This is a genomic window from Streptomyces omiyaensis, from assembly GCF_014650895.1.
In the GTDB taxonomy this organism is placed as follows: Bacteria; Actinomycetota; Actinomycetes; order Streptomycetales; family Streptomycetaceae; genus Streptomyces; species Streptomyces omiyaensis.
The window spans coordinates 1-54,812 of sequence record NZ_BMVV01000024.1; the positions used below are offsets into that span (position 1 = coordinate 1).

63 protein-coding genes (1 of these 63 running past the window's edge) are annotated in these 54,812 nt (G+C 72.0%); 40 read left to right on the forward strand and 23 right to left on the reverse strand.

The annotated features are described in order from the left end of the window. The coding region (locus tag IE287_RS29765) for a hypothetical protein (RefSeq protein WP_189852334.1) at positions 1–380 on the forward strand (380 nt) is incomplete at its 5' end. Between the two features lie 89 nt (positions 381–469). Here the strand turns inward: IE287_RS29765 and IE287_RS29770 are convergent. The 19 genes from IE287_RS29770 to IE287_RS29860 form a co-directional block, all read right to left on the reverse strand. Next, the gene (locus IE287_RS29770) at positions 470–733 is read right to left on the reverse strand and encodes a hypothetical protein (protein WP_189852335.1); all 264 of its coding nucleotides are present in this window, start codon (positions 731–733) and stop codon (positions 470–472) included. 89 nt (positions 734–822) lie between these two features. Next, complete coding sequence (locus IE287_RS29775) at positions 823–1,053, reverse strand: hypothetical protein (RefSeq protein ID WP_189852336.1); 231 nt, start codon at positions 1,051–1,053, stop codon at positions 823–825. 126 nt (positions 1,054–1,179) lie between these two features. Further along, positions 1,180–1,347: a hypothetical protein gene (locus IE287_RS29780; RefSeq protein WP_189852337.1), complete on the reverse strand. Its 168-nt coding sequence runs from the start codon at positions 1,345–1,347 to the stop codon at positions 1,180–1,182. A gap of 214 nt (positions 1,348–1,561) precedes the next feature. Continuing rightward, positions 1,562–1,756, reverse strand: coding sequence for a hypothetical protein (locus tag IE287_RS29785; protein ID WP_189852338.1), 195 nt, complete (start codon positions 1,754–1,756; stop codon positions 1,562–1,564). A 40-nt stretch (positions 1,757–1,796) separates the two neighbouring features. Continuing rightward, entirely contained in the window at positions 1,797–2,393 is a 597-nt protein-coding gene (locus IE287_RS29790; protein ID WP_189852339.1) for a DUF6919 domain-containing protein, read from the reverse strand. Between the two features lie 17 nt (positions 2,394–2,410). After that, a complete protein-coding gene (locus IE287_RS29795) occupies positions 2,411–2,602 on the reverse strand; it encodes a hypothetical protein (RefSeq protein ID WP_189852340.1) in 192 nt (63 codons plus the stop codon). 227 nt (positions 2,603–2,829) lie between these two features. Continuing rightward, positions 2,830–3,765 (reverse strand): DUF4097 family beta strand repeat-containing protein, encoded by a 936-nt coding sequence (locus IE287_RS29800; RefSeq protein ID WP_189852341.1) that lies wholly within the window; start codon positions 3,763–3,765, stop codon positions 2,830–2,832. A gap of 188 nt (positions 3,766–3,953) precedes the next feature. Continuing rightward, on the reverse strand, positions 3,954–4,649 hold the full coding sequence (locus IE287_RS29805) for a hypothetical protein (protein ID WP_189852342.1): 696 nt from the start codon (positions 4,647–4,649) through the stop codon (positions 3,954–3,956). After that, a complete protein-coding gene (locus IE287_RS29810; protein ID WP_189852343.1) occupies positions 4,649–5,275 on the reverse strand; it encodes a hypothetical protein in 627 nt (208 codons plus the stop codon). Before IE287_RS29810 ends, IE287_RS29805 begins: the two co-directional genes overlap by 1 nt. Before the next feature lie 217 nt (positions 5,276–5,492). Beyond that, complete coding sequence (locus IE287_RS29815; RefSeq protein ID WP_189852344.1) at positions 5,493–7,913, reverse strand: hypothetical protein; 2,421 nt, start codon at positions 7,911–7,913, stop codon at positions 5,493–5,495. A gap of 92 nt (positions 7,914–8,005) precedes the next feature. After that, complete coding sequence (locus IE287_RS29820; protein WP_189852345.1) at positions 8,006–8,311, reverse strand: hypothetical protein; 306 nt, start codon at positions 8,309–8,311, stop codon at positions 8,006–8,008. Then, positions 8,308–8,646 (reverse strand): hypothetical protein, encoded by a 339-nt coding sequence (locus IE287_RS29825; protein WP_189852346.1) that lies wholly within the window; start codon positions 8,644–8,646, stop codon positions 8,308–8,310. The genes IE287_RS29820 and IE287_RS29825 overlap by 4 nt, the downstream gene beginning before the upstream one ends. Before the next feature lie 20 nt (positions 8,647–8,666). Continuing rightward, positions 8,667–9,083: a hypothetical protein gene (locus tag IE287_RS29830; protein WP_189852347.1), complete on the reverse strand. Its 417-nt coding sequence runs from the start codon at positions 9,081–9,083 to the stop codon at positions 8,667–8,669. Next, positions 9,080–10,546, reverse strand: a complete 1,467-nt coding sequence (locus IE287_RS29835; protein ID WP_189852348.1) for a hypothetical protein — start codon at positions 10,544–10,546, stop codon at positions 9,080–9,082. The genes IE287_RS29830 and IE287_RS29835 overlap by 4 nt, the downstream gene beginning before the upstream one ends. After that, positions 10,543–10,770 (reverse strand): hypothetical protein, encoded by a 228-nt coding sequence (locus tag IE287_RS29840; RefSeq protein WP_189852349.1) that lies wholly within the window; start codon positions 10,768–10,770, stop codon positions 10,543–10,545. Before IE287_RS29840 ends, IE287_RS29835 begins: the two co-directional genes overlap by 4 nt. After that, positions 10,767–11,246, reverse strand: a complete 480-nt coding sequence (locus tag IE287_RS29845; protein WP_189852350.1) for a hypothetical protein — start codon at positions 11,244–11,246, stop codon at positions 10,767–10,769. Before IE287_RS29845 ends, IE287_RS29840 begins: the two co-directional genes overlap by 4 nt. Further along, a complete protein-coding gene (locus IE287_RS29850) occupies positions 11,243–11,542 on the reverse strand; it encodes a hypothetical protein (RefSeq protein ID WP_189852351.1) in 300 nt (99 codons plus the stop codon). The genes IE287_RS29845 and IE287_RS29850 overlap by 4 nt, the downstream gene beginning before the upstream one ends. A gap of 5 nt (positions 11,543–11,547) precedes the next feature. Then, entirely contained in the window at positions 11,548–11,718 is a 171-nt protein-coding gene (locus tag IE287_RS29855) for a hypothetical protein (RefSeq protein ID WP_189852352.1), read from the reverse strand. Beyond that, positions 11,718–12,029 carry a hypothetical protein gene (locus IE287_RS29860; protein ID WP_189852353.1) on the reverse strand — a complete coding sequence of 104 codons (312 nt, stop codon included), beginning with the start codon at positions 12,027–12,029 and terminating at the stop codon, positions 11,718–11,720. Before IE287_RS29860 ends, IE287_RS29855 begins: the two co-directional genes overlap by 1 nt. 564 nt (positions 12,030–12,593) lie before the next feature. Here IE287_RS29860 and IE287_RS29865 point away from each other — a divergent pair. The 14 genes from IE287_RS29865 (at position 12,594) to IE287_RS29930 (ending at position 27,140) form a co-directional block, all read left to right on the forward strand. Next, a complete protein-coding gene (locus IE287_RS29865; RefSeq protein ID WP_189852354.1) occupies positions 12,594–13,367 on the forward strand; it encodes a GntR family transcriptional regulator in 774 nt (257 codons plus the stop codon). A gap of 2 nt (positions 13,368–13,369) precedes the next feature. Further along, a complete protein-coding gene (locus IE287_RS29870) occupies positions 13,370–13,945 on the forward strand; it encodes a GNAT family N-acetyltransferase (protein WP_229883817.1) in 576 nt (191 codons plus the stop codon). A gap of 872 nt (positions 13,946–14,817) precedes the next feature. Beyond that, complete coding sequence (locus IE287_RS29875) at positions 14,818–15,960, forward strand: hypothetical protein (RefSeq protein ID WP_189852355.1); 1,143 nt, start codon at positions 14,818–14,820, stop codon at positions 15,958–15,960. A gap of 91 nt (positions 15,961–16,051) precedes the next feature. Next, the gene (gene dnaB / locus IE287_RS29880) at positions 16,052–17,434 is read left to right on the forward strand and encodes a replicative DNA helicase (protein ID WP_189852356.1); all 1,383 of its coding nucleotides are present in this window, start codon (positions 16,052–16,054) and stop codon (positions 17,432–17,434) included. Positions 17,435–17,478: 44 nt separating this feature from the next. Continuing rightward, positions 17,479–17,727: a hypothetical protein gene (locus IE287_RS29885; protein ID WP_189852357.1), complete on the forward strand. Its 249-nt coding sequence runs from the start codon at positions 17,479–17,481 to the stop codon at positions 17,725–17,727. 1,296 nt (positions 17,728–19,023) lie between these two features. Continuing rightward, entirely contained in the window at positions 19,024–19,338 is a 315-nt protein-coding gene (locus IE287_RS29890; RefSeq protein ID WP_189852358.1) for a hypothetical protein, read from the forward strand. Positions 19,339–19,429: 91 nt separating this feature from the next. Next, positions 19,430–19,744, forward strand: a complete 315-nt coding sequence (locus IE287_RS29895; protein WP_189852359.1) for a hypothetical protein — start codon at positions 19,430–19,432, stop codon at positions 19,742–19,744. A gap of 94 nt (positions 19,745–19,838) precedes the next feature. After that, positions 19,839–20,408 (forward strand): hypothetical protein, encoded by a 570-nt coding sequence (locus IE287_RS29900; RefSeq protein ID WP_189852360.1) that lies wholly within the window; start codon positions 19,839–19,841, stop codon positions 20,406–20,408. A gap of 70 nt (positions 20,409–20,478) precedes the next feature. After that, positions 20,479–21,027, forward strand: coding sequence for a hypothetical protein (locus IE287_RS29905; protein WP_189852361.1), 549 nt, complete (start codon positions 20,479–20,481; stop codon positions 21,025–21,027). Positions 21,028–21,148: 121 nt separating this feature from the next. Continuing rightward, complete coding sequence (locus IE287_RS29910) at positions 21,149–21,643, forward strand: hypothetical protein (RefSeq protein WP_189852362.1); 495 nt, start codon at positions 21,149–21,151, stop codon at positions 21,641–21,643. A gap of 132 nt (positions 21,644–21,775) precedes the next feature. Continuing rightward, entirely contained in the window at positions 21,776–22,141 is a 366-nt protein-coding gene (locus IE287_RS29915; RefSeq protein ID WP_189852363.1) for a hypothetical protein, read from the forward strand. A gap of 268 nt (positions 22,142–22,409) precedes the next feature. Continuing rightward, complete coding sequence (locus tag IE287_RS29920; protein ID WP_189852364.1) at positions 22,410–23,054, forward strand: hypothetical protein; 645 nt, start codon at positions 22,410–22,412, stop codon at positions 23,052–23,054. 178 nt (positions 23,055–23,232) lie between these two features. Further along, positions 23,233–24,930, forward strand: coding sequence for a DUF6248 family natural product biosynthesis protein (locus tag IE287_RS29925; protein WP_189852365.1), 1,698 nt, complete (start codon positions 23,233–23,235; stop codon positions 24,928–24,930). 494 nt (positions 24,931–25,424) lie between these two features. Continuing rightward, complete coding sequence (locus tag IE287_RS29930) at positions 25,425–27,140, forward strand: DNA cytosine methyltransferase (RefSeq protein ID WP_229883818.1); 1,716 nt, start codon at positions 25,425–25,427, stop codon at positions 27,138–27,140. A 64-nt stretch (positions 27,141–27,204) separates the two neighbouring features. Here IE287_RS29930 and IE287_RS29935 read toward each other — a convergent pair whose 3' ends face one another. After that, positions 27,205–27,561 (reverse strand): hypothetical protein, encoded by a 357-nt coding sequence (locus tag IE287_RS29935; RefSeq protein ID WP_189852367.1) that lies wholly within the window; start codon positions 27,559–27,561, stop codon positions 27,205–27,207. Between the two features lie 336 nt (positions 27,562–27,897). On the opposite strand from IE287_RS29935, the gene mobC reads away from it, so the two are divergent. From mobC to IE287_RS29950, 3 genes are read left to right on the forward strand one after another with little or no spacing between them, the layout of a single operon-like run. Next, the gene (gene mobC, locus IE287_RS29940) at positions 27,898–28,239 is read left to right on the forward strand and encodes a plasmid mobilization relaxosome protein MobC (RefSeq protein ID WP_189852368.1); all 342 of its coding nucleotides are present in this window, start codon (positions 27,898–27,900) and stop codon (positions 28,237–28,239) included. Further along, entirely contained in the window at positions 28,236–30,005 is a 1,770-nt protein-coding gene (locus IE287_RS29945) for a relaxase/mobilization nuclease domain-containing protein (protein WP_189852369.1), read from the forward strand. The genes mobC and IE287_RS29945 overlap by 4 nt, the downstream gene beginning before the upstream one ends. 17 nt (positions 30,006–30,022) lie before the next feature. Further along, positions 30,023–31,165, forward strand: coding sequence for a hypothetical protein (locus IE287_RS29950; protein WP_189852370.1), 1,143 nt, complete (start codon positions 30,023–30,025; stop codon positions 31,163–31,165). A 70-nt stretch (positions 31,166–31,235) separates the two neighbouring features. On the opposite strand, the gene IE287_RS29955 is transcribed toward IE287_RS29950, so the two are convergent. Continuing rightward, positions 31,236–32,297 carry a C40 family peptidase gene (locus IE287_RS29955; RefSeq protein WP_189852371.1) on the reverse strand — a complete coding sequence of 354 codons (1,062 nt, stop codon included), beginning with the start codon at positions 32,295–32,297 and terminating at the stop codon, positions 31,236–31,238. Positions 32,298–32,905: 608 nt separating this feature from the next. Between IE287_RS29955 and IE287_RS29960 the strand changes: the two genes are divergently transcribed. The 8 genes from IE287_RS29960 to IE287_RS29995 are packed head-to-tail and all read left to right on the forward strand — an operon-like array spanning position 32,906 to position 41,375. Continuing rightward, positions 32,906–33,385 (forward strand): hypothetical protein, encoded by a 480-nt coding sequence (locus IE287_RS29960; protein ID WP_189852372.1) that lies wholly within the window; start codon positions 32,906–32,908, stop codon positions 33,383–33,385. Positions 33,386–33,390: 5 nt separating this feature from the next. Then, positions 33,391–33,684: a hypothetical protein gene (locus tag IE287_RS29965; protein WP_189852373.1), complete on the forward strand. Its 294-nt coding sequence runs from the start codon at positions 33,391–33,393 to the stop codon at positions 33,682–33,684. 7 nt (positions 33,685–33,691) lie between these two features. Continuing rightward, positions 33,692–34,492, forward strand: a complete 801-nt coding sequence (locus IE287_RS29970) for a hypothetical protein (RefSeq protein ID WP_189852374.1) — start codon at positions 33,692–33,694, stop codon at positions 34,490–34,492. Continuing rightward, a complete protein-coding gene (locus IE287_RS29975) occupies positions 34,489–36,030 on the forward strand; it encodes a hypothetical protein (RefSeq protein WP_189852375.1) in 1,542 nt (513 codons plus the stop codon). The genes IE287_RS29970 and IE287_RS29975 overlap by 4 nt, the downstream gene beginning before the upstream one ends. Further along, on the forward strand, positions 36,027–37,481 hold the full coding sequence (locus tag IE287_RS29980; protein WP_373307924.1) for an SCO6880 family protein: 1,455 nt from the start codon (positions 36,027–36,029) through the stop codon (positions 37,479–37,481). The genes IE287_RS29975 and IE287_RS29980 overlap by 4 nt, the downstream gene beginning before the upstream one ends. 3 nt (positions 37,482–37,484) lie before the next feature. Then, positions 37,485–39,083 carry a putative type IV secretion/conjugal transfer ATPase gene (locus tag IE287_RS29985; protein ID WP_189852376.1) on the forward strand — a complete coding sequence of 533 codons (1,599 nt, stop codon included), beginning with the start codon at positions 37,485–37,487 and terminating at the stop codon, positions 39,081–39,083. Further along, positions 39,080–40,816, forward strand: a complete 1,737-nt coding sequence (locus IE287_RS29990) for a type IV secretory system conjugative DNA transfer family protein (RefSeq protein WP_189852377.1) — start codon at positions 39,080–39,082, stop codon at positions 40,814–40,816. The genes IE287_RS29985 and IE287_RS29990 overlap by 4 nt, the downstream gene beginning before the upstream one ends. Then, positions 40,809–41,375 (forward strand): DUF4913 domain-containing protein, encoded by a 567-nt coding sequence (locus tag IE287_RS29995; RefSeq protein WP_229883820.1) that lies wholly within the window; start codon positions 40,809–40,811, stop codon positions 41,373–41,375. The genes IE287_RS29990 and IE287_RS29995 overlap by 8 nt, the downstream gene beginning before the upstream one ends. A 63-nt stretch (positions 41,376–41,438) precedes the next feature. Here IE287_RS29995 and IE287_RS30000 read toward each other — a convergent pair whose 3' ends face one another. Both IE287_RS30000 and IE287_RS30005 read right to left on the reverse strand, forming a co-directional pair. Beyond that, positions 41,439–41,657, reverse strand: a complete 219-nt coding sequence (locus IE287_RS30000; RefSeq protein WP_189852378.1) for a DUF397 domain-containing protein — start codon at positions 41,655–41,657, stop codon at positions 41,439–41,441. Continuing rightward, positions 41,654–42,529 (reverse strand): helix-turn-helix domain-containing protein, encoded by an 876-nt coding sequence (locus IE287_RS30005; RefSeq protein WP_189852379.1) that lies wholly within the window; start codon positions 42,527–42,529, stop codon positions 41,654–41,656. The genes IE287_RS30000 and IE287_RS30005 overlap by 4 nt, the downstream gene beginning before the upstream one ends. Positions 42,530–42,781: 252 nt before the next feature. Here IE287_RS30005 and IE287_RS30010 point away from each other — a divergent pair, with 252 nt between their 5' ends. From IE287_RS30010 to IE287_RS30075, 14 genes are all read left to right on the forward strand, one after another. Next, entirely contained in the window at positions 42,782–43,015 is a 234-nt protein-coding gene (locus IE287_RS30010; protein ID WP_189852380.1) for a hypothetical protein, read from the forward strand. After that, a complete protein-coding gene (locus IE287_RS30015) occupies positions 43,015–43,473 on the forward strand; it encodes a hypothetical protein (protein ID WP_189852381.1) in 459 nt (152 codons plus the stop codon). The genes IE287_RS30010 and IE287_RS30015 overlap by 1 nt, the downstream gene beginning before the upstream one ends. Next, the gene (locus tag IE287_RS30020) at positions 43,473–43,970 is read left to right on the forward strand and encodes a hypothetical protein (protein WP_189852382.1); all 498 of its coding nucleotides are present in this window, start codon (positions 43,473–43,475) and stop codon (positions 43,968–43,970) included. The genes IE287_RS30015 and IE287_RS30020 overlap by 1 nt, the downstream gene beginning before the upstream one ends. Before the next feature lie 532 nt (positions 43,971–44,502). Beyond that, positions 44,503–45,546, forward strand: a complete 1,044-nt coding sequence (locus tag IE287_RS30025; RefSeq protein WP_189852383.1) for a hypothetical protein — start codon at positions 44,503–44,505, stop codon at positions 45,544–45,546. Further along, complete coding sequence (locus IE287_RS30030) at positions 45,543–47,609, forward strand: phosphoketolase family protein (RefSeq protein WP_189852384.1); 2,067 nt, start codon at positions 45,543–45,545, stop codon at positions 47,607–47,609. The genes IE287_RS30025 and IE287_RS30030 overlap by 4 nt, the downstream gene beginning before the upstream one ends. Then, positions 47,597–48,613: an enolase C-terminal domain-like protein gene (locus IE287_RS30035; protein ID WP_189852385.1), complete on the forward strand. Its 1,017-nt coding sequence runs from the start codon at positions 47,597–47,599 to the stop codon at positions 48,611–48,613. Before IE287_RS30030 ends, IE287_RS30035 begins: the two co-directional genes overlap by 13 nt. Continuing rightward, positions 48,610–49,056, forward strand: a complete 447-nt coding sequence (locus tag IE287_RS30040; RefSeq protein WP_189852386.1) for a hypothetical protein — start codon at positions 48,610–48,612, stop codon at positions 49,054–49,056. Before IE287_RS30035 ends, IE287_RS30040 begins: the two co-directional genes overlap by 4 nt. Continuing rightward, complete coding sequence (locus IE287_RS30045; protein ID WP_189852387.1) at positions 49,053–49,709, forward strand: HAD family hydrolase; 657 nt, start codon at positions 49,053–49,055, stop codon at positions 49,707–49,709. Before IE287_RS30040 ends, IE287_RS30045 begins: the two co-directional genes overlap by 4 nt. A gap of 12 nt (positions 49,710–49,721) precedes the next feature. Beyond that, positions 49,722–50,513: a class I SAM-dependent methyltransferase gene (locus IE287_RS30050; RefSeq protein ID WP_189852388.1), complete on the forward strand. Its 792-nt coding sequence runs from the start codon at positions 49,722–49,724 to the stop codon at positions 50,511–50,513. Continuing rightward, positions 50,510–51,304, forward strand: a complete 795-nt coding sequence (locus IE287_RS30055; protein WP_189852389.1) for a creatininase family protein — start codon at positions 50,510–50,512, stop codon at positions 51,302–51,304. The genes IE287_RS30050 and IE287_RS30055 overlap by 4 nt, the downstream gene beginning before the upstream one ends. Beyond that, positions 51,295–52,029 carry a phytanoyl-CoA dioxygenase family protein gene (locus tag IE287_RS30060; RefSeq protein ID WP_189852390.1) on the forward strand — a complete coding sequence of 245 codons (735 nt, stop codon included), beginning with the start codon at positions 51,295–51,297 and terminating at the stop codon, positions 52,027–52,029. Before IE287_RS30055 ends, IE287_RS30060 begins: the two co-directional genes overlap by 10 nt. Before the next feature lie 17 nt (positions 52,030–52,046). Next, positions 52,047–52,691 (forward strand): L-threonylcarbamoyladenylate synthase, encoded by a 645-nt coding sequence (locus IE287_RS30065; RefSeq protein ID WP_189852391.1) that lies wholly within the window; start codon positions 52,047–52,049, stop codon positions 52,689–52,691. 216 nt (positions 52,692–52,907) lie between these two features. Next, complete coding sequence (locus IE287_RS30070) at positions 52,908–54,065, forward strand: GIY-YIG nuclease family protein (protein ID WP_189852392.1); 1,158 nt, start codon at positions 52,908–52,910, stop codon at positions 54,063–54,065. Between the two features lie 218 nt (positions 54,066–54,283). Then, a protein-coding gene (locus IE287_RS30075) for a hypothetical protein (RefSeq protein ID WP_189852393.1) crosses the window boundary here: on the forward strand, positions 54,284–54,812 show its 5' portion. Its footprint extends 326 nt past the window's final position; 529 of the gene's 855 nt are visible here — the first part of the coding sequence; its start codon is at positions 54,284–54,286; the stop codon falls past the right edge of the window.

Consider the following 54,812-nt stretch of genomic DNA (forward strand, 5'->3'; position numbering starts at 1 on the left):
TCCACCGACACAGCGATCTCCACGCGGCTGTTCTCGCCCGGGCGGGCGAGCCTCCGCCCGGGGCGACAACCGGGACGCAGGCCAGCCGCCGGTCGCTGCTGGCCGACGTCGCGAACCTCACGGCCCGCAACGGCCGGCTGACCGCACACATCACCCGGCTCGAACGACGGCTCTCCGAGGCCCTCGGACAAGCCGCCTGGGAAGCCTCCGGTCTCGGCGCCCCGGCGGACGTCGACACCCTCACCCGGAGGGTCGAGGAGCTGGAACAGCAGATCCTCGATCTCCGGGCCGAACTCGCCGAACGCGACGACGACCTCGCCGCCGCACGCACCGCGAACCGGGAACTCATGGCCCAGATCAACACGCCGCACGTCGGCTGACCGCACCAACCTCGACGGCTCTTCGCCCGAAGGGCGAAGAGCCGTCCGCAACACCTGTCGGGCACGAACTCCGGGGCACGTCACCGGGTTCACCAGCGGAAACCAGCGGCCCGGGACTCTCCCGCAGCCCTGAACCCGAGGGAAGCGACGTGGTGGAGGCAGGCGCGGCGGCCGCCGGCGGTGCCGACGGTGACGGTCGTGCCGTCCTCCTCGCGCTCGTACTTGACGGGGGCCTCGTCGGTGGCGCCCTTGCACTGGGCGTCGAAGTCGGACTGGCCCCAGTGGTCGGCGTGGTCGGCCGCGGCGCGCAACAGGGCGTACGCGGCGGCGAAGGCGGCGGAGCGGTGGTTCATGCTGGTGTTCTCCTCGGTTCTGCTCTGGACGGGGAGGCGGGGGCGGCCGGTCGCTTGGCCGTGGACGGCCGCCCCTGTTCCGGTTCGGGTCAGTCGGTCTGGACGAAGCGCAGGATCTGCTTGCGGACGTGCTCGCGGGAGAAGTCGAGGTGGGCGGCGGCGGCGGTCTGGGTGAGGTTCTTGGCCTTGATCTCGTCGGCGACGGCGGTCCAGTAGGCGCGGTGCGCGGCTTCGATCGCCTGGTCGCGGTTGGTGGCCGCCTGGTCGAGGCGCTTCTTCGCGGCGGCGGCTTCGGGGGTCTCGGGTCGGGCGGGGGTCATGGTGATCGGCTCCGTACTCGGTGAGGGACGATGTGGACTGCCCCCTGCTCCGATCTGGAGCGGGCCGGGCGGACCGGGGCGGGCGGCACGTGGTTGGTAGCCGGTGAGGCCGCTCGCCCCGGGAGTTCAGCTGGTGACGTCCCAGCCGGAGGCGGTACGGCGGATGCGGGCGCCGGGGATGGTGATCTGTCCGACGACGGGGCCGCAGTCCAGGTCCTCGATCTGCGTCAGGAGGGCGGCGATCTGCTCGCCCAGCTCACGGGCCTTGGCCTCGCGGCGGTTCTGCTCACCCATGTCGGTGATCATTCGGCACCCCTCTCGCTGTCGGTGTGGGCTGCTGCCCACCCCCACAGAATGCCAACTCACAGTTGGCTAAGTCAATAGCAACTTGGCCAACTACAAGTTGGATTCCTGGCCGCTGGACCTGTTGGACCCAACGGGGGCAATGACCCCGGACATGCGAGTGGGCCGCCCCCGGGGATCGGGGGCGGCCCACGGCCTCGGTCGGTCAGGGGTTGATCTTCGAGACGCTGGAGGTCACGCCCTCCAGGCCCTGGCGGATCTCGGGGGCGACGGTGGTGGAGGCGAGGAAGAAGCCGAACAGCACGGCGACCACGGCGGCGGGCCACTTGAGGTGGCCGCCCCGGACGAGGAGGACCAGGACGATGGCCAGGAGCAGGATGACGGAGAGCGAGAGCTGCATGGGTTCCCTTCGGGGCTCGGGACGGGCGGGTCGCGAGGGGTCAGGAGGAGTGGGCGCGGGAGGCGTTCTCGGAGCGCGGGCCGGTGACGCGGTCGAGGAGCGGCCACAGGCGTTCGCCGGCGGCGCCCCACTCGGGGGCGGCGAGGGTGAGGTAGACCCCGGTGGCGGCCTGCTCGACGAGCTCGGGCCGCAGGCCGCGCCACTCGACGAGCGTCAGGTTGGCGCGGTCGAGGTAGCCGCCGAAGGCGGTGAACGGCTCGCCGTCCACGGTGGTGACGATGTACGGCTCGCTGTAGGTCTCGGCGGTGTGGTCGTCGACCCGGGCGACCAGGCCCTCGGCGAGCGCGGCCGCGGTGAGGCGGTCGAGGAGGCCGGGGTCGGTCACCAGGCCGGTGACCGCGGCGCGCTGCTCCCAGGTGGTCCCCGCCTCGCCGGGCTGGGAGACGGTGGTGATGTAGCCGGCGCGGCAGGCGGCGGCGAGCGTGGGGACCAGGTGCTCGGTCTCCTCGTCGGGGCCGTAGCGGGCGGCGTAGCCGGGGCGGGAGGCGATCTCGCCCTCCAGCCAGCGGGCCATCAGTTCGCCGACCTCGGTCCAGGTGGCGGCGTTCTTCCAGCGGCGGCGGTCTCGGATGCTCATCCAGGGCAGTCGCATGGTCAGCCGACCTTCCGGATCTCGTCGCTGCGGACCAGGACGGGGGCGATCCAGATGCTGATCGAGCCGACGGTCCAGCGGTAGTCGGTCAGCGGGCCCGGGGGGACCTCGTCGATGACCTTGCCGGTCTTTCCGATGGCCCGCGGGTCATCGTCGCACGAGACGAACTCCACGATGTCTCCGGCGTTGAACACTGTTCCTCCTGCTCAGGGCGGGTTACCCCTGTTGGGTCTAACGGGTCTGTCCTTGGTGGTGGGGGCCGGTGCCGGCGGGCCCGGCCGCAGGGGCGGGCCCGCCGGTACGGGGCTCCCTAGGGGGCAGGGAGGATGGGGGTTCCTCCCCGCCCCGGTCTGGAGCGGGTTCGGAGGCCCGGGGCGGCCGGAAGTTCCTTGGCCGGGATGGCGGCCGCCCCGGGGCGAAGTCAGCGGCGGCGGCGCGGCTGGTAGCCGCCCATCCGGCGCTGGGGGGCGCGGACGCTGCCGGAGACCGTGCTGGTGATCACGTCCAGGTCGTCGGTGAGGGCGGCCTCGGTGGCGGTGATGTCGATGTCGCCGGACATCGTGCTGGCGCTGAGGTCGCCGCCGGTGGTGGCGTGGGCGCGGATGTCGCCGGACATGGTCTTGAGCCGGGCGGAGCCGCCGAAGTCGGCGATGGTGATGTCGCCGCTCATGGTGTTGGCCTCGACGACGTCGGTGCTGCCCAGCCGGATGTCGCCGCTCATCGTCTTGGCGTCGATGAACGCGGCCTTCTCGACCCGGACGTCGCCGGACTGGGTGCTGGCGGCGACCTTGCTGACGTGTCCGGCGCGGACGCTGCCGGACTGGGTGTTGCCGCTGACGTTGAGCAACGCGCCCTCGGCGACGATGTCGGCGGACTGCGTACCGCCGATGACCGAGCTGCCCTCGGGCACGATGGCGGTGATCTCGATGGGCGAGCTGCCCTGGATGATCGTGGTGCCGCCGGTGAAGCGGACGCCGTTGATGACGACGTCGCCGACGACGTTGCCGCCGCTGACGCCGACGAAGTTCCCGCCGATGACGCTGCCGCCGATCTGGATGGTGGAGCCGCGGTTGTTGCTGACGACGGACTGGACGACGCTGCGGCCGCCGCCGGTGATGATCGTGGTGCCGCCGCCCTTGCCCTGGACGCTGGCGTACAGGGTGGTGCCGGACTGGCGGATGCTCGCGGCGCGGACCGCGTCGGCGGCCTCGCCCTCCTCGTCGGCCGTGCGGATGGTCAGGGTGGCGCGCTCACAGTTCCGCTCGGCGCGGACGGTGACGATGCCGCCGTGGCCCGTGAGGGTGGCGTCGATGGTGACGGGGCCGGCGGTCTCGGCGGTGAACTCTCGCGTGGTCACAAGGACTCCTCGGTGTCTGTTCTGCGGCTCCCGGTCGGGGCCGCATCGCTAGAGTGTCAACTTTTTATTGGCATGTCTAGTGTATGCCTACTTTTTGTTGGCACATTCTTGTTTGTGCAGGTCAGGCGCGGTCAGCCTTGTTGGACCCAACAGGGCTGACCGGGAAGGGGGTGGGTTCTTCGCCCCCGTCAGTCGTCGGAGTCGCCGCCGTCGCGCATCTTGCGCTCGTGCCTGCGCTGGCCGTACTTGCCGGCCTCCTTGATGCCGTCGCGGGCGGCGCCGATGCCCTCCTTGCCGAGGTCGGCGACGGAGCCGACGGCGCTGGCGGCGGATCCGGCGATCTGCCCGGCGGCGCCCGCGACCTGGCCGACGGCGCCGGCGGTGGCGGCGACGGCGTTGAAGAAGGCGCTGGCGGCGCCTCCGCCGCCGCGCGGCACCCGGGCCGGGGCCTGGGCACCGGCCGCGGCGGCGCCCTTGCCGTTCTTGGCGGCGCCGAACGCCTGGGCGGCCGCCCCGCCCTTGCCGGGGGCCGCCGCGCCCTGGGCTCCGGTGCCGGCGCCGAGCGAGATGATCTGCGCGTCGACGCTCGTGCCGGTGGGGAGCTTGCCGCGCACGCGCCCGGTCTTGCCGGGGGCGGCGAGCGCTTGGAGCTCCTCCTTGGTCACGTGCTGGACCTGGAAGACGCACTCGGCGGGCTTGGTCTTGCGCCCGTTGTCGTCGCGCCCGGTGTGGGTCTTGCCGCAGGTGCCGACGACTCCGGCCGGGGTGATGTAGAGGGTGATCACCTTGGCGGGGAAGTGCGGGGTGTCGGGGCAGTCGACCCAGTGGCCGCCGAAGGCGGGGCGGCCCTTGAAGACGATGCGGACCGGTCCGGCGGCCGCCATCAGTCCTGCTTCCAGGTGCCGGTGAGGGTGCCCTCGAAGGTGCCGGTCTTCGGCTTCTTGTCCTTGCCGCCGCTGCACAGGACGCGCAGGACGAGCAGGCCGCCGAGGAAGACGCCGACGACCTTGAGGGCGGTGACGACGAAGGCCCACAGGGCGGCGGCGCCGGCGCTGATGCCCGCGCCGATCGCCGGGCCGTACAGGGCGAGGCCGGTGGTGAGGGCGCCGCCGCCGGCGAGGTAGGCGGCGGCCTTGAGCTTGGCCGTGTTGGTGGTGAGCCAGGCGGGCCGGCTGCCCGGGCCGCCGGTCTCCTTGCCGGGCTCGGACGGGGCGGTGGCCGGGGTGAGCGGGGCGAGGGGGACGACCTCGTACTCGACGCGGGTGGCGCCGTCGGGGGTGGTGTGGTGGATCGTCTTGAGGGTGTAGCCGGGGGGCGGGACCGGCACGGCCGGGGTGGCGGGGGCGGCGGGCGCGGGCCGGGTGGTCTCGAAGGCGGACTCGACGAGCCGGGCCTCGTCGAGGAGCTGGCGGACGCTGGCGGCGGTGGCCGGGTCGACGGTGGAGTCGTACACGGGGCTGGTCCTCTCGATCGGGGCGGTGAGGGGGGCGTGGCGGTCGGCGGAGGGCATGATCGGCGTCTCTCCTCGTGGGATCATTTTGTGGGGGTTTGTAACCTGCGGCGGCACCCGGGGCGGGCGCCATAACCGCAGGTCAGGGCGTGTGGCGGACCTCGTGGCGGGGGTGGTGACCCCAGGGCGGCGCCCGGGGGTACCGGGCACCGCCCTGGGGTGCGGCATAGGCTCTGACCTGGGCTTATGGCGGGCGCCCTAGGTCATGCCCTGGGGGTCATTTGCGGGCATTCCGGGCGGCCTCGACGGCGGCCTCGACGTGACTGCGGTGGAAGCCGGAGCCCTTGATCTCGCGCCCGGAGTCGTCCTTGCCGAAGCGCATGCCGGACTTCGGCGTGAGCTCGACGCCGGTGCCCTCGAGGGCCTCGTCGATGGCGGCGGCGAGCTCCTTGCCGACGCGGGCGGTGTAGGCGGCCTCGGTCTCGTCCTCCTGCTGGCCCCAGCGCAGGTGGCTGTAGTCGGCGAGGTGGGCGCGGACGGCGGACATCTGGATCCGGTCGGCGTCGTCCTCGAACGCGTCGAGGATCAGCTCCAGGACGCCGAGCTCGACGCGGGCGCCGGGGGTGCCGGCCGGGCGGCCGGGGCGGCCGGAGCCGGTCGGGCCGCCCGCGAGGGACGATTCCCCGGTGACGGCCAGGAGGTAGTCCTCGATCGGGTCGGGGAACTGCCCCGGGGCCCTTCCCATTTCCTCGCGGAGGAAAAGCCCGGCCCGGATCAGGTCGGCGGCCCCGTCGAATTCCTCGTCCTCAATGAAATAGGAGCGGATGAGCTCGCCGGGGGCGCCGTCGATGTCGACGATGGCGCCGCCCTTGAGGGACTCGGGGATCTCGTGGGCCCGCAGGCCCGCGCCCGTCGCACCGTCCTTGAGGATGGCGTTCGTCTGCACGGCGCCGCCGGTGCGGGTGGCCGCCCGCGCCCCGGTGTTGGACTTGTAGCCGCGCGGCACGGTGTTCGCGTCGGGGTCCTGGGTGGAGATCAGGATCGTCATGTTGAGCGCCGCGGCGAAGGCCGCGATCTCCTCCAGCAGTTCGGCGATCCGGTCGCACGCCTTGATGGTGCGCCGCGGGCCGTCTTCCCGGTCGTCGGTCGGGTCGGGAATCCGCATCGACGAGGACGCGTACTGCTTGTACTCGTCGATGATGAGGATTTCCAGAGGGAATTCGTCGAGGTCGGCCTCGCCGAACTTGGCCCGGCCCTGCTCCTCCAGGATCTCCTCGCGCCGGTACGCCTCCTTAAGGAAGCCCTCCAGCAGGTCGATCAGCCGGTCCGGTCGGCGCCCGAAGAACGTCGAGCAGATCGGGGCGTAGCCGCGGTGCTCGCCCGGCTTGGCGCCGGCGACCAGGCGCAGATTGACGCGCGGGTCCAGGCCGAGGCCGACGATCAGGTTCCTGAGCAGCATGCCCTTGCCGGTGCGGGACATGCCGCCGAGCAGGGCCATGACGTGCCGCAGCTTCAAGTAGACGGGCAGGTTGCGGCGGTTGAAGCCGATCAGGATGCCCCGGCTCCACACGTCGGTGCGCTCGGGCTTGTCGACCAGCGGGGAGGTGCGGGGCTGGCCGAACGGGTCGGAGCTGCAGTACCAGAAGGACACCCGGGTGGGGGAGCCGTCCTGCCGGATGTCGAGCCAGTGGGCCTCGATGTCCAGCGCGCCGGCGATGGCCTCCTTCTTCGCGACGAGCGCGGAGAACTGGATGTCCTCGGGGAGCTTGAACTTGGCCTCGATCCCGTTGATCTCGGCCGGGCGGATCGGCTCCAGGAGGGTGACGGCGTGCTCGTCCTTGGTGAAGACCTTGGCGATGCGCAGCACCCGGTTGAGCAGGTCGTCGGTGAGCGGGGCGTGCTCGGCCGTGGAGGCGGGCAGCACGGCGAACGCGGCGGTCAGGGGCTCGTCGGGGTTGCGGCGGCGGTGCTCGCGCAGCCCGAGGGCGGACAGGACGCCGAGGGTGAGCATGGCGGCCGGGGAGGCGGCGAGCAGGCCGTAGACCTGGGCGACGGCGATGGCGGCCGCGATCAGGGTGCCCACGCCGGTGGTCGCGCCGATCAGCATCGGCTCGCGGCGCCGGGCCCGGGCGTACTCCAGGCGCTCCTCGCGCAGGGCCGCGACCATGTCCGGCGCCATGTTCTTGCGCCGGGCGGTGTCGACCATCTCCGCGTACTCCTGCGCGGTGTAGTAGTGCCAGCCGTCGCGCAGGCCGGCGCCGACGCCGAGGGCGGAGAGCTTGGTCAGGCGCCACATGTAGACGTGGGTGTGTCCGGCGTGCCAGGCCAGCTTGTGCAGGAAGACCTTCTTGCGGTGGGCCCAGGCGGCGGAGTCGAAGGTGCCCTCGGGGAAGGCGTCCTTCCAGGTCCGCTGGACCTCGGCCGGGGTGCGGGGCGCGGGGACGGCGCCGTGCTCCTGGTCGTCGTCCTCGTCGTCGAAGACGAGGCCGCTGGCCTCCGGGGCGGGCAGCGGGGCGGGGAGGTCGCGGGGGGTGCCGGTGGTGGCGTCCGCCATCCCGGCGCGGGTGCCGCGTACGGCGTCGCGGGCCTCCTTCTCCAGGCGGTCGCGGAGGGCCGGGTCGGCGAAGAGGGCGGAGAGGTCGTCGGGGATGCCGTCGCCGGGGCCTCCGGCGGCGGGCTCGGGGGAGATGTCCGTCATGCTGGAGCTCCTCGCTCGCTGGTGAACGTCAGGGGGTGGAGGGGCGGGGCCCGGGCCGGGCAAGCTGCGGGCCCCGCGTTTCGTCGGCGGCTCTACTTGCCGTGGGTCTTGCGGAGGTTGGCGTCGGACTTGGCCGACGCGGCCTTCTTGGCCGCCTTCTCCGCGCGGATCTTGCGGCGGGCGGCGGCCTCCTTCTGGGCCTTGGCCATGGCCGCCAGGGCCTGCGGGCCGTAGAGACCGGCGAGGATCACGCCGCCCGCCACGAGCAGGCTCTGCACCCAGGTGAAGGCGAGCATCGGGGTCAGGCCGGGGACGCCGCGCCAGATGGCGAGGTAGGCGGCGGCGGGGACAAGCAGGGCGAGGCGCCAGGGCATCCGGCGCGAGGTCTTGGCGCTCACTTCGCGTCTCCCTTCGCGGCCTGGACGACATCGGCGGCCTCGACCAGGGCGCCGCAGCCGGGGCAGGGGACGACCGGGATGCCCATGACCGCGTCGCGGATCCGGACGGTCCAGGGCCGGGTGAGGTTGGCGGCCACGACGGCGACGAGGGCGCCGACCGTGATCGCGGCGGCCAGCGCGGTCGAGCTGCCCGCGCCGGGGACGGTGTAGCCGTGGTTCCAGGCGTAGGTGCCGGCGGCGATGGCGGACCCCAGGACGATCACCATCTGGGGGACCTCGGCGGCGAGGCCGGCGGAGTAGCGGGCGGCCCGGACGAGCCACGTGCGGTTCTTCATGAGTGGGTCCTTTCGGGCGGCTAGGCCGCGTCTCGCTGCTGCTCAGGGGAGGTTGGACCTGTTAGTTCCAACAGGTCCGACGGGAAGAGGGCGTTGTTCTCGTCGAGGAGGGCGGCCGCGTTGCGGGCGGCGCGCTCCTTGTCGGTCTTGGTCCGGCGCCGGGCGTAGCAGCCGCGGCACAGGACCATCACCTGGTCGAGGGGGAGGGTGATCGCGTCCCGGTCGGAGACCTCCGGGTCGCGGGGGGCCACCAGGAGCGGGGCGCGGTACTCGCCCCGCTCCCGGCAGCGCTTGCCGGACTTGTGCCAGCGCGGCTTGTCGAGCTCGGCGAGCCCGCAGTTCCCGGACTCATCGACGTCGCACTCGCAGTACCGGTCGCTGCGCGCGACGGCCGCCTCGTAGACGGTGCCGACGAGCGCGGCGGGGATCTCGGTCACGGGTCGATCCCCCGCTCCGCCTTCACCGCGTCGCGCAGCCGGATCGCGTAGGCGGGTCGGCAGCCGACCCGCTTGCGCACGTTCGACGCGCTCAGCTTGGCGGCGCTGCCGAGCTCGTCGGCGAGGGCTCGCACCGTGTCGAGGTCGGCCTCCTCCAGCGGCCTGTCGTCGTCGCTGCGAGGCCCGCCCTGCCCTTTACCCCCAAGGGTTGTAGGGCTTCCGCCCGGGCCGCCACGGCCGCCCTTGCGGGTGCCGCTCGGGTCGTCGTCGTCGCCGCCGAACAGGTGGGTCAGCAGGTCGTCGACGGCGGCCTTCTCGGAGGTGTAGTCGGCCTCGGCGAGGACCTCGTCGACGGCCGCCCGCGCGGAGAGTTCGGCGCGGAGCGTCTCGGGGGTCTGGCCGACCGGCAGGGCGTAGACCGACCGCCACGCGGCGGGCCACAGCTCCGTCGGCTTCACGCTCGTGGGGGCGGCGGTGACGAGCATCGTGTACCGGTCCCACACCACCGGGTGGGCGGCGGCGCGCTGCGCGTCGGTCCACGCCCGGTCGCGGGAGATCGAGCCGAGCGGGTTCGCGGCGAGGATCGCCTCGTACCGCTCCCACACCTGCGGGTAGGTGGCCTTGCGCTGCTCGTCCTGGTCCGCCAGGCGCTTGGCCTCGGCGGCCTTCTGGGCCTCGGCGGCGGCGCGCTGCTCCTCGCGGCGCTCCGCCTCGACCTTGCGCTTGTGCTCCAGCTCGACCTCGCGGGCCTTCGCCTCGACCTCGGCCCGCTTGGCCTCGGCCTCGGCGAGCTTGCGCTCGGCGCGGGTGGCCTTGGCCTGCTTGTCGCGGGCGCCGAACTCGTGGATGACCTTGATGCCGGGGCCGGCCAGCGAGCAGACGCCGCCGACCACGCCGAAGATCGCGCCGATCTCGGGGTGCAGCACGCCGTCGAGGATGTTGACCGTGGCGGCGAAGGCCGAGCAGGCGAACACTCCGACGAGGTAGTGCCACACCATCCGGCGGGCGACGATCGCGGCCTCGGCCTGCCGGATGAAGACCCAGGCCAGGCCCTCCAGCACGAACGGGACCACCACCTCCCACGGCCGGTCGGGGTTCCAGAACGCCCGCAGCTGCAGGGGGAGGGCGACGAGCAGGGCGGCGACGACGCCGATGTTGACGGCCCTGGTGGCGCGCTCCTCGCGGAGCTTGAGCTCGGTCTTCCTCTTCTGCTCGGCCCGCTCGGCGGCGCGGCGCTCCAGGCGGGCCTTCTCGGCCTCCTCCGCCTCCTCCTGGGCCTTGCGCGCGATGGCCTCCGCCCGGGCCTGGGCCTTGGCGATCTCGGGGGCGTCGAGCTGCTCGCGCCGACGCCGCTCCTCCTCCGCCTGGAGGCGGGCGAGGTCGGTCTCGGTGCGGATCTTCTCGGCGGCCGCGGACTGCTCGGCCCACGACAGCGCCGGCTTCTCCTCCGGGGCGGCGGTCATCCGGCAACCCCCCTGTCGATCGCGACCGTCGGGGCCGGGAGCGGGGTGACCGTCGCGGTGCGGAGCACGGAGCGGACCGCGCGCCGCAGCGGCCGGCCCCGGCGGGCGCGGCAGACGCGGGCGGCCGGGTAGGGGACGCCGAGCTCGGCGAGGACGATGTAGGAGTCGTAGTCGGCGGCCGTCCAGTCCTTGCCGACGCCCTTGCGGATCAACAGCACGTTCACGCGGCCGCTCCCTTCTTCTCGTTGCTGTCGGTGTCGATGCCGAGGGTCTTGGCGCGGCGCAGGAGCACGGCGGACACCTTGCGCACCGAGGCGCGGGTGTCGTCGGCGGAGAGCGCCATGGCGATCTCGGTGGCGGCCTCGGCGACCGCCGCCTTGTGGAAGGCGTAGGCGAGGGACTCGGCGGTGAGGGCGGCCGCGGCGGTCTCGGTGTCCTTCATCGCCGTGTCGCGCTGGGACCGGAGATCGGCGACCAGCGCGGTCAGGGCCTCGATCTCGTCCGCCAGGAGCTTGTTGCGGCTCTTGGCATCCTCCAGGTCGGCCGCCTGGAGGTCGTTGCGCTTCTCGGCGTCCTGCAGGTCGGCGGTCAGGAGGTCGTTGTTGTTCTCGGCGTCCTCCAGGTCGGCCTGGAGGACGGAGGCGAGTTCCGCGCCCTCCCTGAGGGCCCGGAGGTTCTTGGTGCGGATGATCCGGATCATGCGACGGGCTCCCGGGTCTCGGCGGGCGGGGCGGTGGCGAGGTGCTGGGCGACGAGGCGGTGCAGCAGGCGGGCGGTCGCGCCGAACGCGAGCAGCCAGAACGTCGCCTGGGCGAGCTGGGCGACGGCGGTGACCAGCGCGGTCAGCGCGTCGAGGAGGACCGTCCCGGAGCCGTAGGCGAGCACGGCGAGCAGCGGGACCAGGAGCAGGAGCATCGGGGAGGGCATCCGGCCGGTCACGTCGAGACCGGCGGTGAACAGCCCCCGTACGACGCGGGCGAGGCGGCGGGTTCGCATCGCGATCACCCGGCCAGTCGGAGGTTGGTGTCGAGCGTCTCGACGGCGGCCTCCCACTCGGCGGCCGCGCGCAGCCGGATGATCGTCTCGGTGTCCCGGTCGGTCCAGCTCTCGGGGTCGGAGCCGATCCGGTCGAGGACCCGGGCGAGAAGCTCGCGGGTGCTGGTGTCCGCCATCAGGCCACCGCCCCGAGGTCGAGGTCGATCAGGCCGGCGGCGAGCTCCAGCTCGGCGAGCTCGCTGAGCTTCAGGACGGTGGCCTGGGCGCGGGAGGAGACGGCCTCGAAGGAGACGAAGCCGGTGGTCACCATGTCGGCGAGGGCGTCCTCGCGGGCCCGGCGGGCGGCCGCGCCCTCGGTCCCGACGGGCGGGCCGAGGACCAGGTCGACGTCGATGCCGAGGATCTGCGACGCGTCGTCGCGGAGCTGGAGGGCCGCGGCGAGGGTGCCGGCGGCGGGGATGGAGGTCGGGTTGGGGATACTGGTCATTGCGGGTCCACTCCTGACTGAGTTGGATTCCGAAGTGGCCCCGGGGGTGTTGGAGCACCTGATCCGGGGCCGCGCCCGTTCGGGCGGGAAGGGGTTGTGCGAGGCCAGACGGCCACGGCCACGGCACATCCCGCACAGGCGATGCGCCGGGCCGAATACGTCTGGACGATGACCTCTCGCTGACGGCCCGTAGGGCCTTTGACCAGCGAAAAGGGTTGCGCTGTTCTCCCAGTCACTCTGTTGAGTTCTTCTCGGTACACCAGGCTCGGTACAGCTCCGAGGCGGTCTGGTATCGCCGTATTTCGACATGGCGGTGCCATGCCGCAGAAGGGTGAACCCCTTCCGCCAACTTCGTGTCTGAAGTTGGCGTGGCACTGACCGTAGACCCCCGAAACCATGGTCGTCAACAACTTCGGACACGAAGTTGACTCAACCCGATGGGCCGTCAGAGTGGCTTAGTCAGCGCGTACTTGCAGCTCAGAATGCGAGTTGACGGCACTTCAGACAGGAAGTTACGAACATGCATCCTGACTTCAGACTCGAAGTTGGGCTACGCTGCCGGGCATGCCACCGAGGAAGAAGTCACCGCCACTCCGCGAGATCGCGGATTCCCTGGAGAGCCGCATCGTCTCTGGGGATCTGGAGCCCGGCCAACAGCTGCCCAGCACCCGCGACCTGGCCGTCGAGTACGACGTCAGCGAGAAGACGATCTATCGGGTCATCTCGCTGTTGAAGGCCAGCGGGCAGGTCGAAGCGCGTCAGGGCAAGGGCGTCTTCGTCCGCTCGACCCAGCCGCTGGAGTGGCACCTGCACCAGTTCGAGCGCGGAAACCGCCGCGACGACCCGACGGCCGGCCGCGACGACTGGAAGGCCGCCGCCGAGGAGCAGGGCCGCACCGCGACCCAGGACCCTCCACGGGTATCGGTCGAACCGGCACCTTCGGACGTCGCACGGTGGCTGGCCGTTGATCCGGGAACGTACGTGGTGGCCCGTCGGCGTGTCCGCCGCGTGGACGGAGAGCCCTTCCAGCTCGCCGACAGTTGGTTCCCGACGAGCGTGGCTCTCGACACCGACCTCATGGTCGAGGCGGACGTCACCATGCCGGGCGGCATCCTCGCCTCCATCGGGCACCCCCAAGTCTCCCTGCGCGACGAGATCCGGTCGTGGCCACCTGCGACCCGCGTCGAAGCCGAGCGCCTTGAGCTGCAGGAAGGCGTCGGAACCCCCGTTATCCGTCACACCCGCATCGGCTTTGGGGCCGACGGGAAGCCCGTGCGGGTGATGGTCACGGTGGCCCCCGGCCACCTCAACACGCTGGTCTACGAGATGGAGGTCTGAGCATGAAGTCGTTGGCCGTACGCCACGCCTCCACCAAGGACGCGCCCGCCCTCATGAAGCTGCGCATCGAGGCCGAGGAGTGGCTGGCGCGCGCGGGCATCGACCAGTGGCGCAGCCCCGGCTTCCGCGACCGCGCCCTCGCCAAATGGCACGAGGACATCGCCGCCGACCGAACCTGGGTGGTTGAGGACGACCGCCAGGAGGTACTCGGCACCGTGACCCTCGCTCGTCCCGACATCGACTTCTGGAAGCCCTCGGACGCTCCGGAGTCGGCGGTCTACGTCGCCAAGCTGATCACCTCGCGCCAGGCCGTCGGCCTCCATCTCGGTGGCCGGATCCTCGACTGGGTCGGCTCGGTCGCGCGGGAACGGAACAAGCCGTGGGTTCGACTCGACTGCTGGCGCACCAACGTCAAGCTGCAGAGGTACTACCTCGATGAAGGGTTCGAGCACGTCCGCACCGAGGCCCCCGAGCACAGGCTCTCTGGATGGATGGCTCAGCGGCCGGCGACGGTCACCGCCCATGGGGACCTTCCGCCGTTGGGCTCGCCCTCCGACGCGCCGGAATCGGCGAGCTGACCTCACGTGACCGCGCCAGGGGGGGATGATGGCCCGCGAAACAGAACAGGCCCCCGTGGGGGCCTGTCAGTCGCGCACGCCGGTTGTGGTGGTCGGCGCCGCGATCAGCAGCACCTTTACTCCTGAGGAGGTGCCTGCCGTGAGCAGGCTACGCGTGCCCGCCGTTCGGGGCCAGAGGGACACGGCGACGCGCCACCCGTGTTCCATGCCGCCCGCCTGGCGGGACGCCTCGGTAAGTCCTCTCCCGGCGAACGGGAACTCGGAGTATCCCCCCACGCCCGGTACAACACGACACCGGCGCCGTGCATGATCGCCGGACGTGCCGCCGCCTTGTACCAGCTCAACGCCGGTTTCGGAAACCGGGGATCGGACTTCACCATGGTTGCCATGACCGCTCGCGCCCCGTAAATGCGTGAGGGCCGCCCCTGCGCCAACAGGTGCGGCCCTCGATACAGCTGACTCAGTCCACCGGCCCTAGGAAGCCACAGTCTCTGAGTCGTACGTCGGCGGTAACGCCGGGCTTCCGACCCTGTCGGGCCCGGTCACCGTTCACCAGGATAACCGCCCGGAGCACCTTTACGCAGCACCGCCGATAGGCCCGTCCGGTTACCTGGTGATGATCACCGACGTGCGGCTCTCTACCCCGATTGGGAGAGATCGCACCCCATGCACCACCGCCCCTTCCGGATCGCCTCCGCGGAGCACGCGATGGTAACCGTCGCTGCCGCGTACGAAGGCGCCACGTTTATTACCCGCTGCTCTCATAACCCGATGAACTGCCCCGATGAGAGTGTCCGTTTCGGCGGATACAACGGCCGCGTGCTGACTACGAACGCTTCCGCGTCCTCCCCGGCCGCTGGGGTGGTGGCCCGATGAACTCCCCCAACGTGACGAACAACCTCGCCGACGACGAGGTGATCGGGTTCGTCGGTGACATCACCGACTACTGGTCGTACACCCAGGTCAGGGACTGGGTACTGCTGATGCCTGGGATCACCCGGACCGCACTGCACCTGTACCTGCTGCTGCGGTCAATGGTCTCCGAGGCCGCCCGCCGGTCCGGCGGCGGTCTGCGGCGGATGTCGTACGACCAGCTCTGCTACCTGCTGCCCGGCACCAGCGAGGACAAGCCCGCCAGCGCTACCATGATCAAAGATGCGCTCAAGGTCCTCGACGCGCTCAACCTGGTCTCCAACCCGGACGGCGGCCGCCTGGTGACCTCGGTGGGCAAGGGCGGCATCCAGAACAACTTCCGGAAGTACCAGGTCCACGACCTGCCGCTGGATGCGTACACGGGCTGGCGGAACGTCTGGGACAAGCTCGACGCCTACACGGTCGACTGGCGCGAGAACCCGCCGCAGCCGCCGACGCACGTGCGGACCGGGGACGGCGTCCAGCGCATCCCTGCGGGCCGGCCGCATCCCGAGCCCGCTCCGGCCGCCAAGGAGCAGCCGAAGGCGAAGCCCGCGCCGAAGAAGACCGCGCCGAAGCCCCCGGTGAAGAAGGCCGCCCCGAAGCCGGCGCCGCAGGGCACCCTGCCGGAGGATCCGGCGTCCGACCCGGTGGCGGACTCCGTCGTCGAGGCGTGGGCCGCGGGCATGCGGTCCAGCGGTCACCCCTTCCTGCCCAAGCGTGCGCAGGCCATCGCCGTCGAGGCCGCCCAGCTCCTGGCCGCCGGTGCCGACGCCGATCATCTGCGCCGGGTGGCGCGGTGGATGGGACAGGTGAAGCCCTCCTGGAAGGTCCTGGAGGACGCGATGACCTGGCCTGATGCGCCCAAGCCGGGGATTCCCGCGCAGCAGGGTTCGAGCCGTCAGGCCGCGATCGACGCGTGCTCCCGCTGCGACGAGTACGGCCAGGTCGACGTCGACGGCCGGATCGCGAAGTGCCGGCACGAGGCCCTTCCCGCGCCCGCTCCTGCTCCCGTCGCCGAACCGGCTCCGGAGCAGGAACCCGTGGTGCCGGAGCGGCGGCTGCGGGACCTGATCGGCGCGCTCGCCCAGGCCAACGCCTGAGCCCGGCTTCACCCCACCCCACGCAGACGAACGGCGCCCGGGAGACCTTGGCAGGCCCGGGCGCCGAGAGACCTCATCAGGGAGATCACCCATGAGCGTAGTACCGACCCAGTCGCACGGCACCAGCACGGGCACCGGCGACCCGGCGTCCCTCGACCGGATGCTGCCGCGCAACCGCGAGGCCGAGCTGTCCGTCCTGGGCAGCATGGCGATGTCGAAGGACATCTCCGCCGAGTGCCAGGACATCATTTCCGACGGCGACTACTACTGGCCGATCCACGGCACGATCCACAGCACGATCCTCGACCTGCAGGCCCGCGGCCTGCCCTCCGACCCGATCCAGCTCACCGAGGAACTCCACAACCGCGGCGAGCTCACGCGGATCGGCGGCCCCTCCTACCTGCACGGACTGCTCCAGGCCGTGGACAGTCCGGCGATGGCTCCGCATCACGCCAAGATCATCCGTAAGCACGCGATCCTGCGCCGTCTCATTGAGGCGGGCATCAAGATCACACAGCTCGGCTACAACGCCGAGGGCGACGTCGACGAGCTCGTCGCGGCGGCCGCCGCCGAGCTGGCCCGCGTGGTCGAAGGCGTCCGAGTGGACGACGACTTCCTGACGCCCGAGGAGACCCTGGAGCACACGCTCGACATGATCGACGACGCGAAGAACGGCAAGGGCCTGTCGGGCCTGTCCACCGGCTTCGCCGACCTCGACAGCCTGACCGGGGGACTACAGCCGGCGCAGCTGGTGATCGTGGCGGCCCGTCCCGCCATGGGCAAGTCGACCTTCGCGATGGACCTGGTCCGCGCCTGTTCCGTCAAGCACGACATCCCGGCTGCGTTCATCTCCCTGGAGATGGGAATCGACGAGCTCAACATGCGCCTGCTCAGCGCGGAAGCGAAGGTCGGCCTGCACAAGATCCGCAACGGCACCGTCACCGACGAGGACTGGACCAGCATGGCCCGCGCCGTTCCGAAGATCTCCCAGGCCCCAATCCACATCAACGAGTCCGCGCAGACCCTGCACCAGATTCAGGCGAAGATCCGCCGCCTCAAGGCCAAGAACCCCCGCCTCGGGCTCGTCGTCATCGACTACCTGCAGCTCATCACCCTCGGCGGCCGCCGCACGGACAACCGCCAGCAGGAGGTCGCCGAGATCTCCCGCAGCCTCAAACTGCTCGCCAAGGAGCTCCAGGTCCCCATCGTCGCGCTCTCCCAGCTCAACCGCGGCCCCGAGCAGCGCACCGACAAGCGCCCCGTCGTCTCCGACCTACGCGAGTCCGGCTCGATCGAGCAAGACGCCGACATCGTCTGCCTGCTGCACCGCGACGACGCGTACGAGAAGGAGTCGCCCCGCGCCGGCGAGGTCGACCTGATCATCGGCAAGCACCGCAACGGCCCGACGGCCACCATCACGGTCGCCAACCAGCTCCACTACTCGCGCTTCGTCGACATGGCCGTCACCGCCTGACCGACTTGTAGGTTCTCAAATCCCGTGTCGGAATCTCACGGCCGATGTCGGTCTGGCGGATCGCACGCACCCCGAAGACACTCGGCGAGCCCGCCGTGCTGCTGATGGCCCGGCTGGAGCGGTCGCGCCGCCCGGGGCACCCGCTCATCCATGAGTGCTTGGGGCAGGCGGCGGACGTCGAGTATCACGCCGACGCGGTCGTCCTGGTCGACAGGACGGAGATCAGCGAGGTGAGCGTCCTGGTCGCCAAGGGCCGTTCGCTCCCGACCCGGAGCCTGTCGGTGGCCTGGTAGGCCGCGGAGCTTCGATCGCCTTCACCGGCTTCGCCCCCGGCGCGTTCCTCGCGCCGGGGGCGTCGTCGTTGCGAGCCGGGTTGGCGCCGCTGCGCGGGGAGCGGGCGGCTTCGATGGTCGGATTTCCGTCCATCGAAGTGACCTGCGGCGAAGCAGCATCGTCCCAGGTCGTTTCGATGGACGGATTTCCGTCGCGGTTGGACGGATTTCCGACCAGCCTCGACGGAAAAAAATCGCCTACACCGTGCTGACCTGCAGAAACGAGCTCCTCTAATAAGCCCCCCCAAGAAGTTCTTCTCTCTCCCGCACCACCGACCGCACCGGTCCCTGTGCCGTCGGCCCGGGCCGGGACGAACGGCGAGAGAGAGATGTGGCTGCGCCGGGGGACACCCCGCCGCGCTCGCCGGCGCCAAGGCGCCGGAAGATTCCGCCCCGCCTTTGCCTAACAGGCCCTTGCGCGACCGTTCCTCGGCGGGTCCCGTCCTCCCAGTACAGCCACGGTCCCATCGCCAGCCTCGCCGCCGTTCGACCAACGACTCGCACAGTGAGACCTGCCTGAGGATCTGGACCCGGAGGAGCCTCCTCCGACCCTGAGCGGATCATCCAGGAGCTCGCCCAGGTCGAGACGCGGACTTGGTCGTCGTGAACGGCTACGCCATTGCGACGGACAGCGAACCCTTAAAGGGACTGGCCCTGGCTCTCCTGTACCAGTGCGCTGTGAACCGGGAGGCGGCCGACTTGGTCATTGCGTACCTGGAGCGGACCGGCTTGGGGCAAGAGCGTACGGTGCTGACCTTTGCGGACCTGCTCCTGTGCGTCCGGGGCGCCCAAGATCCGTAAGCCTCCGTGGCCGGCCGCGTCGGCGGCCGGGGGTGCTTCGGGGCTGGGCAAAAGCAGCAGGCAGCGGGGGAGGGGCGCGCGGGTGGCTGGCCGTGCGCCGTCTGTCCGCGCCGTCGAGGGCGCGGTCCGTCCCCCCGCCGTCACGCCCGACCGAGCGTAAGGCGACCGTGCCGTCCAGCTGTGGCTGATGGGGGGCGGGCTGCTGCCGCGCTGTGGCCGGGCCCGGTGCCGCTATCCAGCGCTGCGGGCATCGGAACGATCCGCGTGGCCCGGCCGCAGGCCGCGAAACGCCGCCCGAAATCACCAAGAAAATCGTCCTGAACAGGCAGTTCGGTTTGACCTACAGCCCAAAACTTGAGAGTATTGGTTATGTCGGAAGGGGGCGGGAATCCCCGGCCGACGGCCCCGCCCCTCCGGGCGGGGGAAGCACCGAGAACCTCAACGAAAGGCCTTCACGTGACCATCTCCTTCGGTCCCCTCCTGCTCGACGACGAGGCCGGTACGCAGCTGCGGCCCGCGTTCGACGCCATCCTGCGCACCTTCACCGTCGAGCTGTGGCGCGATGGCCAGGTCGCCGCCGTTCACGGCGACAGCGGCGAGTTCTTCGAGACCGCCAGCGCCACGACCGACGCCCTGGCGGACTTCCTCACCGCGCACGACGTGCGTCCGCTGACCGAGACGGAGTCCTACGAGCTCTACGGCGGCCTGCTGCGGGTCAAGGGCGGCACCGGCTTCGAGGTCCTGATCCGGCAGGACGCCCGCCGGTCCTGATCGGCACACCGCCCGGGGTGCGGGCGGGGCGGGAATCCCGTCCGCACCCCCGGGACCCGGCCACCGAGCAACCTCAGCGAAAGGCGTCACCATGGACTTCACCCAGCTGACCTGCATCCCGGTCGACGGCACGGACGTCACCCTCCGCCCCGTCTACGACCCCGTCCTGCGCTCCTTCTCCGTCCACATCCGCCAGGGCGACGTGATCTACCCCCTGGGTCTGGACGGCGGCTTCACCTACGCCGACGAGCCGCTGGCGGCGATCGACGAGGCCCTGGCCGAGGTCGGCGTGCGCGAGCTGACCGGCGAGGAGGCGGTGTTCCTGTACGCCGGGCTCGTCCACGCCAAGGGCGGCCCGGACTGGCATATCTTCCGGCAGCAGGTCACCGACGGCGACATCGTCTGACCGGACTTCACCCCGCCGTGCGGACGGGGGCGGGAATCCCCGTCCGCACGGCGGCCCCATCACCGAAGCACCTCAGCACCAAGGGAGACCCCGTATGACCAGCACCACCCTTGCCTACCGACTGGGCGAGACGGACACCGAGTGCCGCTACCCGGTGATCATCGGCAAGGACCAGATGATCGGCCGTGTCTTCCGCTGGCACCGCAACTGGTTCGCGGTCGACAACCGGGGTGAGACCAACCTCGGCCGTCCCGCCGTCGGCGCCAAGGGCGTCGACATGGCCGCCGGGTTCCTCGCCACCGCGTACGCCAACGGCGAGATCACGGCCACGCCCTACACGCCCGCGACGGACGCCGAGCTCTCCGGGTTCACCGGACCCGTGCCGCTGCTGCACCCGCGGATGCCGCAGACCGCCCGTAACGAGGCCAGCGCCCACAAGGCCCTGCTCCAGCTCGCCGCGTACCGCTGGAGCCCGCTGGGTGGCTTTCCGGGCTCGGACAACCTCTGGCTGCTGCGCTGCGACCTGGAGAGCTGCGGCTGGATCGGCGCCAAGCACTACTCGCACCTGCGCGGCCGCAACGGCAACCCGCCGTCGGCCCACCGGCACCCCGGGTGCATCGGCGAGGACAAGGTCCGCGCCCTGATCCCCGCTTACCAGAAGTAGCAGCCCGCAGCGGTACCGCCGGGCCCGGCATCCCCGGGCCCGGCCCTCAACGACACCACCGGGAGAACCCGTGATCACCGCACGACTGAACCGCATCGCCGCCGCCGGCACCACCGAACGCCCCTACCGCCGGATCCGTTTCGCCGACGGATGCATGATCACCGTCGAGGCGGGGCCCGACGCTGTCGAGTTCACCGAGGTCGCCACCTGGCCCGGCCTCACCGTCCCCGCCACCGAAGCGTGGGCGAACGAGTACGGCGTGGAACTCTTCCTGAGCGGCCAGAACGCGGAAGGGCGCCGCCTCTTCCTGGACGTCCCCGTCACGGCCGTCCGCGAGCTCATCGAGGAGCACGGCGGCGAGCACGCCGACCAGGACGCCGACCTCCCGCCCGTCTTGCACACCTTCGGCCCGCGCACCGCCGCCAGCTACTCCGTCCTCCTCGGTGGCCAGCAGATCGGCCAGGTCACCCGCCACGACGAGTGCTGGACCGTCCCCTCCCCCGCCGAGGACGACCGCATCGTCGAATTCGACGACATCGACGAGGCCGCCGCCTACCTCGCCCGCGCGTCCAGGGACGCGGCCTGGGCGGCCCGCTTCACCCGGCAGCGCCTGGCCTGACCGCCGTCCGGGGCGGCCCCGTGCGCCCCAGAGCTGACCTGACCGCCGGGCGGACGGGGGCGGGAATCCCCGTCCGCCCGGGCCACACCGACACACCTCAACGCCCTTGAAGGGGACCGCCATGACCGAGTACGAGCCCACCGCGCAGGCCCGCGCCGCCGCCGGCCGCGCCACCACGCTCGCGGAGATCGCCCGACGCCGCGCCATGCTCGCCTCCGCCTGGGACCGCCGGGCGCTCCACATCATCGCCGAGCTGCTCGACATCGTCGCCCTGTCGCTCTACGAGGACGCGCCGACCGAGACCGACGGCATCCCCGACGACGCGCGGTCCGCCCTCGCCGACGCCGAGGAAACCGCCACCGAAACCCCCGGGACCGGGTTCCCCCGGCGGTTCGGCCAGTACGTCACCCACCCTCTGACCGCCCGCCCGCTGGAGACCGAGCCCGCCCCCGGCTGCGACCTCAGCGACGAGGACGACCGGCTCACCTCCGCGCTCGGCACTCTGCACGGCCACCTCGCCGCGGCCGCCACCGAGGAGGTCTCCCTGGCCCTCCTGGAGGCCGTGTTCGCCCTGCACGACAAGCGCGCCGACCTCGCCCAGCTCGCCCGCAGCTGAGTTCGCCCCCGGTCCGCCATCCGAGGGCGGACCGGCGGCGGGCCCCGGCCGGCGGGGGAGCGGGGCGGGAATCCCGCTCCCTCGCCGGGCCCGGCACAACCGCACCGAACACCTTGACCAGGAGAGAGAGCCATGACCTGCGACACCGCCATCCACGACATCGCCGACGCCGCCCGCGCCCTGCGAGCGCTTCCGCGCGGCCCGGAGACCGGCCGCTGGAGCGTCGTCTTCGCGGACTTCGGCCACGCGATGCTGCCCCTGGCCACCCTGCCCACGCCGGTGGACGAAGCGGCCGCCACCGAGCTGTTCGTCACCCTCCACGTCCAGGGGCTCTCGTCCTACGAGCTGGAGGCCCCCGACGCCGCCACCGCCGAGGCGACGGCCAGCGCGTACTTCGAGCAGCAGCGCGCCGAGGTCCGGCCCTGGCGCGACAGCTGGCTCACGGCCGCGCCGGGCACCGTGATCGAGGGGGCCGCCTCCGCTCCCTTCCTCGTCTGACCCGACCCAGCCGGGTCCGGCCCGGGCGGCGGAGCGAACCTCCGGCCGTCCGGGCCGATCCGCGTCGCAGGCGCGCCGGCACCGGCCCGGGGAGCCTGCGGGGGTCATCGAGCAGGGGCCGCCTGCGGGCAGAGAAAAGGCCCGACGGGGCGCAATAGCGTGGGAATCCCGTCGGGCCGGCGGCTCGGCCACCGAGGGCCCTCAACGAACCCATAACCGAACCAAGGCACCATCGTATCCGTCCCCGACACCACCAGGAGCAACTCCCGTGAAGACCATCGGCGGCCGCCAGTGGGCGAACCGCGACGACCTGATCGCCCACACCGGCTACAGCCGCACCACCATCGCCGACCTGTGGCGCGACCGCGAGACCAACGGCCATCCGCAGCCCCGCCTCATCCACCGCGTCATGCACTGGGACCTGGAGGAGTGGACCGGGTGGTTCGAGCAGCACCGCCAGCAGTCCGCCGCCCCCTCGTCGAAGCCCGACCCGGCGTCGAGGGTCGACCGCAGCGGCGACCCGGACGAGCTCCTCCCGCCGGCCGCGCAGGCCCGTCTGCTCGGCGTCGACCCCAGCCGGATCACCCAGTACGGCAAGAAGCCGCCCGCCGGCTGGCCGGAGCCCGCGTACGTCGAGCAGCTGCCCACCCGCACCCGCGAGTACCGCACCCGGCGCCAGCTGTGGGAGTTCGCCGACGGCAACCCGGCCTTCGGTACCGCCGGAGGCCGTCCGCCCGGCCCCGCACCCACCGCGAAGACCCCCGACCCCCGTATCCGGCAGGCCGCCCGCGCGCTCCAGGCCGCGCCGCACGCCGGGGCGGGGGTGGTGGCCGCCGACCTCGCCGAGAAGTATGGCGGATCCGTCCACACGTGGAAGCGCATCATCACCGAGGCCCGCAAGACGGCGGGTTGAGGCGGCTCCGCCGCGCGGCCGGGGAAGAGGCGACAGGCGCACTGACCTGCGCAGGTCAGCCTTGACCCCTGCATGAGAATTTGAGAGTATTGGTTACGTCGGAACGGGGCGGGAATCCCGGCCGGCGCAGGGCCACGGCCCACCACACCGAGAACCCTCAACCCCGCAAGGGAAGCTGATGAGTCACGCCCAGAACGCCCCCGTGCCTCCGGGAGCGGAACAGCTCCTTCGGATCGCCCGCGCCGCCGCCGGCCTCGCCGTCGCCGCAGCTGACCACGCCACCGACGCCGTGTGCCACAGCCGCTCGGGCAGTACCGTGCGCCTGGAGGAGGCCATGCACGCGGCCCACGCCCAGGCCCTTGAAGCGGAGAAGTACGCGGGCTGGGCGGCCGGATGGCAGGCCGAGAGCACCGGCGAACACGTCCTCCGCCGCTACGCCACCCGCGCGGCCGACGCCGCCATCCGCGCGCAGGCGGCCGCCGGGGTCGAGATGACGGCGGCCGCGCTGCGCAGCCAGCTCGACCAGGCGCCGACCGCCCAGGAGCACGCCGAGCGCGAGAGCGAGCGGCGCCGCGAGGAGGCCCGGCAGGAGGCCGAAGAACGGGCCGAGACCGGCCTGGACGCGGACAACCGGCACCAGGCGCGGATGAACGCCTACTACGCCGAGAGCGCCGTTCCCGCGCTGGGCTGGACGGCCGGACACGTGCGCGTCCTGGAGGCCGCCGCCACCGGCCGCCTGTACTGGCGCGACAAGCAGGCCCGCCAGGCCGCGCAGCACGGCCAGTGGGAAGGCGGCCGGAAGATCAGTGCCGAGCGGACCCGCGCCCTGTACGGCGCGCGCTTCCTCACCGCCGTCCGCCAGGCCGACGGCACCCGCCTCCTCACCCTCAGCCCCATGGGCCAGGCCGCCCTGGAACTCGCCCGCCTCCACCCCGAAGGCCTGTACGCGACGGACCAGGACGCCTATCAGGCCCGCTACGACCGCGCCGCGAAGCGCCACCGGCGCAGCGACGACAAGAAGGCCGCCGCGCGCCGACTTCCCCCGCTCGACGCCGTCGTGCTGCGCCTCTACCGGCGGCCGATGACGCTCGCCGAGCAGGAACTGCGGGCGCAGCGCGACGCGGCCGCGCAGTGGGAGGGCGAGGGCGGCTCCTGCCCCGGGGTGCAGACGCCCCGCCCGGCCGCCGAAGCCGCCGCAGGGCCGACCGCGACCACGGCCCGCCGCTCCGTCCCCGCCTCGCCGGCGGCCCCGTCCGGACAGGTCATGCTGCGCCGCCTGTTCGCTCCCCGCCGGGCAGCCGAGCCGGCCCGGGACCCGCTCCGCACGGTCATCCGCCGCCCCCGGCGCACCCTCACCCCGCAGGAGCGCCGGACCGTCCAGGACGTCCCGCTGTTGAACTTTCAGGGAGCCCTGATCATGGGCCTGGTCGACCCGGTGCCCAACGCCTCGCCGATGTCCGAAGCCGAGGGGGCATGGGTGCGCGAGCACGCCTGGGCCGCCCACTTTTCCACCGTCGACAGTAAATACCCTTGGGGCTTTTACCGGTGGGCCACGTGCGAGCGCGGAGTCTGCTGGAACTGCCTGGCGAGCCGGTGCGACCTGTGCGTCCACCGCCAGAAGGGCGGCCCGGACGTGGACGACAACCGCGACTGGGTCTACGGCTCGACAGGCCAGGTCGTCGCCCGGCTCATCCTCCGCGCCGACGACGCGCCGTGCGTCTGGTGGTGCCGCTGCGACTGCGCCAAGGACGGCCCCGCCCCCGACCGGAAACCGGCTCCGGCGGCGATCCCCGAACCCGCCCCCGAGCAGGCCCCGCCGGCGAAGACGCCCCGCCGCCGCGCCGATGCTCACCCGGTTCAGGGCGCCTTCTTCTGACCGCGCTCCGCGGCGAGGCCCGAAGGATCTACCGGGCCTCGCCGCCCCCTCCTGGCCGTCCGCTGCGGGTGCCCTGGGGAGCGCCTACCGTCACATGGCACGCGTGGCCACCTGGGACGGCGACTGCGGGAGCGCGGGGCGTCCGACAAGCGGCCGGCGGCGAGGGGAGGGGGGCCGGGTGACCGGCCGCAGGCCGCCCGACGGCACCGCGCGGGGCGCGGACCGTACCCCCGACGTCGCCACGGACCGCGCGTGAGGCGACCGCGCCCTGGCGCCTTGGCCGATGGGGGGCAGTAGCTGCCGCGATGTGGCTGATGCCGTCGTCCCGCAGCGGCCTGACGCCACCTCAAAACACCTCCTGACCAGCGCCTTTATGCTTGACCGGCAACTCAAAACTTGAGAGTATTGGTTGTGTCGGAATGAGGGGCGGGAATCCCGAATCCGGCGCACGGCCCCGGGCCACACCGAACAACCTCAACACCGAAGGACAGGGCATGACGGACACCCAGGAGCGCACCGAGGACACCGGTGCCGCCACGGACGAGGAAGGCCGCCCGTACGCGAACGGCTTCCGGCCGGCGACGTACGAGTGGGACGGCTGGACGTGCGCCGACTGCACCGTCTGTGGCGCCGGAGCGGCATGCGCCGACTGCGATGCCTGCACCGCCTTCGCCGCGCCGTACCCGCCGCGCTGGGCGAAGGCCTGGGAGGAGGGAATGCCCGAGCGCGGCGTCGAGGCCTTCGGCGGCCCCGGCGGCATGTCCACCGGCCGCGGCCTGGTCGACGACGGAGGTGACTGGGTCCTGATCGAGTTCAACCGGGACGCCGCCGCGACCGCCCGCGCGGCCGGTCACTGGGTGATCGAGGCCGACATCCGGACCCTCGACCCCCGCCACCCCGCCCTCCGAGGCGTCCGCCGATTCCACGGCTCCCCTCCGTGCCAGACGCTCAGCGACGCGGGCAAGCGCACCGGATGGAACGCCGACGAGATCAGCGAACTCCAGTCGATCATGTGGCAGGCCAGCGAGGCCTTCGGCTTCCTTGAGGTCGACGACCTGTGCTCCCTCTACGGCGGCCCCCACCACTACTTCGGCGACGTCATCGACGGCATGGAGGACCACCCCGACGCGCACGAATGGGGCGAGCTCTGCGGCGGCGGCCACCTGCCGCCCTGCATGACCCCCGCCGACTTCCGCAAGTGGGCCGCCTCGGTCGTCACCGACGAGCGAACCGCCCTCATGGCCGAGATGCTCATCTGGCCCATGTGCCTGATCCAGATCGGCGCCCCGCTGGTGTCCATCACCATGGAGCAGTCCGCCAACCTCCTCCGGCAGACCCCCGCCCTCGCCGAGGCGATCCAGTCCGAGATCACCAGCGTCGAAGGCCTCGGCTGGGCATGGTGCTCGTGGCAGATCGCCGACGCCGCCGACTACGGCGCGGCCACCCACCGCGAGCGCGCGTGGATGGTCGCCACCCGCTACGACAAGCCCCGCTACGCCGAGGACATCGACGGCCAGGCGGCGGCCCGGAAGATGTGGGCGCACGTCCTCAAGAAGACCGGCAGGCTCCCGGACTGGACGCCGGAACTCGACCGCTGCATCGAGCCCTACCAGAGCCGCCCGGCCCTGCCGACGGTGACCGTCGCGACCGCGCTGAACCTCCCCGAGGACTGGTGGGCCGACACCCGCGGCAAGCGCAAGGTCAACCCCGCCACCGGCAAGGCGATGGGCGGCGGATCCTTCCGCCTCAACGCCGTCGGGCAGTGCGTCACCGCCCCCTGGTACGGGATCAAGTTCCGCCCGGCGCACGTCCCCCAGGGCGAGGGCACGACCACGATCTCCCTGCCGGACCTCGGCGCACTCGTCGGCTTCCCGCGCGACTACCTGTGGACCTACATCCCGGCCCGGACGGGGGCCAAGGGTACCCGGAACATCGCCCAGATGATCGCCGACGGCGTCTCGGCGTTCAACGGCGCGGCCTTCTCCGCCGCCGTCCAGGGCAAGGACTGGTACGAGCCGACCGCGGCCTACCAGGCCAAGCTGTACCGGCTCGACGCGCACCACCGCAGGACCGCCGCCCCGACGCTTCCGGAGTCCCGGCAGGCCGAGCAGATGTCCCTCTTCACCGAGGCCGACGACAAGCAGCTCCTGCGCAAGCTGTTCGCCCCCCGCACCCCGGCGGCGCCCGTCAGCACCGACCGAGTCGCCTGACCTGACGTCCACCAACGAGAAGGGCCCCGCCTGACGGCGGGGCCCTTCCACGTTGGTGTCTTCCTCAGCCGGACTGGGTGTCAGCGCCGACCGGTGCGGCGTTTCCGGGGCTGTCCTGCGCGGGCACCGCCGCCGGCGAGGCCGTCGCCGGGGTGCTCTTCTTCGCCGTCACGGGGCGTCGGCTCCGCGGGCGTCCCTTCGGCCGCCTGGCGGGCTCCCCGATGCCGAGCTCGGTCAGTTCCTCAACCGTCCACCCCGCAGCCTCAGCGTCGGCGTAGGCCTTGCCGTACGGCTCGTCGAGCGCGGCGATCTGACGAAGGAGCTCGGCGCGCTCGTCCTGGATCTGTGCCAGAGGCTCGATCGCCTCGGCGCGGGCCGCGAGCGCGGCCTGCATGCGTTGCAGGATCTCGTTTGCAGACATGCTGGCATCGTACTGTCCCGGTAGAACCATCCACCGGGACGCCGCCTCAACTCGCCCAGTTCTCGATGTTTTTGAGCCCAGCTCAGGACGATACCGGTACCTGGGGGCACCCCCTTAGAAACCGGTAGCAAGTTAGTAGTTACTGATATCAGTAACCAGGATCTCGGCTAGAGGTCCACTAGGGTGGACAGCCGGTGATCATGGGTCCGAGCACGGACCGGGAAAGACCCCGAGGGGGCTGTGATGGCAGAGCCAGCAGCGGATGAGAACGATCGTCGCCCCGCTCAGCGGAGACGTGAGCGTGAAGCCGGCGGTCGACGCTCGAACCGATTCCTGGTGTCCTATAACGACGCCGAGCACGCGCTCGTCAAGGCGGCCGCCGATCGGGAGAGTCAGGCCTTGGCTTCCTGGGTCGGACACGTTTCCCTGGCGGTGGCAGAGGACACCGTCGTGCCGACATCGATCAGTGCCAAGGCGGTCGTCGCGGAGCTGATCGAGGCGCGCAAGCAGCTCAGGAGGATCGGCACCAACTACAACCAGATCGCCAAGGTCCTGAACTCGGAGGGCGAGGTGACCGATGCGCAGATGGACGCCGTGCACCGGGCGCTGGTGACCGCGATCCGACGCATGGACGAGGCCACCCTTCAGTTGATGCGGGAGAGGAAGGAGAAGGAGTGATCCCGTCGAAGCTGGAGGAGGGGAGCGGCACCTACGGTCTGCTGGCCTACCTGTATGGTCCGGGCCGGCGGGACGAGCACACCAACCCCCACATGGTGGCCGCGTGGGACCCGTACATCGACGATCCCGCGCGCTCGACGAGCATGACGCTGTCCGACCTCGCGCTACTCCTGGACGCACCGGTCTTCGCGATGCGGGGCAAGAAGCCGTCGCTGCACGTGTATCACGTGGCCGTCCGGAACGACCAAAACGATCGAATCCTCAGCGACGAGGAGTGGGCGAAGGTCGCGCGCGAAATGATCCACGCCGCCGGCATCGCGGAGCACGGCGACGACGAAGGCTGCCGGTGGATTGCCGTGCGGCACGCCGATGACCACATCCACCTCGTGGCGACGAAGGTGCGTGAGGACGGACGGCAGCCGAACCTGCGGCAGGACATCGTCAAGATGCAGGCAGCCGCGCGCGTGTTCGAGGCACAGCTGGGGCTTCGCCGTCTCAAGCACGGTGACAAGACCGCGGCCCGCTGGAGGAAGGCGGGCGAGCAGGAGAAGGCGATCCGGCGCGGACTGAGCGAGGCCCCGCGGGTGACGCTGCAACGCACAGTGCGGGAAGCGGCCGCGGCCGCGACCGGAGAAGCCGACTTCTTCGCGCGACTGGCGGCGTCCGGGGTGCGGGTGAAGCAGAGGATCGCGCCGGACGGCAACCTCACCGGCTACTCGGTCGCGATGCCGGGCGACCGCAACCCAGGCCAGGAGCCGATCTGGTTCTCCGGAGCCCGGCTCGCGCCGGACCTGTCGCTTCCTCGGGTCCGGGAGCGGTGGAGCGTGGCCGTTCTCGTGCCGCGAATTTCGCCGGCGGAGACGTGGAAGGTGGCCGAGGAGAAGGTCCGGGCGGCGGCCGAAGTTCTCGGCGCCGAGGGCCTGCACCAGGGAGCGGGTGATGTGGCCGCGCTCGGAGACTTGATCGTGGTGGCCGCAGTGGTCTCTCCGCGCCTGGTGCGCGGCCACCTCAAGGACGCGGCGAGGGAGTTCGAAAGAGCATCGCGGGTTCCCGGCGACCGCGCGCTGGAGGGTGAGTCGCGCAAGCTGGCTCGGGAGTCGACGCAGCTTCTGTCGCAGTCGGCTGCGGCTGTAGGCCGTAACGATCCCGCGGCCGTGCTCGGTTTTTTGCTGGCGCTGGTGCAGGCGATCGAGGCGTCCGGTCGTTGGCATGAGGCGCAGGAGCACCGGATGCAGGCCGAGGCCTCCGGTCGGGCGGGCGGACTGCTGCGCGAGGCGGTCGAGGTCACCGCTGGCGCGAGTGCGGCCCGCGAGTACAGGCCCCGCCCGAAGAGGGCCGCCGTGCGGACTGGGGTAGGGCAGCGCAGGGTGGCGGCGCCCGGTGAGCGGCCGATGGCCGGGGTGGTCCAGGAGGCCGTTCCCGAGCACGCCCGCGCGGTATTGGCCGATCCGATGTGGCCGACACTGCGGGATCGCCTCGCGGAGGTCGAGCGGGCGGGTGAGGATACGGTCGACGTCCTGGTAACGGTGGCGGGGCGGCGGGAGTTGTCCTCAGCGGAGTCGGTCGCCGAGGTGCTTACATGGCGCCTGGACGGCTGGATGAAGCAGCGCGGTACGGCTGCGGCAGAGTCTAGTTCGAGTGCGTCGTCGCCAGCCGGGGGCGGCACGGGCAGAAGCGTCGAGCCCCCCGGCAAGACGGCGGCACCTGCCATCAGGCACAGGCCGCCCGGCGACGATCAGCGCAGGGGTCCAAAGCGGACCCGGTGACGAGGGGAGAGCGCGAGATGGCAACACCCGCTCAGGGAGATCCGTTCGTGGAGGCGGCGGCGGAGGCGGTGGAGAGCGCCGTCATGGCGAAGCGGCTGATCCTGGCGATCGCCGACGCGGTGCGCAGGCGCCTGCAACGGGAGAAGGACGGGCAGGAGCAGGAGCTGCCGCCCGTTGAGGAGGCGAAGGCGGACGCGAAGGCCGAGCTGAAGGACCTCTTCCCGGCGGACATCTCCGCAGCTTTGCTGTCCGGTGCGGACTGGCCGCAGATGGCGCAGCAGATGATGGCGCTGAAGTCGGCCGGGGTGGATCTGGAACAGTTCTTGCCCCGGGTCGCCGAGATCGTGGTGACGGTGCGGGACCAGGTGGCCGCGAACGTGGCGCAGGTGGCGAAGGAGGGGACGGGGCAGTGGGAGCGGATGCTCCGCGAGAGCTTGCCGGCCGGGCCGGTGCGCGAGGCGATCCTGTCCTCGCCGACGTGGCCCGACATCGCCGCGACGATGGCGCGGCTGGACGAGCGCGGTGTCGACGTGCGGCAGATTCTGGCGGCCGCGCACGACGAGGGACTGGGCGTCGACCAGGCCGTCTCGAAGGTGCTGGCGGCAGGCGAGGCGCCGGTCACGAGCCGGGACGCGCTGCTGTCGTGGGGGCCGCTGACCGACGGGCTGGACATCCCGAAGGACCTCGACCTGGACGACCGGGCACGTGCTCTTCGGCAGCTGGCGATCTCCCCTCAGGAGAACGCGCGGTACGCGCGGATGCTCAAGGATGCGCTGCCCGATCACGGGCGGGAGGCCGACCTCGCGGTCACCGCGAAGCAGTGGCCGCTGGTGGCCGCGCGGATGGCGAAGATGGAGAGCGAGAAGGCGCCGGTCGCCGAGCATCTGGCCGGACTGGCGAAAGACCTGTCCTGGGTCCAGGGCCCGAGCCCGCAGCTCGGGTCACGGCTGGTGCAGTCGGCGAACCATGTCCTGCGGCACACGCCGGGCGAGGCGCCGCCGGTGGCCCGGCCGAGGGTCTCGACGGCTGCGGCCCGGGCGCAGTCGACGACGGTGGGCCCTACTAGGGTGCCGGCGGCCAAGGCAGCGGCGCCTGCGTCGGCCGGGGTGGCTGCGCACCTGCAGACCGGGCCGGTGGCCGGGCAGGGGAAGACCAAGTAGGTCCGCTCGCGAACGGTCGTGCGCAGTCCTTGCAAGGGCTGTGGCACGGCCGTTCGCGGGGTGGGCGGGCTCAGGGACGGGTGGCGCCGTAGTAGTCCCGGGCCGGCATGGCGGCGGTCAGTGGCTGGACCTCGACGACGCGGCCGGTGCGCGGGGCGTGGACGACCTTGCCGTCGCCCGCGTAGATCGCCACGTGGTAGATCGCGCCCGATCCTCCGTGGCTCCAGAAGAGCAGATCGCCGGGCTGGAGCTGGTCGCGGGCGACGGGCCGGTGGGAGGTCTCGCCGTACTGGGCGGCGGCGACGCGGGGGAGCTTCGTGGTGGGCCAGTAGGAGTACTGGACGAGCGAGGAGCAGTCGAAGCCGACGGTGGAGGAGGCTGAGCACTTGCCGCGCAGGTAGCCGTTGGTGCCGTCACAGAATCCGGTGGAGGGGCCGCCGGGGCCGCCTCCGCCCCAGGAGTATGGCGTGCCCATGCGGGCGACCGCGCGCCGCAGGGCGTCCGCGCCGATGCCATTGCCGGAGACGGCGATCGGGTCGGGTCCCTCGAAGTAGGGAATCTTGTCGAGGATGATCCGCACGTAGTTGTAGGTCTCGCCGCGGGCGAAGGAGCGGGGCGGGACGCCTCGGAACTCCTCCACGCGGCCCCACCCGGCGTTGTAGCCGGCGAGGGCGAGGGCTCGCGGGTCGCCGGGATAACCGGAGCTCTTGGCCTGGCGGAGCAGCGAGCACATCAGGGCGCCCTGGGCCATGACCGAGTCGCCGATGTCGGAGCGGGAGATCTCGCCGTTGCCGTCGTAGTCGCGGCCCCAGGTGGCCCAGGTGCCGTCGATGAACTGGGCGGGGCCCTTGGCGCCGGCGGGGGAGACGGCGGCCGCGTTGAACCGGCTCTCCTGGTAGAGCTGTGAGGCGAGGAAGGCGGGCGTCATCTCGGGGTGGGGGCAGGCGGCGTCGGCCTTCGTGAGCCAGGGGTGGTACTCGGCGGGGATGTTGCGCAGGCCTGCGCCGCCCTGCTTGCCGGTGCTGTCCTCGGCGGCGCTGGCGTCGCTGTCGACGATGACCATCACGATGAGAGCGAGACCTGCCAGTGTCAGCGCGGCGAGCGCTAGGACGATGCTGACCAGCCATTTCATACGGTTCCCCCCCGTGCTTGCTGTCCTGCTTCGGTGCTGCGATCCGGGCCGGTGGGCGGGCGGCTTCGAGGCCGCGTCACCTGCTTTGTGGGTCGGTCGCACGTAAGGCGGCTTCTTCGATCCCGGGTTCGCTCGTTGCTTCGTCCGGGGTGAATTCCCGGCGCATTTCCGTCAGGTCGGCCGTCAAGTTCCTTCCATCTATGTCAGGTCGGCCGAGAATGACCTGTCTCGTTGTCCGAATTTCGCTTATCCCGCGTCATGGTGGCGCAGGTCGAGTGCCGGGAAGTTCGCATGACGAAATGCCCGAATGCCGTAATTTGCCGCGCCCGACCAGCATCTTCCCCGGATCTGGTCCTGGTCGACTGGGCTGTGAGGCGGCGGAGTTGGAGTGCTGCCGAAGTGTGCTGCAAGGGCGGTTGATTGGCTTATCACATCTTCGGCGTGCGGTATTGGTGTGCGTACTCCCATTCCTTGCGGCCTCATGCCAGCTGACCTCCGACGACCGGGAAAACGCGGATCTATTCTGTCGCTGGTGCACGCTAGCCTCAGTAGTCCCGGTGGCTCAAAGGCTATGTGCAACCGCAGGGGTGCAAGGGGGGAGTTGAGGTGTGATTACCCATCCGGAGAAGCCGGCCCGCGGCTCGAATCCGTCGGCCGCACTTCGATATGCGCTGATCCCGGTGCACGGGTACGGCATTGCAGTGGCGACCGTCGCGCGGATGCTCGATGACGGCGCGGACGGCGGGCGTGCCCGCGTCCTGAGTCCTGCGGAGGCCGTTCCGTACGGGGCGCAGCCGGTGCTGCTGGCCGAGACGACCGTGTACGGCGCGCGGCAGGTGGAGGAAGTGCTGAGGCGCTGGGGCCCGCTGCCGCGGCCCTGGCTGGTGTGGGTCTCCGATGCCCCCGCCCGCCCGGTTCCGGACGCCCGGTACCTGGTGCGAGCGCTGGAGGGACGCCTGGCCGGTGTGGCCAGGGTGGCGTACCTGCCCGTTCTGCGAGGCGTTAAGGACGCGGACGAGGCGATGGAGCACAAGACCGTGCAGACCGCGGCGCAGAAGCTGCGGCGCGCGTTGGAAGGGACCAGATGATGACCATGACCTTCGAGCTGATGTCGCTCGCGGCCGACGTGCCCCTCATCCCGGGGTCGAAGCCGACGAAGATCCCGGGACTTGACGGACCTGTGTCCAAGATCTTCGGGTACGGCCTGTGGCTGCTGATCCTGGCCGGTGTCGGCGGCACTGGATTCGGCGTCTACAAGCTGGCCGTGAGCGATAAGAGCAGGAACGGCGGCGGCTCGGAGCCGTTCAAATGGATGGGCGGCGGAGTCGCCACGATCTTGCTCTCCACGTCGCTGATCACCATCCTCAACGGCATCGCGGGGGGCTGAGGCTGTCATGTCGCGCACCAGGGGGGCGTGGAACACGCCGGGCACGTGGATCGCCGGGATCGCGCTGGCGGCCATGCTGCTGCTGACGCTCTACGCGGTGCTCAGCGGGGGCGAAGAGGACGGGCCGGACGCCCCGGCAAAGGCCGGGGCGGGTTCGAGCGCCGCAGGGGAGCCGAGCCCCACGGCGACGTACGAACAGCCGGAGGACTGGACGGAGCCGCAGCGGTGGACGGCGCTGCCGAGGGGGCAGCGCACGGACGAGCAGGGCAGCCCGCTCGGCTTCCCCCACACGGCCGAGGGCGCGGTGGCGATGATGGCCGCCGGCAACACGATCCGGGTCGAGGGCGAGCGCACCACCGTCGACGAGCAGCTGCGGATCTACCGCACATACATCGGCCCGGCCGACCAGTCGGAGCAGGCCGCCGAGCAGATCGAGCTCAACGCGATTGCCGCCGACAAGGCGCTCGCGCAGCAGATGGGCGTTCCCGCCGGGCAGCCGCTGCCCGCGGGGGCGTACCAGCGCAGCCACGTCGTCGGCTACAAGATCATCAAGAAGTCCGGGGACGAGGTCTCCGCGTGGCTGCTGGCCCGAGGGGTCCAGAAGGCCGGCGAGACGGTCCCCGAGAGCGGCTCGTACACCCGCACCCTGGTCGGTGCCCAGTGGATCGGCGGGGACTGGAAGATGACCGCGGACGCCACCGCCCGCGCGCAGCAGCAGGTCCAGGGCCAGGCCGAGCCGGAGATGGTCGCGCCGGGCGACGAGCAATTCAATAGCGCGGGCTGGACGGCGATCCGGGAGGCCTCGTGAGGCGCCGGCTGGCGGCCCTGCTGCTCGCGCTCGTCGCGCTCCTGGGGGTCGGCGTGGTCTCCTCCCCCCAGCCGGCCCGCGCGGACGGGATCATCGGCAACGGCGCCCAGGGCGTCTGCCAGTTCACCGCCGCCCCGGTTCTCGGGGCCGTCATGTACTTCAAGGGCTCCCGGGACCCCCGGAAGGTCGCCGGCGTCGACCTGTGCGACAAGATCGGCGACGCGGTCGAGAAGAAGATCAAGGATGAGTGGAAGGAGATCTGGGAGTCGCTTCTCGGCGACATCATCAAGTCCGCGGCCGACGTCGCGCGGTGGCTCGTGCGGACGGTGCTGACCGTGGCCGTCGTGGGGCCGTCGATCGACCTGTCGGCCACCGGACTGTGGGGGAAGGACGCCACCCTCTCGGGAATGCTCGTGTGGCTGGGGCTGGTCATCGCCGCGGCCGGATTCATGTGGCAGCTGGGCAAGATGGCGGTGACCGGGCAGATCAAGCACGCCGGGCGGGCGATGGTCGGCTGGGTGGAGAACATGGTCCTGTCCGCCATCGGCGTGAGCCTGTTCGCGCTCGCCCTGGTCGCCGCCGACGCGCTGTCGGCCGGGCTGGTGAACGCGACCTTCGCCAACGACGGCGCCGCCTACGAACGGATCCTGCTGCTGATGATCCCGACCCCGGTCTCCAACCCGATCATGATGCTCGGCCTGGCCGTGATCATGGTCATCGTGGGGTTCGCCCAGCTCATCACGGTCTTCCTGCGGCAGTCCGCGATCCCGATCATCTGCCTACTGCTGCCCGTGGCCGGAGCCGGCCGGGTCGGCGGCGACGCCACCCGGCAGTGGGCGCCCAAGCTCATCACCGCCGGTCTCGTCGTCGTCACCTACAAGCCGATCCTCGCCCTCATCATCTGCATCGGCTTTGCCGAGTTCGGGCACGCCCAGACTTTCGCGGAGTGGCTGCGCGGATGCGCCACGCTCATCCTCGGCGTCCTCGCACCCGCACCGCTGACCCGGATCTTCGCCCCCTTCGGCGAGGCCGTCGGCGGGGGCATGGCCAGCGGCGGCGCGTCCGGAGCCCTGGGCGCGGCCGCAGGCTACTTCGCGGGCAAGAGCAGCAAGGGCGAAGGCGGCAAGGGCGAAGGCGGCGACGCGGCCCCCTCTGCCGCACCCGGCGCAAACCCCGGCGGCAACGCCGACGGGCCCGCTGCCGGGGGTGCCGCAGGAGCGGCGGACCCGATCGAGCGCGCCCGCCAGGTCGAGCAGAGCATGGGCCAGCAGGCCGGCGGGCAGGGCGGCGACGCCCAGGCCCAGGCGGCCCGCGACGGCGCCGGTGCGAGCGTGCCCGGGCAGTCGACGGGACCCGACGGCGCCCCGGGCGCCGCAGGGCAGGCGGGCATGGCGCCCGGCGCCGCACCCGGAGCCGCGGCTGCGACCGGCGGCGCCAGCGCCGCAGGACGCGTGGCGCTGGGCATTCAGGTCCTGGACGGAGTCAACGACGCCATCCAGCGATCCTCAGGACAGATCGGCGGAGGCGATAGGCAGTGAGCTCGGCGCACGAGGTACCCACGACGCTGACGGTCCAGGGATTCCGGGTCCGAAGGTCGTTCGGATTTGGCGGGCTGTCCAAGGGCGCGACGATCGTGTCCGCCCTGATGCTGCTGGCGGTCGGAGTGATCGCCAGCCAGGCACCGGCCAGCCTCCTGGTCACGCTGCCGGTGACGCTCTTCGGCGTCGCCATGGCGGCGGCACGGCGACACGGCATGCCCGCGATGTCCTACTACTGGGCGATGCTGTCCTGGAAGCGTGCCTCCAGGGTCGAGGCCACCGCCTACCGGCGGCTGCTCCTGGAGCACCCCTACGCGCTGGACCTGCCCGGCGTGGGTGCCTCCTCCACCCTGATCAAGGCCTACGACCCCACCTCGGGCCGCAACGTCGGCATCGTCCACGACCGGGCCAGCGGCTACATGACCGTCACCACGCTCCTGGCCCCCGGCGGCAGCCTGATGGCCCAGACCCGGACGGTGCAGGGCTCGATGCGCAACTGGTCGTCCGTGCTGGAGGCGATGAGCACCGACGACCAGATCAAGGGCGCCAGCGTCACCATCCAGATCACCCCCGGCGCCGGCGAGGCCCTCGGCGACGACGTGAAGGCCCGTCAGGACCCCGAAGCCCCGGCCCTGGCGAAGCAGATCGTCGACGAGCTCGTGCGCACCACCCCGCACGCCACCGCCTCGGTCGCGCCCTGGATGTCGGTGACGGTGGACCCCAACGCGACCGCGAACCCACCCGCGGACCTGACCGAGCAGGTCGCCGAGGCGCTCAAGACCGTCGACTCGATCGACCTGTCCGGCACGGGCACCGACATCGAGCGCCGGGCCACCGACGTCGACCTTCGGCGTCTGGTGCGCAGCGCCTACGACCCGGACGTCTTCAACGCCCGCGACGCCGACTTCGCCGAGCTGTCGTGGACGGAGTGCGGGCCGCAGGCCGCCGACGACGGGTGGGAGGAGTACGCCCACGACGGGGGGATCTCGGTGTCGTGGGTGCTGCGGGAGATGCCCCGCCGCCCGATCTCCTACAGCGTGCTGCTGCCGCTGCTGGCCCCGGGCCGCTTCCAGCGGCGCATCACGCTGGCCTACCGGGTCCTCGACCCGCACGAGGGCGAAGCGGTCCTGGAGCGCGAGATCAGCAACGCCTACCAGACGGCGCAGGCGACCGCCGAGGTCAAGGGCAGGGCGAAGTGGTCGCAGAAGGCGGACGCGCGGCGGGCCGAGGAGGCGGCCGCGCAGGTGGCCGGCGGCGCCCAGGTCGTGGACTGGACCCTGATGGTCACCGTCACCGCGCGGCGGGCCGCAGACCTTCCCGCCGCCCGCCAGGAGCTGGAGCGCGCGGTGAAGGCGACCAGGGGGATCCGCATGCGGCCCGCGTACGGCGCCCAGGCGGCCGTGTTCGCGGCCGGACTGCCGCTCGGCTACAACCCGCTGGTGAAGGGCTAGACGATGGCACGCAAGGCGACACCGTCGGTCACCACGCCCAAGCGTGTGACCCGCGTGGAGGACAACGGCCCGACCCGCGAGGAACGGCGGGCCCAGAAGAAGCTGCGGGCCCGGTTTGCGCCTCGGCTCGGCTGGGGCGGCCGCTTCGGCGGCCGCGCCGCGGTCGAGGACTCCGGCACCGTCTACACCGGCCCCTCCACCCAGGTCGGCGGGATCTACCCCTTCCTGCTCGGCAGCGGCCTGCCGCCGCGCGGCGTACCGGTCGGGCGCGACGTGCTGACCGGAGAGCTGGTGTGCATCGACCCGTCCGGCTGGACGGGCCGGTTGACCACCAACCCCGGCATGTGGGTCATGTCCCAGCCCGGCGCGGGCAAGAGTGCGCTGGTCAAACGAGTGTGCCTGGTCTACGCGGCGTACGGGCACATGGTGTGCGTGCCGGGTGACGTCAAGGGCGAATACTCCAACCTGATCGCCGAACTCGGCGGCAGCGTCGTCCGCATCGGCGACGGCATCGGACGGATCAACCCGCTCGACTCCGGACCGCTCAAGGGCCGCGTCGCCTCGCTCGCGGCCGACCGGCGCCAGGCGCTGCTCGACGTCCTCAACGGCCGGCGGCTGGAGACGCTTGTGGCACTGCTGTCGACCAAGCACGGCTTGGGCCGTACCCCGGACGAGATCGAGCGCAGCGCGCTGGACACCGCCGTGCACCTGGCCTCCGACGGCCAGCCCTCCGGCAGCGACCCGGTCGTCGAGGACGTCGTGCGCGTCCTGCGGGCCGCCCCGGAGACGCTGCGAACCAAGCTCGCCGCCGAGGGTGACCGCTACCGGGACCTGACCCGCTCGGTGATCGCCGGGCTGGACAACCTGATCGGCGGCCCGCTGCGCGGCCTGTTCGACGGGCCCACCACGGTGCCCCTGGACATCAGCGCGCCGGCGGTCTCCGTCGACATCTCCGCCCTGCGGGCCCGCGGTAATGACGTGGTCAGCGCGGGCATGATCGCTACCTGGGCCTACACCTACAGCTCCATCGACTCCGCCCGCTCCATCGGCCTGATGGACCGCAAGCTTGTGCTGCCCATGGATGAGATGTGGCGAGCCCTTCGCTCCGGGCCGGGCCTGGTCGACGCCATGGACGCCATCTCCCGGCTGAACCGCACGACGGACGACGTCACCATCTACGTCACCCACTCCCTGCTCGACGTCGAGGCGCTGCCGACCGAGCAGGACCGGGCCAAGGCCCGTGGCCTGATGGACCGGTGCGACACCTGGGTGATCGGCGCGTCCTCTGAGGAGGAGCTGCGGCGCGTCACCGGCAAGCGGTCCCTGACCGAGCAGGAGCGGATGATGATCGGCTCGTGGTCGTCGGCGACCTCCACCGGCCTGGATATCGACCCCACAACCCGCGCCGAGCAGGAAGACGGACGGCCCGCCGAGGAGGAAGGCGCCCGCCACCCGGGACGCGGCAAGTACTTGATCAAGATCGGCACCCGTCCCGGGATCGCGGCCGCGCTGGAGCTGACCACGACCGAGCAGCGGCTCTACCGCACGGACACCAACACCCGACCCGCGCGAACCGCGACGACCACAGGGGGCCCCCGATGATGACGGAGAACGACCGCGCCTGGGTGGCCGGCGGCGTCCTGTTCGGCGGAGGGGTGACGCTGTCCGCCTCCACCTGGGCCGGAGCCGCGGCCGGAGCGGCCCTCACCGGCGGGGACGTCGCACCCGCCTCCCCGCTGACCATCTACCGGATGGTCGACGACTGGGGGTCGGTCTGGACCGACTCCCCGCTCGCCTCGGGCATCGGCGCTGGACTCGTCGACGTCGCCGTCGTCGCCCTGATCGTCTGGGGCCTGAAGACCACCTTCAAGTGGCACAAGAACCCCAGCAGCCTCGCCACGCTCCACCAGCTGCGCGAGCTCACCCCCAAGCCGGCCGCCCGCACGGCGACCCGCCTGCGGGCCTCCCTGAAGGACACCAAACCCAAGGAACTTGCGCCCCGGGACCGGGGAGTGCTGCTCGGCAACCATTTGCCCTCAGGCGTCGAGCTACGCGGCTCCGACGAGGACACCTACATCGCCGTCATGGCGCCCCGAGCCGGAAAATCGACCTCGATCGCCATCCCGGTCGCCGAGGAAGCGCCCGCCGCGCTGCTGATGACCAGCAACAAAGCGGACGTCTACGCCGCCACCCGGGCCTCGCGCGCCCGGGTCGGCAAGATCTGGGCGCTGGACACCCAGGGCGTCGCGCAGATCGAGCGGGCCATGTGGTGGGACATGATCGCCCAGGCCGAGACCCTGGAAGGCGCCGAGCGCCTCGCCTCGCACTTCGTCAACCAGATCACCTCCGAGCAGGCTGACCCCTTCTGGTCCCAGTCCGCCGCCGACCTCCTGGTCGGCATGTTCCGCGCGGCCTGGTGGGACGGAGGCACCGTCCGCGACGTCATGAAGTGGATCGCCGACCCCGCGGAGAAGGCGCCGCTGAACATCCTCTACCAATACGAGCCGGTCCTCGCCGAACAGGTCGACTCCTCCGTGAACATTGCCGAGGAGACCCAGTCCGGCATCTACCAGAACGCCCGCAGCGCCATGTCCGCGCTGCGCGACGAGACGGTCCTGGCCTGGGTCACCCCGGACCCCGACCTGCCCCGCTTCGACCCCGAGGCCTTCGCCACCTCGACCGACACCCTCTACCTGCTGTCGAAGAAGGGCGGCCCCTCCTCCGCGATCGTTGCCGCGCTCGCGGACGCCGTCTTCACCGCGGCCGCCGAGGCCGGTGAGCGCGCGGGCGGCCGCCTGCCCGAGCCGATGCGCGTCGTCCTGGACGAGGCCGCGAACATCTGCAAGATCGCCGACCTCCCCGACCTGTACTCCCACCTCGGCTCACGCGGCATCACCCCCTACGTGATCCTCCAGAGCTACCGCCAGGGCGTGAAAGCGTGGGGCGAGGTCGGCATGGACTCGATGTGGTCCGCCGCCACCAAGAAGATCATCGGCGTCGGCATCGACGACGCCCGCTTCGCCCAGGACGTCAGCACCCTCACCGGCGCCCACTACGTCGAACGCGGCTCCTACTCCAAGGGCAAGGAGGGCACCAGCCACAGCTACAGCGAGCAGCGCGAACAGATCCTCGACCCCGCCGACATCCGGGCCATGCGCAAGGGAACCGCCCTGCTGATGTCCACCGGCATGCCCATCGCCCAGATCGCCCTGCGCCCCTGGTACGAGGAGAAGTCCATGGCGTACATCGGCGCCCAGATGAGGACCGAAGAGGAAGCGATCACCAAGCGCGCCGTCGCCGCCCACGAGCAGCGTCAGGCCTCCCGCCGTGTCTGACCCCGGCAACTTCGAGGTCCCCATGGGCCTCTTCCAGGACATGGAAGACCTCAAGGCCCAGCTCGCCGCCCTGGCCGCCCGGGTCAGCGCCCTGAGCAGCGGCGCCGGGGCGGATCCCGGCGACGGGTCGGCGGCCGGCGGGGCGGACCCGGCAGACGGGGACGAGGAGGAGGGCGAGGGGTTCCCGCCGTTCATCCTCCTCCTGGACTCCCCGGAGTACGACGACGAACTGCGCGCGCTGATCGAGTGGGTCGAGGGCGTGCTGGTGCCCGGCTACCTCGCCGAGCCGTCCGCCGACGCCCGCTGGTGCCCGCAGTGGTTCGACCATCCCGTCGCGGTCACCCGGCTTCACGCCGCCTGGCTCGCCTGGCAGGAGCTCACCGATCCGGCCACCTGCGGCTACACCGGCCCCAGCGTGTGGCACCGCGACCACCTCGACCCCTGCATCCGAGAATTGCGCGCCCCCAACGGGCCGATGGCGGGCTGCACCAAGGGCGAGCACCAGGTCAATCACCGCCTGCCCGGCCGGGTGCCGAGCGCGTGGCAGCAGGTCACGTAAACGGACCCGAACGACGACGAGGCCCCGGGACCTGAACAGGTCCCGGGGCCTCGCGCGCAGTGGCTACAGTCGGCCGGCGCCGAGGGCCGAGACGAACGCGGTGAACGGCACGGCGGTCACGGTGACGACGCCAGCGGCCGCGTCCTTGGAGTCACGCAGGCCGACGAACGAGCCGGTGCCGGTGGTGTTCACCTCGACGCACTCGTTCTGCGCGGCGCTCGCTGTCGACTTGAACCAGGCGGTCTCGTCGAATCGGGTGGGGGACTGGGGGGCGGCGCTCATGCGTCGTACTCCGATCGTGCTTGGGTGAGCAGGTCCTGCGTCTGGCCGCTGTCGGCCGCTTGGGTCCGCAGGGAGTGGAACATCTCGTGGTACTCGGCGACCTCGGCGGGGTCGTCGAGGTACATGCCGCGTCGGTGCAGCTCCAGGTAGACGACCGACATCGCCTGCATGGGGTCGGGGTGCTCGCGGCCGAGGATCAGGAAGTGCCCGCCCGAGCCTGCGGCGGGGGCGCCGCGGTCGTTGGGGAGGACCTGGACGGTGACGCGGGGTCGGCGGGAGAGGTCGAGCAGGTGGTCTATCTGGTCGGCCATGGTCTTGGCCGATCCGACCTGGCGGCGCAGTACGGCCTGGTCGAGGACGATCCACAGGCGCATGTCGGCGCGGTCGAGGATCTCCTGGCGTGTGATGCGTGCTTCGACGCGGGTGTCGATCACGGCCGGGTCGGCGTGCGGGTCTTCCTGTTCGTGCAGGTGCCGGGCGTAGGTGGGCGTCTGGGCGAGGCAGGGGACGAGGGTGGTGGCCCAGACGTACTCGTACTCGGCGACCTCCTCGAAGGCATGCAGCGGCGACAGCCACGGGGCGGCTTCGGAGTTCTCCCGCCACCAGCCCTGGCCCTGCGTCTGGGCGAGGGCGACGAGGATGTCCGTCTGGCCGGAGGTCGCGCCCGCGGCGGCGGCGATGGCGCGCAGGGTCGGGACCTTCAGCAGGCCCCGGTCCTCCCAAGAGAGGTAGCGGTTGACGGTGCCGACGGAGACGCCGGCCTCGCGGGCGATACTCGTCTGGGTGAACCCTTGAGTCTCCATCAGCTGCCGCAGTCCCCGGGCGATCTGCATCCGCGCGGCGTGGCCCTGCGCGGTGCCCTGTACCCCCATGCCCCACCCTTCGTCAGGCCCGTTGGCCTGTTGTCCTGTTGTGACAGCGGCAGCGTACGCGGCAGCGGACACCGGGCGCTCCTCCCCTGTGCGCCCCCTTCGACGGGGGAAGTTCAACCATTTGGCTTTCCGTCATTGAATTTCAATGGCAGAGTTTCACCAAGCGACTGGTCGTGTGTGCTGCGTCACGCAGAGCGACCGGAAACGCTGCTGTCCTCCGATGATTTCGGACACGAGGGGACCGAGCCGCCGATGCCTGTACGAAGCGCCCTGCCGACCGCGGACATCAGGGATGCCGTGCACGATCCGACCCGCCTGACCGCCGCGCAGCGCGAACAGCTCCACGCCCTCACCTGCGCGACAGGCTGCGGCGCACGCGACCTCGTCCACGACGGCGGGCACGCCTACGTCGCCTCCGGAACCGACGGAGGCCGCCTCGGCTACGCCGTCCGCCTCTGCGCGCAGTGCGCCACCCGGAGGACCTGATGCGCGGCCGCGACGCGTCCGACGTCGGAGCGCACTGGCTCGCCGACGCACGCCCGGACAATCCCTTCCTCGTCTGGCGGGACTGGGAGGAGCACGCCCACGCGATCCTGCCGACCGGTACGGCCTGGGACGTCATCGCCGTCCCCCGCGAACGCTGCATCGCCGCCGCCCGCCGGCACCCCGAACTCTGGTCCGGCGTGCCGGTCCTGGAGGACCAGGCGGCCGATTTCGCCTACGTGTGGGTACCGGCCGGAACGGCCAGCACCTGGCAGGTGCCCGGCACGGTCGCCCTGGGGCTTCCGTGGTTCGTCGCCGTGCCCCGGCCCGGCGGCCCCCAGGTGCCCGAGCGCCGGTGGGCCCAGCCCCCCGGCCTCACCCCCCGCTTGATGGACCCCGACGACTTACGGACCGCGCTCAAGGCCGCCTGGGCCCGCGGCGAGGGACGGGAGGACACCTGATGCCCCAGCACACCCCGGCCGACGGCGCCTTGGCCGCTGCCCGCTGCGGGAACGACCCGCGCGCCCGGCTGTCCGAAGGCGACCGGCGGGCCGTCGCGGCCCTGGGCCTGCTGCCGACCGGCGACGAGCCCGAGCACCGCAACAGGCTCGTACGCCTGCCGCCCAAGGCCGAGGAGACCAGACAGCGCGTGCGGTTCGCCGTCGAGCTCTCCTACAGCCTGTGGGGCCTGGACGCGGCCACCGCGAACCGGCTCGCGCTGCTGGCCGCCGAGCTCGTCGAGCACGTCGCCGACCGCGTCCACAGCAGCGAGCTCGCCCTCGACGCCGACCTCGACGCCCGGACCGCCACGCTGCGGGTGATAGCGCTCGACGGGACCGTACGCGAACCGCTGGACCCCGCAGCCCTCCCGCAGATCACCTCCGGCGACCAGACCGGAGTCACCCCGCACGCCTTCGGCCCCAGCGTCTACGTGAAGGCGGAGGTGGACCGGCCGTGACCTACCACTGCGAGCTCTACGCCACCGCACCGTCCTACCAAGGGCTTCTGCGCCGCGCGCAGGCCGCGACGCCGCGTCTGGCCGTGCGCTTCCTGCGGCAGATGGCGGGATCGCTCGCCGACCTGCTCGACGACGCCCCCGCCCCCGCCCTCGCCGACGGCCTTGAGCAGCCGTCGGCCCCGCTGCGGCGCTGGATCGAGGACACCGACGCCCATGAAGACCTCCAGGACCTGCTGCGCAAGGGCAAGTTCGTTCCGGAGGTGGTCCGCGCCGACGACGGTGTCCTCTACGTCCTGACCGCGATGCCGGCAGACCACTGCCCCTGCCGCTCGCAAGCTCTCCTGCACGTCCCCGCCCCCGCCGCGCCGACCGAACGGCCTCACCGCCCGGTTCTCCGGCCGGAAAGAGCTTTTGAACCCTCACACCGGCCCTGCACCGTACAGAGCCTGCTCACCGCGTCCGTCCCTACTGGATGGAGGGCCTCGTGCCTGCCACTGCTCCGCGTGAATCCTCTCCTGCTGACCTGGACGGCATGGCACGCCTGGCCGCCCGCCACAACGCCCCCGTCGAGGACGTCCTGCTCATCGCGATCAACCTGCACGGCATTTCCTCGCCGCTGCCGCGGCACCGGGCACGGGTCAACGTCCGCCTCACCACGGCGCCGACGGTGCCGTGGCAGGTGATCGTGCCGCTCAACGCCGCCGACTCCCCGTTCGTCCTCGACGAGGACACCCTCCTGCTGGCCGGCGAGCCGGTCGCGGCCGTCGAGCGGATCGACGCCGACGAAGCCGTCGGCGGCTACTTCCGCAACGACGGCCGGGCGATGACGCTCAACCCCAACGCCCGCTCCCGCTGCGTCGGCTGCGGGTTTTGCCCCAACACCCTGGAGGCCGCCGCCGACCCGCGGCTGTCCGAACAGCGCGCCGTCCGCGACCTCCTCACCGTCCTCGCCCACCGCCACCCGCTGGGCTCCCTGACCGGCCTGGAGGAGATCACCGTTTCCACCGGCTGCTACGAGCGCGAGCAGACGGCGGTCGACCACATGAGCGACCTGCGGACGTTGCTGGACGAGTTCGGCATCGGCGCCCGCCTGGGATTCCTCACCTCCGTGCTGCGCAGCAGCAAGGCGTTCGACACCCTCGCCCGCACCGCCAGCCCGTTCGTCCTGCGCCTGACCGCGGAGTGCTTCACCCGCCGCGACATGATGCTCAAGGCGTCGAAGGCCGACCTCACCCGCACCGAGATGCCCACCGTGCTGCGCCGCGCCCTCGAAGCCGGACTCGGCACCTCGTTCACGTACATCGCCGGGCTGGACGACCTGACCGCCATGCACAGCGGGGTCCGCGACCTGGCCCCGTACATCACCGAGTTCCCCAACGTGCAGGTCTACCAGGCCCACAACCGGATCATGGCCGGGCTGCGCACCGGAGGCGCCGCCGACCTGCCGTTCTACCTCCAGGCCCGCACCATGCTGGAGGACCTGCTGGGCCCCACCGGCCTGCGTCCGCGCGGGTGGGAGTGCTACCGGCCGCTGTGGTACTTCGCCTTCGGCTCCGAGCCGCTGGTCGCCCCGTGAACGGCCCGCAGGCGGCCGAGGTGCTGTGGCGGGCGCAGACGTACGCGGCCGTCGCCCAGCTCCACCTGCGCGACAACGTGCTGCTGCGCCGCCCCCTGGCCGCCGGTGACGTCAAGGACCGCCCGGCCGGGCACTGGGGGACCGTCCCGGGCACCGCCTGGGCCCTGGCCCACCTCGCCGTCCTGCCCGCCTCCCCCGGGACCGGGGGAGGCGCGGTGCCGCTGCTGGGCGCCGGGCACGCGGGTGTCGCCCAGATCGCCGCCGCCTGGCTGAGCGGCGCCCTCGCCGCCGTCCGGCCCCGCTTCTCCCGCGACGAGGACGGTCTGCGCCGCCTGTGCCGGGCCTTCCCGGACGTGGACGGCCTCGGTGCGGAGGTCACCCCCGCTCTGCCCGCGGGGGACTTCCTCGGCGGCCGGCTCGGCGGCTGCCTGCCCTTCGCCCAGGGCGCCGCGCTCGCCGCCGGCCCGGGCCGGGTGATGGTGCCGGTGATCGGCGACGGCGAGCTGGAGACCCCCACGACCGCCGCCGCCTGGCTCGCCGCCCGCGCCCTGCCCGCCGTCCCGGTCCTGCCGTTGGTCCACCTCAACGGCTTCCGCATGGGCGCCGCGAGCCTTCTGGGCTCCCTGGACGACCGGGCGCTCACCGCGTACGCGGCCGGCCTGGGCTGGCACGCCCGCATCGTCCGCGTCCCCGACGACGGCCACGACACCTTCCACACCGAGCTCACCACCGCCGCCGCCGACACCCTGGACGGCCGCAGGACCGTCGTGTTCATGCGGTGCGTCAAGGGCTTCAGCGGCCCGGCCGCCGCCGATGGCCGGGCCGTGCTGGGCACCGCCCGCGCCCACAAGACGCCCCTTGCCCGGGCCGGCACCGACCCGGCCCAGCTGCACGCCCTCCAGCGGTGGCTGGCCTCCTACCGGCCCGGCGAACTGTTCACCGCCGACGGCCGCCCCGGCCCCGCGCTCGCCGAAGCCCTCAACGGCGCCGTTCTGCCCCGCCTCGACCCACGCCCCACCCCCCGGCCCCGGCCCGCTCCCGGCGCCGGGCCGGGCGAAGAACCGCCCGAGGCGCGGGCCGGGTCGTTCGCCGCCGCCGTCACGACAGTGGTCCGCGACCACGCCCGGGCCGGGGACTTCCGCGTCTTCAGCCCCGACGAGCTCGCCTCCAACAAGCTCGGCGCCCTGGCCGGGCAGCCCTGGACGAGCGAAGTGCTCGCCGAGGAGGTCCTGGCCGAGCAGCTCGCCGGGTTCAACGCGGCCGGCGGCCGCGGCGTGCTCATCTCCTACGAGGCGTTCGCCCCGCTGATGACGACCGGGATCGTGTCCCTGCTCAAGCAGCGGCGGATGCCCGGCGCCGCCGACCGGCCGAGCTTCAACCTCCTGCTCACCTCCTACGGCTGGCACAACACCTACACCCACGGCGACCCGTCGCTCATCACCGCGCTCCTCGCGCTCCAGGACCCGGCGGTGCGGGTGTGGACCCCGGCCGACCCGGCCCGTCTGGCGCTCGTGCTGGACGAGGCGTTCGCCAGCCGGGGCCGGGTCAACATCATCGTCGCGGGCAAGCACCCCCTGCCGCCCGTCCCGGCCGGCACGATCGCCCAGGAGACGGCCCGGGGCGCCGCCCGGTGGCCGCACCTGTCCGACCCGGGGCCGCCGCAGCTGACGGTGGTGGTGTGCGGGGACCTGCCCGCCGCCGTCGCCGCCGAGGCCGTCCCCGAGCTCCGCGCCCGCCTGAAAGTGGCGGTGCGGGTGGTGTCCGTCCTCAACCTGACCGTCCTGGGCGACCCGGCCGTGTGGCCCGCCGCCCTCACGCCCTCCGAGCGCGACGCGCTGCTGGGGAAGGACGCGGCGCTGCTGGTCGTCACCCTCGGACACCCGGCCGCGATCTGGGGCCTGCTGCAGAACCGAACCGCCCACCCCACCGAGGTGATCGGCTGGCACGAGACGCACGGCCCCTGCCCGCAGCCCGCCCTCGCGGCCGCGGCCGGGATGACCGCGGACGGTCTGCTCGCGGCCGCCGAGCGCCTGCTGGACAGGAGGCCGTCATGCGGCGCCTGACGATCACCTCCGCCGACTTCACCGACCTCACCGCCCGGGCCCGTCCGGGCGACGACACCGTCTTCGTCGCCCTGCGCGCGGGCCGGGCGACCGGCTGGTACGGGCCGCTGCCCGAGCCCGTGGCCCGCGCCGCCCGCGCCCTGGCCCCCGCCCTCGATGGCGTAGACGCCACCGACCACCAGGCGGTCCACGCCCGCCTGACGGCCGCGGCCGCGCGCACCCGTGCCGGGTCGTGGGCGGCCGGCGCGCTGGACTGCGCGGCCTGGGACCTGCACGCCCGGGCCGAACACCGCCCCGTCGCCGACCTCCTCACCGACCGTCCCCTCCGCGACCGTCTTCCGGCGTACGCGTCATGGCTGACCCGGGACCTGTCCGACCCGGCCACCCTCGACCACATCCCCGAGGTCCGAGCCCAAGGGTGGGCGTTCACCAAATGGGGCCTGCGCCACCGCCCCGGCACCGGCGGCCGGGCACTGGCCGACCGCGTCAACGCCGCCGCCGCAATGTGCGGGCCGCTGGCCGCCGACGCGGTCGGCACCTGGCCGCCCGGCCTCCAGGCCGCGTTCCGCGCCGCCGTCGACCCCGCCGCCCTGATCTGGCTCGAAGACCCCGCCCCCGCCCACACACCACGGCTCTACCGGCTGCTGGACGGCCTGCCGCTGGCCATGGGGGAGCGCCTGACCCTCGCCGACGACACCCGCGCCGTCCTCACCACGATCCGGCTCTCCGCCCTCACCCTCGACATCGTCGGCTGCGGCGGCCTGACCGCCGCCCTGCGCCTCCTCGCCTCCACCACGCTGCCCCTGTTCCCGCACGGCCGCTCGCTCCAGCCCGGCCTGCACCTCGCCGCCGCCCGCCCCGACCGCGTCCCGGCCGTCGAGTACCGCCTGGCGTGGGAGCCGGGACGCCAGCGCCTCTACACCCATCCCGCCGAACCCGACCACGGCCACCTGCCGCTGCCGCCCGCCCCCGGCCTGGGGGCCGCACCCCGGAGCCGCCCATGACCCCCATCCCCCCGCCGCTGCCCGTCCAGGGCCGGACCGTCCCCGCCCCCACCGGCCCGCTCCTGCTCCTGGACACCCGCCTGGAAGGCCACGACACCTTCCTGACCGGCACCCTCACCCTCGCCGGATACGACCTCGCCGTCCGCATCCTCACCCTCGACGACTCCACCACCCTCCAGCCCGTCCACCCGCTCCCCACGAACATCCCCGCCCAGTGGACCGCCGCCCTGCACCTGCGCCACGGCCAGCGCGACCGCCGCATCCCCGACGACCTGCACACCGCCGCCCACACCGCCCGCCGCGACCTCACCGCCCTGGACGACGCCGAACGCCGCTACGCCCTGACCTTCCTGGGCGAGGCCACCACCCTCGCCATCCGCGCCGACCGCGTCGACGTCATCGTCCGCTCCCTGCCCGCCCTCGACGAAGGAGACCGCACATGACCCCGCCCGTGAAGCTGATCAGCGTGGACGTCGGCGGCACCCTCGGCGAAGCCGACGGCCCCGGCCTGGCCATGCGCCTGACCGCCGCCTCCCCGCTCTCCGCCGACCAGGCCCGCGCCGTTATGCGCGGCCGCCTGCACACCCAGCCCGCCCTCACCGACGCCCTCGCCGCCGAACTGGCCACCGCCCTCGGCATCGAACCTGCCGACTTCCCCCGCGACCTGCCGCCCGCCCCGCTCACCCTCTACCCCTACACCCTCGACGCCCTGCGGGAGCTGTCCGCCATCGCGCCGGTCGTGACCCTGTCCAACGTCACCTTCGCCGACGCCGACACCGACGCCTTGCGTCAACGCCTCGCCCCGCACGTCACCGGCCTGTTCCCCTCCTGCACCATCGGCTACGCCAAACCCGACCCCCGCGCCTTCCGCACCGTCGCCGACCACCACCAGGTCGACCCCGCCAGCATGGTTCACATCGGCGACGACTGGGCCTGCGACGTCCTCGGCGCCCTCGACGCCGGCGCGACTCCCATCTGGATCTCCAAGGGACGGCCGATTCCCGACAACCCGCCCGCCGGCGAACGGCAGCATGTCCACGTGGCCGCCACCCTCGCCGACGCGGCCGCTCTCCTCCGCACCCTCACCACCCCCTGAAGGGACAACCCCATGACCAGCCTGTTCACCGGCGCCTCCGGCTACTACCGCGACTACCGGCCCCACATCCCCGGCAACCTCGCCGCCCGCCTCGCCACCTGCGCCCCCGACCGCCAGCCCCGCCGCCTCCTCGACATCGGCACCGGCACCGGCCTGGTCGCCGAGGCCCTCCTGCCGTACTTCACCGACATCATCGCCAGCGACAACGACCCCGGCATGATCGCCACCGCCGAACAGGCCCTGCGCCCCAAGGTCCCCGCCACCACCACCCTGACCCTCACCATCGCGGCCGCCGAGGACTTCGCCCCGCCCGCCGGCTGGAAGGCCGACCTCGTCACCATCTGCCGCGCCTTCCACTGGCTCGACCAGGAGGCGGTGCTCGCCCGGCTCGACTCCCAGGTCGCCGAAGACGGAGCGGTCGCCATCTTCGGCGACAACAGCTTCTGGAAGGCCGACAGCGACTGGAAGGCCGCCGTCCGCCAGGTCATCCAGGACTTCCTCGGCGAACAGCGCCGCGCGGGCACCGGCACCTTCCAGCACCACAACCGCCCCTACAGCGAGATCATGCGCGAATCGCCCTTCAGCGAGGTCGAGGAGTTCACCGTCCCCGTCACCCGCACCTGGAACACCACCAGCATCCTCGGCTACCTCGCCTCCACCAGCTTCGCCGCCCCCCACCTGTTCGGCGAGCGCCTGCACGAGTTCGAGACCACCGTCCGCGACGTGCTGAGCGGCTACTCCGACACCGACACCTTCCACGAGGACAACGCCTTCCTCGTCCGCGTCGGACGGCGCCCCGCATGACCGGCCCCGGCGGCGGCCACCGGCAGCTCGACCGGCTGACCGCCGCCGCCCTGACCACCCGCGTGCAGGCCTCCTCCGTGCTGTGCCTGCCCGTGGGCTCCACCGAACAGCACGGCCCCCACCTCCCCCTGGCCACCGACACCCTCATCGCCCAGGCCTTCACCCACCACCTGATCACCGCCCACGGCGACACCCACGACCTGTGGCAGCTGCCCGCCCTCCCCTACGGCATCGCCCCCGAACACGCCTGGGCACCCGGCACCCTCACCCTGACCACCGCCGAGTACGCCACCCTCCTGCACACCCTGGCCGCCCAGTACGTCCGCGCCACCGGCGCCCGCCGCCTGATCCTCGTCAACGGCCACGGCGGCAACCGCGGCGTCCTCGAAGCCCTCGTCCACGAACTCCACCAGCGCCTCGGAATCCGGGTGTGCGTCCTGCACCCCCTCGCCCTCGCCCGCACCCCCGCCGGCGACCGGCCCGAGATCCACGCAGGCCTCCACGAGACCGCGCTCCTGCTCCACCTCGCCCCCGACACCGTCCACCTCGACCAACTCACCACCAACGCTCCGCAGCCCGACCCGGCCGCGATCCACCACCTCGTCACCGACCGGGCCGCCACCTGGCCCTGGACCTCCAACGACCCCCGCCTGGGCACCGACGGGATCATCGGCAACGACCCGGCCGCCGCCACCGCCACCCTCGGCGCCCGCCTCCTCCGCCAGGCCCTCGCCGCCGCCCGCCCCGCCCTGGACACCCTCATCCACCCCAGGAGCAGCCCATGCCGCTGACCGCCGCCGAACGCGCCCAGTTCCGCCGCGACGGCCTCATCATCCGCCGCCGCCAGGCCACCCCCGACCGCACCACCCCCGCCCGCGACCTCATCCACATCTGGTACGCCCAGGGCTACGACCCCGCCCGCCTCACCGAGTACACCCAGCGCACCTTCGCCCCCGAACACGGCTCCCACCCGGCCCTGCTCGACCTCTACACCGCCACCGGCGCCGCCGACCTCGCCACCGAACTCCTCACCGACCCCGCCCCCGTCACCACCACTCAGATCCAGATCCGCACCCCCGCCGGCCACGGCACCCAGCCCGTCAAGACCATGCACGTCGACGGAGTCGGCTGCCCCCACCTCGACCCGGCCGAACTACGCACCTTCTCCCTCCTCGTCGGCGTCGTCCTCTCACCCATCACCCACGCCGACGGCGGCGCCCTGCACTACGTCCCCGGCGGCCACCACACCATGGCCCGCTGGTTCGCCACCGAATGGGCCCGCGGCATCACCGACCAGGTCCCCCCGCACCTCGACACCCACACCGGCACCCCGCTGCTCGCCGACACCGGCGACGTCCTGCTCATGCACCACCTCGTCCCGCACGCCGTCGGCACCAACCACACCACCACCCCCCGCCTGATGGCCTACTTCCGCGTCTCCCACACCCAGCACCACACCCGGCGCCTCGAAGCCCTGCGCAACCCCTGGCTCGACTACCCCACCCTCGCCGCCTGACCAGGAAGGACCCCACCGTGCAGGTCATCCCGACCACCGACACCACCACCGCCGCGGCCGCCATCGCCGACGGCCGACTCGTCGTCGTCCCCACCAGCCGCTGGTACATGATCTGCGCCGACGCCGCCAACCCCACCGCCTACCAGGCCATACTCCACGGCAAGCAGCGCCCCCAGAACAAACCCCTCGCCCTCGTCGTCCCCCACCTCGACCGCGCCCGCGAACTGCTCGACCTCACCCCCGACGCCGAACGCCTCGCCGCCGCGTTCTGGCCCGGCGACCTCGCCCTCTTCCTGCCCTGGCGCCACCAGCACGACGCCGACCGCTACCGCGTGGTCGGCTCACCCGCCCTGACCACCCACGCCCCCGGCCCGCTCGGCGCCCTCGCCACGGCCTTCCCCGGGCTCCTGGCCGCCACCACCGTCAACGTCTCCGGTGACGGCGGCCCCGACGACCGCGGCCCCGCCGTCACCCTCGCCGAAGTCGACGAGTTCCTCACCGACGCCGGCCTCGACGCCGTCGTCATGGACGGAGGGATCTGCCCGGCCGCCCACCACCTCACCATCGTCGACTGCACCGGCCCCGACACCCGACTCGTCCGCGCCGGCCTCGTCCACCCCCGATCCGTCGCCGCCGCGATTGGGCAACCGGCCACCAGCTGACCACCACCGGCCCAGTGCCCTTCCCCGCCTCAGCCGCACGCGGGGAAGGGCACCGCTGCGTCAACCGGCCATGAGCTCGCTCGTTGTTCCGGTCGGCATCCCCCGCCAAGCAGAAGAACGCGTATGTCCGCGTGCGCGCGATGGCCCTGACGCGACGGCAGGGTGGTGCCGGAGGACGAAGGAGACGATGTCCGAGGAGCCCCGTACAGTCCCGGCATGCGCGCACCCGAGACGAGAGCAGGGACGGTGACCTCTTCCAAGCCCGGCGGCGGCTCCTTCGTGTATGTGATCGGCCCGGTCGGGTCGACTCGCGTCAAGATCGGCACGAGCAACAACCCGGAGAAGCGGCTCAAGGAACTCCAGACCGGCAATCCTGAACGTCTCGAAGTCCTGTGGTCCACACACGGCGGTCGCGAGCTGGAAAGCGCGCTGCATGGGGCGTTTGCCGCGTTCCGCGTCGAGGGAGAGTGGTTCGACTTCGCCGACATCGACCCGGTCGGCGCGATTCCCCACGCCGTCCACACCTACGCGAACCCCAAGCGAGCAGGTCAGCCGTCAGCGCCGCGACCCCGCCCGCGCGCCTTCGAGCGCGGGGAAGGCATCACCCCTGAGCGCTTGGCGGCCATCGTTCGAGACGTCGTTGTTGGCGTCCATGATCCTGATGAGGAGGACGACGAGGAGCCGGTGGTCAAGCCTTACCGCGTCCGCATCAACCGCGCGTGGGAAGGGTTCTCGGCGACCTTCTACGAAGGGCTCGCCACCGGCCATGCCCGGCGCAGCGCCGCCGGGAAGTCCGGGCTGGCCGCCTTCGGCGGGCCGCCTGCGGTCCTGCTCTTCATGCTGACCCTGCCGCTAGCGGTCCCGTACGGCGCCTTTCTCGCACTGCGCACGTGCACCCGGGACATCTGGCCCATCCGCAAGCTGCCCCTCCTCGCACTCGGCGGCTTCGGCCTGTGGGACGGATTCGGCTTCGACAAACTGATCCGCGAACAGGTGCTCGCCCGCCTCCCGATGCAAGCGATCGAGACGTTCCTCCGCACCTACTTCACCGAGCCCGCCATCGTGGCTGCATGGTTCCTGGGCGTGACCGGCCTCTTGACCCCCGTGCTCGGCTATACGCAGCTGCTCCAGGTGAAGAAGAAGGAGGAGGCCCAGGCGGCCAAGGCCCGCGTGAAGGCCGAGAAGGCAGCGAAGGCCGAGTTGCCACTAGGTCCCCTGCTCGACGGCCGCCTTCTCTCCCGTCTCCCGCCCTCGCCCCTTGTCTCCGACCTCGCCCGGACCCTTCCTCGGCAAGCCCCGAGGAAGAACCCTGCGAGCGCCTCTGTGTCCGCAGGGAAGGGTGCGGTAAGGGGGGGCGGGGGGCGAGAGCTCTGAGCGTCCCGGAGAGGCCGTTGTCGCCCGGGGAGACGGTGACGAGCCGGGGTCGTCTTGAGGGCCAGGCGAGGGTTTCGGGCGCCCAGCGTTGCTGCCTGAGGCCCATTGCCGGTACGGCCGTTCGGCCGGGTCACCGGAGCTGATGAATGTGGGGAAAGACGGTCGACTCACCCCGAGAACTCACCTCTTAAGAGGTGAGTTCTCGGTAGGGTGTCGCCATGACCACAGAGGCCGCGCTCGGCACCGTCGCCGTCATCCCCGACCCCGCTCCCGTCCCGCCCCTGGAGCTCGTCCCGGACCTCCCCGCCACCCCTGTCACCGAGATCGCCGTCGGCATCACCAACGCCCTGGTGGCCGCCTGGAACGCGATCCGCACCCGCCACCCGCAAGTCCCCGAAGCGGTCATCACCATGGCCACCGGCGGCCGGGAATCCGCGGTCAAGCTCGCCCACTTCGGCAAGAACCGCTGGACGGCGAGGAAGGGCGAGACCAAGCACCACGAGGTCTTCGTCACCGCCGAATCCCTCCGCGACGGCGCGGAGGCGGTCATCGCCACCCTCATCCACGAGGCCGCCCACGGCCTGAACGTGGCCCGCGGCATCGACGACTGCTCCGCCAGCCAGTACCACAACAAGCACTTCCAGGCCGCCTCCGAAGAGCTGGGCCTCATGCCCAAACCCGGCGTCAGCGCCTATGAGAAGAAGAAGTACGGCTTCGCCTTCACCACCATGACGGACGAGACGAAGA

Coding starts and splice junctions, on each gene's coding strand:
- IE287_RS29770 (WP_189852335.1), bottom strand. CDS start 733: ATGAACCACCGCTCCGCCGCCTTCGCCGCCGCGTACGCCCTGTTGCGC.
- IE287_RS29775 (WP_189852336.1), bottom strand. CDS start 1,053: ATGACCCCCGCCCGACCCGAGACCCCCGAAGCCGCCGCCGCGAAGAAG.
- IE287_RS29780 (WP_189852337.1), bottom strand. CDS start 1,347: ATGGGTGAGCAGAACCGCCGCGAGGCCAAGGCCCGTGAGCTGGGCGAG.
- IE287_RS29785 (WP_189852338.1), bottom strand. CDS start 1,756: ATGCAGCTCTCGCTCTCCGTCATCCTGCTCCTGGCCATCGTCCTGGTC.
- IE287_RS29790 (WP_189852339.1), bottom strand. CDS start 2,393: ATGAGCATCCGAGACCGCCGCCGCTGGAAGAACGCCGCCACCTGGACC.
- IE287_RS29805 (WP_189852342.1), bottom strand. CDS start 4,649: ATGGCGGCCGCCGGACCGGTCCGCATCGTCTTCAAGGGCCGCCCCGCC.
- IE287_RS29810 (WP_189852343.1), bottom strand. CDS start 5,275: ATGCCCTCCGCCGACCGCCACGCCCCCCTCACCGCCCCGATCGAGAGG.
- IE287_RS29815 (WP_189852344.1), bottom strand. CDS start 7,913: ATGACGGACATCTCCCCCGAGCCCGCCGCCGGAGGCCCCGGCGACGGC.
- IE287_RS29825 (WP_189852346.1), bottom strand. CDS start 8,646: ATGAAGAACCGCACGTGGCTCGTCCGGGCCGCCCGCTACTCCGCCGGC.
- IE287_RS29835 (WP_189852348.1), bottom strand. CDS start 10,546: ATGACCGCCGCCCCGGAGGAGAAGCCGGCGCTGTCGTGGGCCGAGCAG.
- IE287_RS29845 (WP_189852350.1), bottom strand. CDS start 11,246: ATGATCCGGATCATCCGCACCAAGAACCTCCGGGCCCTCAGGGAGGGC.
- IE287_RS29850 (WP_189852351.1), bottom strand. CDS start 11,542: ATGCGAACCCGCCGCCTCGCCCGCGTCGTACGGGGGCTGTTCACCGCC.
- IE287_RS29855 (WP_189852352.1), bottom strand. CDS start 11,718: ATGGCGGACACCAGCACCCGCGAGCTTCTCGCCCGGGTCCTCGACCGG.
- IE287_RS29860 (WP_189852353.1), bottom strand. CDS start 12,029: ATGACCAGTATCCCCAACCCGACCTCCATCCCCGCCGCCGGCACCCTC.
- IE287_RS29865 (WP_189852354.1), top strand. CDS start 12,594: ATGCCACCGAGGAAGAAGTCACCGCCACTCCGCGAGATCGCGGATTCC.
- IE287_RS29870 (WP_229883817.1), top strand. CDS start 13,370: ATGAAGTCGTTGGCCGTACGCCACGCCTCCACCAAGGACGCGCCCGCC.
- IE287_RS29875 (WP_189852355.1), top strand. CDS start 14,818: ATGAACTCCCCCAACGTGACGAACAACCTCGCCGACGACGAGGTGATC.
- dnaB (WP_189852356.1), top strand. CDS start 16,052: ATGAGCGTAGTACCGACCCAGTCGCACGGCACCAGCACGGGCACCGGC.
- IE287_RS29885 (WP_189852357.1), top strand. CDS start 17,479: ATGTCGGTCTGGCGGATCGCACGCACCCCGAAGACACTCGGCGAGCCC.
- IE287_RS29895 (WP_189852359.1), top strand. CDS start 19,430: ATGGACTTCACCCAGCTGACCTGCATCCCGGTCGACGGCACGGACGTC.
- IE287_RS29900 (WP_189852360.1), top strand. CDS start 19,839: ATGACCAGCACCACCCTTGCCTACCGACTGGGCGAGACGGACACCGAG.
- IE287_RS29910 (WP_189852362.1), top strand. CDS start 21,149: ATGACCGAGTACGAGCCCACCGCGCAGGCCCGCGCCGCCGCCGGCCGC.
- IE287_RS29915 (WP_189852363.1), top strand. CDS start 21,776: ATGACCTGCGACACCGCCATCCACGACATCGCCGACGCCGCCCGCGCC.
- IE287_RS29925 (WP_189852365.1), top strand. CDS start 23,233: ATGAGTCACGCCCAGAACGCCCCCGTGCCTCCGGGAGCGGAACAGCTC.
- IE287_RS29930 (WP_229883818.1), top strand. CDS start 25,425: ATGACGGACACCCAGGAGCGCACCGAGGACACCGGTGCCGCCACGGAC.
- IE287_RS29935 (WP_189852367.1), bottom strand. CDS start 27,561: ATGTCTGCAAACGAGATCCTGCAACGCATGCAGGCCGCGCTCGCGGCC.
- IE287_RS29950 (WP_189852370.1), top strand. CDS start 30,023: ATGGCAACACCCGCTCAGGGAGATCCGTTCGTGGAGGCGGCGGCGGAG.
- IE287_RS29955 (WP_189852371.1), bottom strand. CDS start 32,297: ATGAAATGGCTGGTCAGCATCGTCCTAGCGCTCGCCGCGCTGACACTG.
- IE287_RS29965 (WP_189852373.1), top strand. CDS start 33,391: ATGACCTTCGAGCTGATGTCGCTCGCGGCCGACGTGCCCCTCATCCCG.
- IE287_RS29970 (WP_189852374.1), top strand. CDS start 33,692: ATGTCGCGCACCAGGGGGGCGTGGAACACGCCGGGCACGTGGATCGCC.
- IE287_RS29985 (WP_189852376.1), top strand. CDS start 37,485: ATGGCACGCAAGGCGACACCGTCGGTCACCACGCCCAAGCGTGTGACC.
- IE287_RS29990 (WP_189852377.1), top strand. CDS start 39,080: ATGATGACGGAGAACGACCGCGCCTGGGTGGCCGGCGGCGTCCTGTTC.
- IE287_RS30000 (WP_189852378.1), bottom strand. CDS start 41,657: ATGAGCGCCGCCCCCCAGTCCCCCACCCGATTCGACGAGACCGCCTGG.
- IE287_RS30005 (WP_189852379.1), bottom strand. CDS start 42,529: ATGGGGGTACAGGGCACCGCGCAGGGCCACGCCGCGCGGATGCAGATC.
- IE287_RS30010 (WP_189852380.1), top strand. CDS start 42,782: ATGCCTGTACGAAGCGCCCTGCCGACCGCGGACATCAGGGATGCCGTG.
- IE287_RS30015 (WP_189852381.1), top strand. CDS start 43,015: ATGCGCGGCCGCGACGCGTCCGACGTCGGAGCGCACTGGCTCGCCGAC.
- IE287_RS30020 (WP_189852382.1), top strand. CDS start 43,473: ATGCCCCAGCACACCCCGGCCGACGGCGCCTTGGCCGCTGCCCGCTGC.
- IE287_RS30025 (WP_189852383.1), top strand. CDS start 44,503: ATGGCACGCCTGGCCGCCCGCCACAACGCCCCCGTCGAGGACGTCCTG.
- IE287_RS30035 (WP_189852385.1), top strand. CDS start 47,597: ATGCGGCGCCTGACGATCACCTCCGCCGACTTCACCGACCTCACCGCC.
- IE287_RS30040 (WP_189852386.1), top strand. CDS start 48,610: ATGACCCCCATCCCCCCGCCGCTGCCCGTCCAGGGCCGGACCGTCCCC.
- IE287_RS30045 (WP_189852387.1), top strand. CDS start 49,053: ATGACCCCGCCCGTGAAGCTGATCAGCGTGGACGTCGGCGGCACCCTC.
- IE287_RS30050 (WP_189852388.1), top strand. CDS start 49,722: ATGACCAGCCTGTTCACCGGCGCCTCCGGCTACTACCGCGACTACCGG.
- IE287_RS30055 (WP_189852389.1), top strand. CDS start 50,510: ATGACCGGCCCCGGCGGCGGCCACCGGCAGCTCGACCGGCTGACCGCC.
- IE287_RS30060 (WP_189852390.1), top strand. CDS start 51,295: ATGCCGCTGACCGCCGCCGAACGCGCCCAGTTCCGCCGCGACGGCCTC.
- IE287_RS30070 (WP_189852392.1), top strand. CDS start 52,908: ATGCGCGCACCCGAGACGAGAGCAGGGACGGTGACCTCTTCCAAGCCC.